The following is a 57,671-nucleotide window of genomic DNA, read 5'->3' as shown; positions in this document are numbered from 1 at the left end:
TGGATGATATCATTCATAATTACTTTGATAAAAAATGCAGTAAGTCCAAAGCCATGATCACTAAGGCTTCGGAATACATTCCTGGCGGGGTCCAACACAACCTTTCTTTCAATCACCCCTTCCCTCTTGTATTCACTGAGGCATCCGGTGCTTATCTCTATGATTTAGACGGAAATAAATACATCGATTTTTTACAAGCCGGTGGGCCTACCGTTCTCGGAAGTAATCCAAATATTGTCCGTAAAAAAGTCATCGAACTTCTCAATACAACTGGTCCCGTTACTGGTCTTTTTCATGAATACGAATACAAGTTAGCTGAAAAAATTGTAGAGTTAGTTCCTTCTGTGGAAATGTTTCGTATGCTCGGCTCGGGAACGGAAGCTTGTATGGCATCGATTCGTGTGGCAAGGCTTGCCACTAAGAAAAAAAATATAGTGAAGATGGGTGGAGCTTATCATGGTTGGAGTGACCAATTGGCTTATGGACTACGAATCCCGGGCACAAGGCATTTTGAAGCCAATGGAGTTCCTAAATCCATTTTCAAATACACACAAGAATTTTATCCGAACGATTTGAACGCTTTAGAATCTGTTCTCAAAAGAAATCGTTTCCGTGGTGGTACGGCGGCTGTTCTCATTGAACCAGTAGGACCAGAAAGTGGAACAAGACCTCTTGACCGTAATTTCAACAAAGGTGTTAGAGAACTTTGTGATAAATACGGTGCCCTTCTTATTTTTGATGAAGTGGTCACCGCATTCCGTATTGGACTCAGTGGTGCCCAAGGGTATTATGGTGTGACTCCTGACCTTACTATCTTTGGAAAAGTTGTGGCAGGTGGATATCCATCAGCTGGTGGACTTGGTGGTAAAAAAGAATACATGAAATATGTATCCGCTGGACTCCAAACTGGCACCAAAAAGGCATTAATCGGTGGAACCATGGCTGCAAACCCACTCAGTTCTGCTGCTGGTTATTTTACTCTTTGTGAAATGGAAAAAACAGGAGCTCTTGAAAAATCAGGAAGGGCTGGAGACCGCCTAACAAAAGGACTACAAAAACTGATCAAAAAGTATGACCTTCCTTTTGTGGCCTTCAACCAAGGTTCCATTTGCCATTTAGAAACCGTTGGCACTATGTTACTCGATATCAACATCAAGAAGTTCTGGACTATTAAAAAAACCATCTCAGAAGCGCATAAAAGAAAACATGCGATGGAAGAAATGGGTGCCGCTTATATGTCAGAAGGACTTGTGACTCTTGCAGGAAGTAGACTTTATACCAGTGCTTCCGATACAGATGCGGTGATTGATGACGCCCTCAAACGATTTGATCGTGTGTTCCAAAAAGTGGAAGGTGTGGCTTAAGGAATTTGGTTTAAGAGTCGTAAAAGAATGTTTCAGTCTAATCGACTAACATTTCTTTTATGACTCTTTTAATTTTCTGAATTGTTTTTTGATCTGCTGACCCTAGTTTTTGAATCAACCTGGATTTATCAACGGTTCTGATTTGATCTAAAACAATAGATCCTTTTTTTTCCTGAAAGGATAGTTCCATTCTTGTGGGGTAACGTTTTGAAGCGGTAGTCATCGGTGCAATCATCACAGTTCCAATGAACTGATTCATTTCATTCGGCGAAATCACAATACAAGGTTTAGATTTTTGAATTTCAATTCCAACGGTTGGATCTAAATTGATTAAGTAGATTTCGTATTGATTGATTACCATTCCCAATCCTGTGAATTCAAATCAATTGAATCTGGAATGAATAACTCATCCTCTTTTCCTTTTGCCATCGCTTTGAATTGGTCTTCCCAACCCACTCGCGGTTTGTTTTTAACCGGCGTGATGATGATTTTATTGTCCTCTACCAGTAGATCGACTTCGTCTTCTATCTGACATTCCGCTAAAACTGTTTTGGGAATTCGGATTCCTTTCGAATTTCCGATTTGTATGACAGCAGCCTTCATTGTAATTACAATGTAATCACACACATAAATCGTCAATTCCAAATCGCTGCCTAAACTCATCGGTAATTTCCGCACCAAACCGAAAAGTACTTGTACATTTCGGAATTGCCCGGACATTATGTCTCAAATCCTGACGAGGCCCGTACTATGCCTGAACCACTGCAAAAAATCATCGATAATCTCAAAGAGTTATTAAACAAACTCGATAAAACCAAAAAAATGATTTTGGGTGGTGTGCTCGCCGTTGTGGTGGTGGCAGTCATCATCTTATCCAACGTCTCGTCACAACGAAACCGAGTGGTTCTCTTTAAGGATTTGGATTCCAAAGACTTTTCTGAAGTAACTAAAAAACTAGATGCTCTCGGTTATTCTTATGGTTCGAGTGATACAAGTCTCATCACTGTTGATCCCGAACAAAGACAAGAGATCGTTACAAAACTGGCACAAGAGAATTTGATTCCTGCTGGTGTCACTGGTTGGGAACTATTCGACATTGAAAAATTCACTGAGACCCAATTCGACAAAGACATTAAAAAGTACAGAGCTCTCAAAGGTGCGATTGAAAAATCACTCAATACGTTAAGACCGATCGAAAGATCCGATGTCAACATCGCCATCCCTGAAGGTGATCTTTTTGAATCCAATTCCTATCCTGTGAAAGCCAGTGTGATTCTACACTTCAAACCTGGTGTAGAAGGAATGAGTAAAAAAGAAATCAAAGGGATTGTGAACTTAGTCGCTCGCGCGGTTCCTAAGTTAAAACCAGAAAACGTAAGTGTGGCCGATCCTGACGGTAAAATCATTTCTGACTTTGAAGAAGATTTAGAAAAAGAAAGATTAGAACTTAGGATTGTCCAAGAAAAACTTAGAATCGAAGAAGAAGAACGAGTCAAACGTCTCATCGACATTCGCAATACCCTTCGTTGGTATTTGGGTGGAGAAGATCGAGTGGACATCACTCGTTTCGAATATTCCTTCAATTGGGACCAAGAATCCTTAACTGAAAATGAAGTATTACCTGTGGTTGCGGAAGAAGACAACCCTGACACCCCATATAACGAAAGAAAGTTGGTTGATGGATATTCTTTAAAAGTATCTTCCAAAGAAACAAAAGAATCTTTTAAGGGTCGTGGGTTTACTCCCGATGGTCCTGCAGGAACTGAGCCAAACCTTCCTCCTGGTTATAAAGATACAGACTATCAAAAAGCAGAATATTCCAAAGACGAAAATATCAATAACTACGAATTCAACAAACGTGTGAAAGATATCAAACGCCAACCCTGGAAGATAGAAAAAATTGGACTTTCTGTTGTAGTGGATGGTGTTTGGGAACGAAAAGAACGCGAAGATGGAATGGGATATGACAGAAAATACATTCCTGTTGCGGAAGGTGATTTAAAACTCGTTCGTAAAAACTTAGAAGCTGCGATTGGTTACACAAGATCCCGTGGTGACCAAATCAGTGTCATCACCATTCCAAAAGATAGAACCGAACAATTCCGTGCAGAAGATGAAGAGTTTCAAAGACAACGTGCCATTCGTAATATGGTGATTGCTTCCCTTGTTATTTTAATTCTACTTATCCTTGCGATCTTAGTTTACCGTGCGATCAAAAAAGAAATCGCAAGAAGAAGAAGACTCAGAGAAGAAGAGCTGGCTGCTCAACAACAAATGATGCGGGAAGCCGCTCTTCGAGTGATGGACGAAGGGGGAGCAGAAGTCGAACTCTCCCTCGACGAAAAACTCAGACGAGAGTTACTCGAAAATGCAATCAACCTAGCAAAAGAAAAACCAGAAGATGTGGCACAGCTACTACGCACTTGGCTTGCTGAGGAAGAACAAACGTAAACTAAACTTCACTCTTCCAACGAATATTGGCACCATGACTAATCCGGGAATACACTTCCCGGAAATATTGGTTAGGTGCCTTTCCATCCGGATCTTGCGAATAACGGGGTCTTAGGCGGTGGACAAAATACATATCCAACTCACCTTTATTTTTACCGTGAATTTTCCCTCTATATTCTGTAACAAAAAAATACTTCACTAACTCGTAGGTTTCTTTGGAAACATTGATTTTTCCTGTTTCTCCACCGGACTCCATTCGTGATGCCGTATTGACTGTATCACCCCAAATGTCATAAGCAAACTTAAATCGACCCACAACACCCGCAACTACAGGACCTGTGTGAATTCCCAGTCGGAGTTCCCAAAATGGTAGGTTGAGTGCGGTTTTGATTTCTTTCAATTGGTTCATAAAACTTTGGACTTCCAATGCCGCCAAACAAGCGTCAATGGCACTAGTTCTATTTTCTACAGGAAGTCCACCGGCACACATATAACTGTCCCCAATGGTTTTTAATTTTTCTAAATTATTTCTAAGAATGATTTCATCGAATTGAGTGAAACATGCATCTAACTCTTCAATTAGACTTTGTTCGTCCATTCCTTCTGCCACTTTGGTAAACCCTTTGAAGTCCGTAAAAAGGACTGTGACATTTTCGATCCGAGACGGTGTCACACTTCCTTTTTGTTTGAGTTCCTGAGCTACTTTATAAGGTAAAATGTTGAGAAGTAATTTTTCAGATTCTTCCATTGCTTCTTCTGCTTTGTCCTGAGCAATGAGAGCTTTTTCTCTTTCTTCATCTGCCTTTTGTTTTTCCAAATCCAATAGGAAATAACTGATATCCAATTCCTCTGCTAAAGGACGAGACATGATATAAACAACAAGATAGTTAAACAAAACAAGAGGAAGCACAATCATGGTTAAATGAAATGCAGATTCTCCCACTCCGTATTGTTCACGAATGAGAGGAAAATACAAAATGGCAGCAATGCCCATGGTAATCAGGCCTAAGTTGGCTAACCTTTGGCTGAGTTGGATGGTTCTTCCTTCCAAAGACAAAGCACCATGCCGGAGCACCGCATAACCAAGTAAAAACGCAGGAATGAATTGAAAGTCAGCAATGGGATAAATAGGAATTCCATGACTTGGTAAAAGTGCCGCTAATAACAAAATTGCGGACAGTAAAAAAGATCCAATGATCCATTTCGAAGCAAAGTTAATATAACCTTTGTTTCTTAAAAAAGTAATGAGTACCAAAACAAGGGCAATGGCACCATTCATACCCACAAGTAATTCAGCAGGGCCTCCGTGATGGACTCTCGACCAAGGGTAATCAAAATAACCTACAAATAAATAAGGAGAAGGGGCAAGCACGGCAGCACTCACACAAAGAAAGTCAATTCCTTGAATCCATGAAGGAGATTTTTGACCAATGGCTTCAAATACCAAACGTACCATGATACTTGGTGCAAAAGCGAAAGCCACAAATGTCATTTGAGAAATGCGAAGTTGAACTACATACGAAATGTTTAACTTTAAAGGAACAGACTGAATGACATAAAAACCAGTGAGGATCAGAGCGAAGGCACAAAGTTGGTTGATCCTTGCTGATGGATTGGCACCGGCAACAATGATTGAAAGAAAAACGGCACCAAACACAGAGATAACGGGAGGGATGCCCCAAGGATACCATTTTGCCGATTCGTAAGCGTCTGGTGATAAACCAAAAGAAACACCAAAAGATATAAAAATTAAAACAAAAGATAAAAGTGCAAATAGAAAGTAAAACATTCCATTCTTCTGGAATAGAAGTTCGTTCACATCAAAAAAGTCTGAACGAAAAACACCATAGGCCACAAGTAACATTGGAATGAACAGAAAGAATCCACCCGGATACACTTTGAACCCAAGGATACTTGGTGCATTCATCGTTGTGAGTAAAAAAAGTAAATTTACTCCATGGAATAATGTTAGATGGTAATGTTTCCGAATGTACTGGTAATGTTTGATAAACGAAGGTAAAATCAATAGAAAGTATCCCAGTGGCGCTAATATCCCCCAAGGCCGAACAAAGGAACTCCCTCTTGGATACTTTCCAAAAGTGAATTCGAAGACAGTGGTTTCGAAACCTTTCCCAATCAAAACACCAAAGTATAATACTAAACTGGCAACCCAACAAAGATAAGAATAATACAATAACAACTTACTTTGTTTGCCTGTCATATGGTAGGCCAAATAAAAAGCAGTTGGGGCTAATGGTGCGACAAGAAAGTATAATAGATCATTCCAGAAAACTAATGTATTTACATCTTGAATCCAAGCCCTGGTTGTTAACACAAGACCAACTGATCCAAAGCTGATAAAAGAAATGGTAAGGTTTAAATGAAAAAATTTAGTATCAACCTCTGCTTTGCGAAATTTTTGGAAGGCAAAGTAACTTAAAAAAACTCCTACAAAAAATGTAAGGATCCCCGGCGCTCCATAGGGAATCTGATGCCAAAAATATTCCCAATCTGATATGGTTCCTTCGGGTTTTACAAAATAAATGAGAGGGTATGATTCCATCCCTTTAAAGATCGGCTTTCGGGAAAAGAGAAAGTAGCAAATTCTTCTATTTGACTCACTTCCTCGTTTGGTGTGCTATGTCGGATATGGTAGATCTTAACTTTCCAAAAAAGAACGCAACCGAATGGTTGGCAGCAGGCAAATTTTTCGAATATAAGAAGTTTCAAATTTTCTTTATCCAAGAAGGAAGAGGGCAAAATTTAATTCTACTTCATGGATTCCCTACTTCCTCTTGGGACTATTCCAAAATTTTTAATGGTCTTTCGCGTTACTTCAATACAATCGCAATTGATTTTTTAGGATTTGGATATTCTTCTAAACCAAAAAAACATACATATACACTCATCGAACAAACAGATATCATAGAAAACTATATCGAAAAGAATGCACTACGTAGGGTGAAGTTTGTATTTCACGATTATGCCGTGAGTGTGGGACAAGAAATTTTAGCAAGGCACTTAGAACGCACGGATCGTAAGTATGAAATTGATGGTGCCGTTTTTTTGAATGGAGGACTTTTCCCCCATCTCCACAGACCCACATTCAAACAAAAACTTCTCGCCACACCAATCTTAGGTGCAATTCTTTCAAGGTTTTATGATGAAAAAAAGTTTGGAGTGGCTTTTGCTCAAGTATTTGGGGAAAATACAAAACCAAGCGAAAAGGAAATATCTGTTCTTTGGAAACTCATCACGTATCCCAACAAAGTTTTAATCCCTCATAAACTTCTGAAATACATTAAAGAAAGAAGGTTACACGGAGAACGTTGGAAAAATGCACTCCTCCAAACAGAAGTTCCCCTACTTTTTATCAACGGAGGAGAAGATCCGGTAAGTGGTCGTCACCTAGCAGATGAAATTGAAAAACTTCCTATCAAAAATAAAAAACTAATTCGTTGGGAATCCATCGGTCATTATCCGCAATGGGAAAATCCAGAAGAAAGTTTTAAAGAAATCTATGAGTTTTTAAAGTAAAACTTAAGACCGATCGGAAGGGACCGTGCCTGGACCTTCCATTCCGGTTCCATCATCAGTGGGATCAGAATCTGGATTTTGTTGTTCTTTTACTTTGTAACGGATTTCAATTTTTTCAGGACTGATTTGCAGAATCTCAATGCCTTTTAAATCTTTACTTTTTATGATTCGAACTTTGGCAACTTGCGGCTGTAATTCGGGAATGATTTTGTTTTTGATAGGATCAAAAATATAGTTACATGGGACTTGGGCTGTGATTCCGGTAAGAATTTGTGCTGAACGAATTGGTTTGAGAGAAAAATAACGAATCGCAACTTGTTCTTCCGAAAGTTCCGCATCCAACCTGGCGTCTGAGCCTGAACAAACAATGGGAATTCCTGCAGCCGTTTGTTCCCCCGTTTTATAAGAAAGCGGAATGATATTTACATTCACAGTGACATCACGTGACCCAAGAACACTCACACCTTTAGGGAGATCCGGAATCCGAACCGTTTTTGCAAATGGTTCTTTTTTATCGATAAGTGATATCTCAGGCAAAATTACCTTGGTAATTTTTTCCAAATCTTGTGGTTTTCCACTGAGAGTCACCTTTTGAGGACTCACAATTTGGGTCAATTTTTCAAAGTTAGGTGGTGGTGCTCCTTCAAATACAACTTCCAAAGGAACTACTTTTAATCCACGAGATTCAATTTCCACAGGAACAGTTTTTTTAAGTTTGGTAACCTTAACTCCACTCGGAACACCAACGATTTTTTTAATCGGAACTTCCGTGACTCCGAGTTGTACATCCTCTGGATCAATTACAGCTTTCATAAATTGCGAATAATAATTCACCACGTCTTTCAAACCTTCAACCCGAACCGGAATTGTTTTTTCTGGGTTTTTAGAGTAGTTCAAATTACCAGATAACTTTGGATAATCGACAGGGACGTTGATGGTTTTGATCAAAACTTTAGAGTTCTGAAGATTTACGTAAAAAATACTAGCAATGATTAATGAAACTAACTTCGCTTTCCAGTTTCTACCAACTTTACCTAAAAGTTTTGGAATCATATACTGACTCCCGTATCTTTCTCTTTGGGTTTACGAAGAGAATCATCCTTTGACCTTCTGGTTCCAGCCATTAGGCTACTCACAAGGGCTTTGAGTTCCAAAGGTTTGACTGGATGTAACATTTCCCCTTCGTAACAAATAGTAATATCACCTGTTTCCTCAGAGGTAACAATGATGATGGCATCTGTTTCTTCAGAAAGGCCCAAGGCCGAACGATGCCTTGCACCGAGTGTTGCAATTTCCACCGAACTACTCATTGGTAGATAAGATGCCGCACAAACAATTCGATTTTGTTCGATGATCACAGCTCCATCGTGTAGTGGTGAATTTTTAAAAAAGATGGTTTGTAATACCTCTGATGTGACTTGTGCATCCATGGGCACAGCGTTTTCAGATATATCTTTCAAACTTATGTCTTTCACAAGTACGATGATGGATCCTGTTTTTTCTTGAGACATGATCCGAACCGCTTCTACGATGGGATCAAGATCAAATGTGGGTTTCAGAAAGAACAATCGAAGTAGGCGAATGCGCGCTAAATCGCCGGTCAACCTACGAAGTTCTGGTTGTAAGAGGACAATGATAGCAAACACCAAGGCAGGTCTGATATTCGTGAGAATCCATTCCAGAAGTTCAAACCCTAAATATTCAGCAAAACTTCCTGAAATCCAAATGATTCCCACGCCAAGTAAAAGTTGGATTCCTCGTGTTCTACGAAGTGTTGTGTAGGTTTTATAAATTAAAAATGCGACGATTAAAACATCTAAAGATATGGAGATATAGTTTTTACTCCACGGAATGATGTATAATCCTCGAAAAAAATCCAATTTATATTCCTAACACATCGAACATATTATAAAGCCCTTTGGACTTTCCGTGTAAAAACTCGGCGGCTTTTACGGCACCAGTCGCAAAGGTTTTACGATCCTGTGCCTTATGAGTGATTTCAATTCGTTCTTCCGAACTTAAAAAATATACAGTGTGTTCACCAACCACTTCACCCGCGCGCATCGTGTGCATGGCGATTTCTTTTTGGTCTCTTTCTGGATACATACCATGACGACCATAAATCACATTTTCTTCTGAACGTTTGGTTGCATTCAAAAGAACCTCTTTCAAATACATGGCTGTTCCCGAAGGGGCATCTTTTTTATGCCGATGGTGGATGTCTAAAACTTCTATATCAAAATCTTCATCTAACACTTTTGCTGCGATCTCTGTTAATTTAAATAACAGATTCACACCCACAGACATGTTCGGTGAAAAGACAATGGGAATAGAGGTGGCTGCCGATTGGATGAGAGCCTTATCGGAATCAGTAAGGCCTGTGGTTCCAATCACCAATGGTTTTTTATTGGCTAAGGCAGAATTCAAAATGGATTCAAATCCAGTATGGGTGCTAAAATCAATCAAAACATCGGAAGATTCACAAGCTTTTTGTAAGTCGGTAGAAAGTAAAATTCCCGTTTCTTTGATACCAGCATGGTTTCCAGAATCAAATCCCGCATACACGGCCCCTTCTCTCACAACAGCAGCACTTAACTCTGATTTTTTGGAAAGAGAAAGGACTTGGATGATGGCCTTTCCCATCCTTCCCCCAGCACCGATGACACCAACTTTGATTTTAGACAATGCCTTCCTCTTTGAGTTGGAATACAGTTTTTTTGAAATTGTCTGCAGGTGAACCTTCTGACAAAGAAGTCATCGGTAGACGAAGTTCATTTTCACAATAACCAAACCAACTCATTGCAGCTTTGATGGGGATGGGATTGGTTTCAATGAAAGCATTGATAAACACAGGAAGGAGTTTGTAATAAATCTTTTTGGATGCTTCTAAGTCTCCACGTAAGTACAAGGAAACCATATCCACACAAGCACGAGGAAAAAGATTGGAGACTACAGAAACCACTCCTCTACCACCGATGGATAAAACAGGAAGTGTTAGGTTGTCATCACCAGACAACAAATCAAAGTCAGACGGTGTAGCAGCAATGACCTTTGCCATTTGACCTAAATCGCCGGTTGCTTCTTTGATTGCCGCGATTTTTGGATGAGCCGAAAGCCTTGCTACCGTTTCTGGAAGTAAATTCACATTGGTTCTTCCTGGAATGTTGTACAACATCACTGGTTTGGATGATACATTGGCAATCTCGGTAAAATGACGGAACATCCCTTCTTGTGTGGGTTTGTTATAGTATGGGTTGACGGTTAGGATTCCGTCTACCCCGTCCGTACAAGCAGACTCAGTGAGTTCAATGGCCTCTTTTGTAGAGTTAGATCCAGTTCCCGCGATGACTTGGATTTTCCCTGCCACAACTTTGACGGTCTTTTGGATGAGTTCCTTATGTTCTGCATAAGAAAGGGTGGGAGATTCACCCGTTGTCCCACAAGGAACCACACCTGCCACGCCGGAGCGGATCTGGTTTTCTAGGATTTTAAAATAACTATCATAATCGATTTTCCCCTGGCGGAAGGGGGTGATGACCGCGGTATAAACGCCCTGAAACATAAATTAAACATCGAAGAGGGACGGATTTTTGCAATAAAAAACTGCCAAAACACCCCTAACCCATAAACTTTACGAAAATGGTCTCTTTTTTACCACCAATGATTGCCATTCTCGCAATTCTCAGCCTCATTTTGCATTCATTCTATGTCCATTCCCGATTTGGGGTCAAAGATGTGCCAAACGAACGTAGTTTGCATGACGTTGTCACCAAAAAATCGGGAGGAATGTTTTTTATCCCTTTATTTCTACTGAGTATCTTAGGACTCCTTTTTTACCCAGATACGACCAAACTCTCATTCGCGCCAGAAAATCTTTCGCAAAGAACGGACATCTACCTTTTGTTAGCTGGTGTTTTTATCTTTTGTATCCTTGGTTTTATCGATGATTTGTATCATCTCAGCCCGAAACTTCGCTTGTTTTTAGAGCTCAGTGTGGTTGGAACTTTTTTAATTTGGACAAATCCAGAATTAACATATTTTGGATTGGGATCTGTTCCTAAGTTTGTTCAAATATTTGGCCTTACCATCTTTCTCGTATTTGCTATCAACTTAGTCAATTTTATGGATGGGATGGATTGGTATTTGGTCACAACCATCTTTTTGTCTTATTTTTCATTGGCCTTTGTTTGCCCCAATTTCTATGCTTTGGGGAACTATGGTTATAGTTTTTATCTGATCCTTTTTGTTTCCATGTTTGGATTTATATTTTATAATTTTCCAAGAGCCAAACTATTTATGGGAGACAGTGGATCGTTAGCATTAGGATTTTTTGTAATGGCATTACCATTGTTTGTTGGAAAATGGACAGAACTTAAATCTGAAGTTTGGGATGCCACATATTATTTTTATCTATTTCCATACTTTTGGTTGGATGGAATTTTTACCCTAACCAAACGATTTTTCCAAAAGAAACATTTGTTTTCCGCACACCGGGAACATCTCTATCAGAGAATCACAGAAACCAAATTAGGAAAAATTGGATCTCTTCTTATATTTTTCAGTTTAAACCTCAGTGTTGTTTCTATTCATCTTGTATTAACATTTTTTAAGATTCCGAATCTTTTTATTTTCTTAACCCTTTTCCTTTTTTCTGCATTTAGTTACGGAATCCTTTGGATTTTAATACCTAGAAAAAACCTTGCATAAAGACTTTGGACTTCCATCCTTTCCTTTATGCCTCTATCGAAAAAAGAAATTTTATTCTGCCTTCTCAATGGCTTTCTCATCGGGATTGCCAACCTCATCCCCGGTGTTTCCGGAGGGACTTTTGCACTCATCCTCGGGCTCTATGACAGGTTAATTACTGCCATCACATCCCTAAACTTGGATACCATCAAAGTATCAATCGCACTAGTATTTGGATTCTGGAAAGAAGATGTAAGAAAACGTTTTGCGGAAGAAATGAAACGGATTGATTTTTGGTTTCTTGTCTTTCTTGGAATCGGTTTATTGTTATCCGTTATCTCTGGTGCCAAACTCATCCAGTATTTACTACAAAACCACCCACAAGCAACACTTGCACTTTTTATAGGACTCATTTTTCCGTCTCTTGCTGTCCCTTATAAACTCATCGAAAAACATAGCTTAGTTGTATGGCTTTTCCTCATTCCAGGAATCCTACTCACAATTGTTCCTAGTTTTTTTATGGGAGACACAACGGGTTCGGAAAATCCTTTGATTGCTTTTCTGACTGGAGCCGTTGCCATTTCTGCAATGATCCTACCAGGAATCTCTGGTTCTTACATCATGCTTGTGTTAGGTGAATACCAAATCGTAATTGGAAAACTTTCTACCATCCTAGAGCCAAGTTCGATTGTTTTTCTCGCAGCATTTGGGATTGGATGTTTACTCGGGCTTCTGATTTTTACTCATTTTGTAAAATGGTTATTTGTTAAGTATAAGTCGCATACAATGACTTTTTTACTTGGCCTTATCCTAGGATCCTTTTTTATCCTCTGGCCTTTCAAAGACTATGCCAATGGCCAAACAATTGTAGGTAGATCGGGAGAAGTGAAACGAGACATTCAAATTGCCACTGCAAAGAATGTATTACCAAAAGACTTTGCAGAAACACAAATCCCACTAGCAGCTCTAATTTTGGGGTTGGTTCTTGGGTTTGGACTCAACCGTTTGGAATCTCTACAAGAGAAGAAGTAGAATTTTTTAATCTTTCCATCAATGTCTGGATTTCAAAGTCCAGACTTCGATCTGCTGCCATAGTCTTTAGGCCGGCAAATAAATTTTGATTTGGAATTAGATCCTTTCTTTTGGCAAACCGAGAAGACTGAAAAACCGAAAAAGCAAATATAGAAAGTAATTTATACGCACTTGAGACCGTTCTGCGATTTCTTAAAACCGAAATCGCACCCATAGGTACAATGTCTTGGTTATTTCCATTGGTAGAGATAGACTGTACAGAACCTGGCATACTATCTCTACGTACTTCTGCCGTTAGGTGAGTGGACATAAGACCTAATCCCGATAATCCTGCGTACGTACCTGGTTTATCTGACAACATCAAAGGGAACTCACCGTTTTCATTTGGTTCATAGAGATAATTCAAAAATCGATCCACCCAAGTAAACCAAACAGCCATCGCATTCTGCAATCTGTCAGCGGCAAAACTGACTTGGGCGGCATAAAACCCACCACCTTCGGCAAACCGAACTCCCTCTTCTGTAGGAATTAAAACAGGATTGTCTGAAAGGGAATTTAACTCTTGTTCCACTACCTTTCCTACAGAAATCAGTTCATCCAAAATAGATCCAAGGATTTGAGGAATACAACGGATAGAATATATATCTTGGATTCTACTTCCTTCTTTTTTCACTTTGGAATGTTTTGAAACGGTTGGATAAAGAATTTTAACAATTTCTTTTGGGCCATCAAATTGTTTGTGGTTATGGTAAGCCGGATGGAAGGCGTCAGAAAAAACAGAATGAAAACTAAACAAATACTCTAGAAGTTCCAAACTATAAGAAAGTATGTTTCGAAACTCAAGAACTTGGAGCCCAAGAAGGGCAGTGGTAAAACTTGTTCCATTGGTAAGAGAAATTGCTTCCTTAACCTTGGGAGTCCAAGGCAAACCAGGGATTTTGGAAGTTCCGCCATTCCACCGACTCGGTGCCAAATCCTTTCCTATTCCAGTAAAACCAGATTCACCAAGAAGTGCCAAAGGAATGTAACTGAGGGGAATCAAATCTCCAGAAGCCGAAAGAGAACCTTTTTCTGGCAAAACAGGAATACAATCCAACTCCAAAAGTGTATTCAATATTTCTAATGTTTTAAAGTCGATTCCCGATCCACCAAGTGACAAACAATGAATTCTAGCCGCAAGAACGGCCCTTGCTTCGTTATGATTTAAATGGGAATGCGGGATTCCATCGGAAGAAAATACAGGTTCAACGGTTAAATGATAGATTAAAGATTTTTGGATTTTTCCCGTATCTTCATTGGATGAGAAGGCATGGGGTCCAAACCCTGTATGGATTCCATAAATTAGTTTTTCTTTAGAAACTTTTAAAATGGATTCTAATTGGTTTCGCTCAGTTTCTAAAGACTGGTGAACGTTAGTTAAATGAGAAAATGAACCGGATCGAGATAAAGATTGGAGTGTTGATAAATTCAAATTGTTTTACAACCGGGGAAAGTTCCCCGGTTTGTCCAAAAGTTTAGACGAAGAATACGAAAGTAATGAGGATAAACACAGGAACTAAAATTCCCATAGAGTATGCTAAATAACCACCAAAAGATGGCATCTTTACTTTGTTTTCTTCTGCAACAGATTTTACCATAAAGTTAGGGGCGTTACCGATATAAGTATTCGCACCCATAAATACGGCACCCACCGAAATGGCCTTTAGAATTTCTTCCGCTTGGACATTTCCGATGAACTGACCTAACGTGAGAGGAGCTGCCGCACCCGCTGGAGTGAGGAGGCCAGAAGCTAACGAACCAAAAGTGAGGTAAGTGGGAGCATTGTCTAAAACAGAAGAGAAAGCTCCTGTTGCCCAGAAAAACTGCCAGTTTTGTGTGATTCCCAGTTCTTTACCATGTGCCTCAAGGAGGACAAGAGCAGGAATCATCGTAATGAAAATACCAATGAAAAGGTAGGCCACTTCTTGGATTGGATGGAGAGTAAAGTTGTTAAACTTACGATCTGCTTCTTTCGAAGTAAACTTAGAAAGACCAATCAGAACAATTAATACTGCCTCACGGATAAATCCAAGTGTTGGTGTTTGGTTGATTTCTGGAATGTAGTTACTATTTAAAAATGCAACTGCTAAAATCACACCGAGTAACCAAATGAAGTTCACTTGACCACCAATGGAAAAAGGAGTGGCGAGTTTATCGTCGCGTTTTAAATCTTTTTTGGTTTCTTTTTTATAAGCAATCGTATCCCAAACGAAATACACTACGAGTAAGATAGAAACTGCCAAAAGCATCTCAGGCAATAGTTTGAATGTCCAAGTGAAAGGAACTCCTTTCAAATAACCTAGAAAAAGTGGAGGATCACCAAGTGGTGTTAAAGACCCACCAATGTTGGAAACAAGGAAGATAAAAAACACAACAGTGTGAACCACATGTTTTCTTTCGCTATTTGTTTTTAACAGTGGACGAATGAGTAACATGGAAGCACCGGTAGTTCCAATAAATGAAGCTAACGCTGCACCAATTAACAAATACAAGGTGTTATTTAATGGTGTTGCATGGATATCACCCTTGATTACAATCCCACCGGAAATATAAAACAAAGATCCGAGTAAAATGATAAAGGGGATATAATCAAAGAAAACCGTGTGAACGATATTATGGCTATATCCATAAACAAGTAGAACCACAAAAGAAATGGCTCCGAGTCCCACAGCAAGGATCAATTTGTTATTATTGTCTTCCCACCAATGAGAAGTTTTATGAGAAGCAACCGGTAAGATTGCAATACAAAGTAAAATGGCAACAAAAGGCAATACCGTCCAATACGGTAGTTCCTCGTGTACTGATTCGCCATGAGACGAATGTCCTGTTTCTTCCTGAGTGGTTGTCTGCGCTTGAACCGGAGTTGGGTCTTCCGCAAATAAACCTGCCGTTGTCACAGACAAACAAACCAGGAATACTATCGTTGTGAGAAGCTTCTTCAACATGCTCACCATCCTATTTTTTAGGACAGCTTATCTAAAATAGAAACCTCTTGGAACTAAAAAAACCGAGACTCCCCAATTTTTAAAGGAACGAATTTTTCCTCGGAGATTCCCGATCGTTTTAGCTCCTCTTTGGTGCGGGGCACAGGAGAATCAAGTGGTTCATCCGAGAGAACAAAGGTCATATAATGCATTGGAACTAAATATTTGGCCTTTAGGTCGGCAAAAGCCTGCACTGTTTCCTTAGGATCCACATGTACGGGTTGCATCATCCAACGAGGTTCGGTGGCTCCCACGGGTAAAATGGCTACATCAATCGAACCAAACTTTTCGGCAATTTCGCGAAAATGTGTGTAGTATCCGGTATCACCCCCAAAATAAACTTTTTCCTTTTTCCCCGAAATGAGATAACTTCCCCAAAGAGTTTCGTTTCGATCCAAAATTCCTCGCCCACTAAAATGTTGGGTTGGTGTAAAAGTAATTTGAAGTCCTGAAGTTTTTGTTTCATCCCACCAGTCCATCTCCTTCACATTTCTCATACCCTCACCTAACAACAATTTTTTGTTTCCAAGTCCGGTTAAGACAAGAGGATGGAATTTCTCTTCCAATTGTTTTAGTGTTGGTAAATCTGTATGATCATAATGGTTATGCGATAAAATCACAATGTCAATCTTTGGGAGATCTTCGATTTTGATCCCCGGTGGAGTGTAACGTTTTGGACCAACAAAACTCACAGGGGAACATCTTTCGCTCCAAATAGGATCTGTTAGGATATTCACTCCATCAATCTGAATGAGGGTTGTCGCATGTCCCACCCAAGTGACTGAAAGTTTGGACGTATTGTTCTTTAATTCGACACCGTCATTTCCAACAACGGGAAACGGGGGATAGTCGGCCGGATCCAAACTATTCGGTAATTGGAACCTTTGGAATTGCCAAACGATTACATTCCAAAGGCCTTTGGTTTCAAAGTTAGGGTTTGGATTTTTGAATCCGTTCTCTGTATGATGAGATTTACGAACACTCGCATCGGTAAAACAGGAGAGCGAAAAAAAGACTACGAACAAAAGGAAAGATAGAAACTTCACGAGGATTAGACGGAAACAAACTTCCTGTGTTGGGAATTTTCGATTGCCTTTTTTAGAATTAGGAACGATCCTTCTTTTATTATGTTTAGGTATGATGAGACAAAAGATCTAATGATTGCCTATGCAAAATGGCGAGAAACGGTAGATCGTACGGAAGGGAACGAAACTGTCTTTGGTGCCAATGCAGAAGTTTCGGAAATTGCACGTGACCTAAGGGAAGATGCAGAATTCGAACTTAGGATTCTCATCCAAGACCTAAAAAAACAAAACCCTGCTGCCATCAAAGAATGGGTGGAACTCACCAAACAGTATCTAAACACAATGGAAACCTCTGTTCCCGAAGAACAGATCCAAAGGCGAAAACAAATTGCACGCGACTGGAAGTATTCTCGTTCTCCTTTAGGCATTTCCGTTCGTTACCCGCACCCATCTCAATATTGGGGTAGTGGGATTGGGGTTCTCGGCCCCGATTTAGACTGGTAAGATTTTTAAGATCTAAAAATCCTATCACCAATGGATTCAATATTTTTTACCCTTTCCAAACTTGGGACAATCCTACTCTATCCTCTACCTGTATTTTTTCTTTTAGCGTTCATTCTCATCTTACAAACCAAATCGGGACATGGAAAGTATAAACTATTTCAAATCGTTTTGTTTTTGTATTTGGCATCCAATGTTTATGTAGCAAACTTTTTAACCCAATCTCTGGAAAAAGATTATCCACCGGTTTCCATATCCAGTCTTCCTAATTCAGACGTAGCGATCGTGTTAGGTGGGATGATCCAAACTATTTCGGCTCATCCTGGAAGACCGGAACTTTCTGACTCAGCAGACAGACTAACAGACGCTGTGCGAATATACAAAGCAGGGAAAGTAAAAAAAATTCTATTTACTGGTGGGTCGGGACTTCTATTTGCAAATACATACCGTGAAGCAGACTTAGCCAAAGAATTGTTTTTGGATTTAGGAGTTCCGGAAAAAGACTTAATCTGGGAAAATAATTCGAGAAATACTTATGAGAATGCAGTAGAAACAAAAAAGATTCTCCAAGAAAAAAAGATAGAATCCGCAATCCTTGTGACTTCTGCCTTCCATATGAAACGTGCCGCCGGTTGTTTTCAGAAACAAGAGATCTCTTTTGTGCCCTATCCCACAGACTACCGTGCCACCAACTTAAGCTCAGGGGCCTTTGAACTTTACATTCCTTCGGCGGGATTTTTAGAACAAACGACGATGGCCATCAAAGAATGGGTAGGATACTTAGTATACCGCGCGAAATCCTATTTATAACCCTTCCAAATCCCTCCCATTTTTAAGACCTTTTTGTTTGACCGAAACCTGCAATCAGAGAGGTTAGAGGAAAGACGGGAAACCGTCTAAAGAATGGATTATGAATCGTAAGTTTTTAACTCTTTTATTTCTCATCGGACTCTCTCTCGGAGGGATCGCTTTTTTCTCCTCCCAAGAAACCTCGTATCTACTTTTGGATGCGTCGGAACTGGCAGCAAATCCTACCAAATATTCTGATCAAAATCTTCGTGTACGAGGATTTGTTCGGGTAGGGAGCCTTGTCCGCGAAGGGAAAAAAGCAAAATTTGATTTGGAACTGAATGATCAAATCATCCCTGTCCATTTCACCGGAGCCACTCTTTTGCCAGATGCTTTTAAAGAAGGAGCTAGAGCCCGTGTGGATGGAAAGTTAGACCATGGGGTTCTTGTTGCGAGTCACGTGGAAGCAAAATGTGCCTCCAAATATGAAGCGGGATACGCTGAGGAACAATGAACAATTTAGGAACCATCCTTCTCGCAGCCTCTCTAGCCATTTTAACTTTTTCCGCATTACAAACCATCTACGGAATCTATAAACAAGAACGAAAAGCGATCGAACTCGGTCGTTTGGCTCTAATGACAAATCCATTTGTCATTGTCCTCACCTTTACAGTTTTACTCACACAACTCGTAAGATCAGACTATAGCAACTATTATGTGGTCATGCATTCCAGCGAACACTTACCGCTATTTTACAAAATGACATCCATTTGGTCTGGATCGTCGGGAAGTTTGTTGTTTTGGAATTTGATTCTTAGCGTATTCACCTTCATTGTGTTATGGCAAACTCGTAAATCCATTGAAGATCGAATCCCCATGATGAATCTAATCCTCGCAGTTCTTTCTGGATTTTTTTCTTTCCTAGCTGTATTTTATGGAGATGCCCAACCGTTTCGTGAATTTGTTCCAGAAGCGGCAGCGGGTCGGGGGCTCAATCCCCTCCTCCAACACTGGGCGATGATCATTCATCCTCCGATCCTTTATATTGGTTATGTGAGTATCTCGATTCCTTTTGCCATTGCGATGTCTGCTCTTGTATCAGGACAACTCTCGGAAGATTGGATGAAGTTCATTCGTAAATGGACTTTGTTTTCTTGGTTTTTTCTCGGAACAGGGATTTTACTCGGATCAAAGTGGGCCTATGAAGAGTTAGGTTGGGGTGGGTATTGGGCTTGGGATCCAGTCGAAAATGCATCCCTTATGCCATGGCTTCTTACCAGTGCTTTTGTGCATTCTGTTGTGATCCAAGAACGTAGAGGGATGTTGAAGTTTTGGAACATGTTACTTGTGATCCTTGCATTCCATTTTAGTTTGCTTGGAACCTGGATCACACGTTCAGGAGTTTTGGAAGGACCACATAGTTTTTCCAAATCAACCATTGGAACTCCATTTATCATTTATATCATTGGTAGTTTTCTATTTTTTACAGGTTTTGTCATTTATCGAAGAAAACACCTAACACCAGAAAGGAACTTAGAAGCCATCACTTCCAAAGAAGGAAGTTTTCTTTTGAATAACTTTTTACTGGTTCTTTCGACCGCAGCCATATTGCTCGGTGTCTTTTCTCCTCTTTTGTATGGAAAAGAATTTAAAGCTCCATGGTTTAATTCCTGGGGTGTTCCTGCTGGGATTTTTCTTTTGCTTCTGATGGGAGCGGCACCACTACTTGCTTGGAGAAAGGGAGCAGGAGCAGTCTTTTTTTCCACCCTTCTCAAACCTTTTATCGCCGGACTTGTCGGCGGTGGACTCTACATTCTTTTTTATTCTCAAAACTTTACAAAACCAGATAGTAAGTATGGAGATGTTTTAGCCGAGGTCTATTCGGTTCTCACAGTCACCATTGGAGTATTTACCATTTCCGGGATCATCCAAGAATACTACCGAGGGATCAGAGCCCGCCGCGAAGAATTTACAAACGAAAATTTCTTTGTAGCTGGATACCGAATGTTACTCAAAAACAAACGGCGGTATGGCGGATACCTAGTGCATTTTTCACTAGTGCTTATCTTTATTGGATATGCAGGGAATGCATTTAAAATCAATACATCGGTTCGTTTCTTTTATGAACTCCAACCACCGACGTCTGAAGAAATTGTCTACCAGTCCATTGACAAAGCAATGATTGGTGGATACCAAATTGAAGCCTCCACTCTTAAACTAAAACCAGTATTGATATCGGGACTTGGTGGAGAGCCAAACATCCAAAACGTAATTGTTGCCCAGGAAGGAACTTATTCTATCTTTCGTGGGACTGACAAACTTTCCGATTTAGTCACTGAACGTAGATTTTATCCACAGATCTCTCACCTAACAGGAGATTTCGAAACACATATTCCCACTAGTGAACCTGCCATTCTTTCTATGGCCAAAGAAGATTTTTATATACAACTGGGTGCCATTGAAACTTCGGATCTAAAATCAGAGAATCCGGATCTTCCTTTGATGTTTATGCAGTATTACTTCACTCCAGGAAGTGAGATGGACAAACTCAAATTCTTTCTTAACTTTCCAAGACAAATCGTAGCCAACTTGGAAGTATGGGTGAACCCTCTTGTAAAACTGATTTGGGTAGGATCGTTACTTTATTTCTTAACTGGAATCTTTTTACTACTACCGATTGGCGAAAAGACAAAGAAGGCGGTTGGTTAAAATGGATATTACAATTCCAAATAATACCCCGTCCAGTCTGTTTGGATCGGAAACATCCGAATTTGTTTTGAAGAAGATCCAACAAAAAACTAAGTTACAGATCTTAAAACGATCCCTATTCCATCTTACTTTGGTTGGATATTGTTTTTTGTTTCCGGCAGTACTATTCGCACAAAAAACTACCACCAATTTAAAAGAGGATGGGCAAATCCAAACCTTCTTAAAAGTGACGGAACAAATTCGTTGTATCTGTTTACCAAGTTTACCCATCCAATCATGTTCATTTAACATGTGTGCTGCGTCTAGTTATCTTAAAACCTTTATTGAAAATCGAATCAAAGATGGGATGAAGGAAGAGGAAATCATTTCTAAGATGGAGAACGGTTTTGGAGATTCTGTATTACAAGACCCCATTGTTGTGATGTTTCAGGAAAATGGAAACCAAGGAATGGTGGATTCCATTGTGTATGGATTTGGACCAAAAATTCTGGCGCAACCTGATGGAACCTGGATCAACTTTACTTTGTTTGCCATTGGAGTTCTTGGACTTTTTGGAATCTACAAATATGGAACCAAAAAAAAGAGACACACTTTCGTAACAGAGAAAGAAACCAAAACAGAAAATCTCAAATCCACAACAGACGAAATCAAAAACAAAATCCGTAAATTCGAAGAAGAATCTTAAACAAATTTCTTTTCAAAAAGCGACAACCAATCAAATAGTTAGAGAGAAATCCACTTCTCTCTAACTAAAACCAGTGTTTCTACCAAAACTTGAATATCACCTAACTTTAACTTAGCGTTCAAACTGATTCGTAACCTAGGGCTTGGAACTGTGGGAGGACGAATCGCACGGACATCCAATCCTTTTTCTTGTAAGGTTTTGGCATAAAACAAGGCTTCTTTTTCTGTTTCAAGCAATAGGGGAACAATATGGGAAGTAGAGGCAGTGATGATAAATCCATTGGATTTCAAAGAATTTTTAAGTGTTTCAGCCATCTCGCATAAATTTTCTCTTTCTTTGTCCATCGAACTAAGGAGTTTCAAAGAATGGGAAGCAAGTTCCGAAACCATAGGAAGTGGTGCCGTAGAAAAAATAAATGACCGCATTACATTTACTAAGTGGTCACGGCCAATTTTTTTTGTGACAATGATTCCACCTTCTAGTCCCAGAGACTTTCCTAAAGTGTACACTCGGTAATCAATGGACTGGATTTCTGATAGACTTAAATCCTGAAAGACAAGCCCCTTCCCATTCGCACCATAAATCCCAAAGGCATGGGCTTCATCCAAAACAAGAACAAATCCAAATTCTCTCTTTAAGGAAAGTAAGGTTTTTAAATCAGGAGAATCGCCATCCATGCTAAATAAAGTTTCCGTCACCACAATTCGCTTTTTTTTACGTTCTGGATCATCTATATCTGCTTTTTCCAATAAACTGCGAAGGTGATTCATATCCAAATGATGATAATATTTTTTATGTGCACCAGAAATACGAATCCCATCTAAAATGGATGCGTGGTTCAAACGATCAGTAAACAGATAACAGTCGGGAGCAGCAATGGAATCCAAAAGGCCAAAATTCGCAGTAAACCCCGTGGAAACGAGAAGTGCCGCCTCCCCTTCCACAAAATGAGCAAACTCTGACTCAAACTTGTCCATTGACTTGGTATTTCCTCGAACCAAACGGGCGGCCGTGGATCCAAACGGATAAATATCCTTTTTTGATTGGAAAAACTCCAACATACTGGGATTAGTTGCCATACCCATATAATCGTTAGAACAAAAATCAATTCCTTCGTAATTACGAGTTTCCCGAAACAATTGTTTTTCATGGATGGAATCTAGTTTTTTTTGGACTTCTTCCCAATGATTGGCCATTGACTACCAGTTTTCTATTTCCAGATTTTTTTCCGATTTAATTTTTTACCTATTTGAATAGAATGATCTAATAAATGAATCTCCTCACTCCCGATGTGATCCATCGAATCCGTTCTGCTCGTAATATTTTGTTTCTGACAGGAGCTGGTATTTCTAGCGAAAGTGGAATCCCAACATTTCGCGGGGAAGGAGGGTATTGGAAAAAGTTCAAAGCAGAAGATCTCGCCACACCCGAAGCTTTTGCCAAACAACCCGAAGTGGTTTGGGAATGGTATGACTATCGGCGTAAGATTTGTTCAGAAGCCAAACCAAATGAAGGCCACCTAACTATAGCGAATTGGCAATCATTTTCAAAAACTGTAAATCTAATCACTCAAAATGTGGATGGACTCCATCCTCGGGCAGGAAGTAAAAATCTTTTGGAAATTCATGGCAATATTTATCGTGCGAAGTGTACGGTTTGTCGTGAAAAATATACTTTGAGTGAAGATGGGATGAACCAATCTGGACTAAAATTTTGTCCTGCTTGTGAATCACTATTAAGGCCAGACATAGTTTGGTTTGGGGAAAGTTATGACAATCAACTCCTCACGAAGGCCTGGGAACAAAGTAAAGAAGCTCAAGTTGTTTTTGTTGTGGGAACCAGTGCGAATGTATCGGTTCCAGCCAACTTAGCTTTAACTGCCATTCGTAACAGAGCTCTTGGGATCGAAATCAATCCAGAATCCACTTCCCTCACTCCTTCTATAGAACTTCATTTTGCTGGGGAAGCGGGAGAAATCCTTCCAGAAATTTTTAAGGAAGTGTTTGGAGAATCGTTTTAAAATAATATTTCGTTTGATATTAGAAGGATTCAAAATTGAATATCTATCATATCCAAATTCATTTCAAAACTGTAAATCGGAACAAACAAATCCAGAGAATTCTATGTTAACCATCATTCTACTCTTACTTTCCAATATATTTATGACCTTTGCTTGGTACGGACATTTAAAATTTGCAAAGTCAACCAATATGTTTTATGTGATTTTATTTTCTTGGGGAATTGCATTTTTCGAATACGTATTGATGGTTCCTGCCAATCGAATTGGATTTACCGTTTATAAGTTTGAAGGGTTCCAATTAAAAATCATCCAAGAAGTCATCACCATCTTTGTATTCATTTTATTTGCCACAGTTTTCCTAGGTGAAAAAATCAAATGGAACTATATTGTAAGTTTTGGACTGATTTTACTTGCGGGTTATTTTGCGTTTGGGTTTGGAACCAAATCAAACGGACACTAAAAAGGAAACAAGTTCTTCGGCGATTTTTTCTTTGGGCAAAGGGCCAATTTCTTTTTCTAACCCACTAACACTAAATACTCGGATTGTGGAGTTTACTTCCCCAAAACCAATGCCTGATCCTACGTAGTTTCCAACAATGTAATTAAGTCCTTTCCGAACTAGTTTCTCTTTGGCATATTGTTCCAAGTTATTTGTTTCAGCTGCAAATCCAACTCGAAGAGAGTTTAAAATTTTATGTTCTGTAACATATTCGGTGACTTGCTGTAAAACATCAGGGTTTTCTTCTAACTCGAGAAGTAGCCCCTTTGTTCCTTCTGAAGTTTTTTCTTTTTTGATTTTATGTTCAGCGGTCATAATGGGGCGAAAGTCCGCAGGTGCTGCTGCCATCACAAGTAAACTATCATCTGTAATTTCTGCAAGTACTGCATCTCGAAGTTGTATTGTGGTTTCCACCTCAATATTTCGTATGGCCCCTGTTACATGCGCATATCGCTCCAAAGTATTCCCATGAATATAAACCACTTCTACAGGATATTTTAAGAAAGAAGTTGCAATTTCAAATCCCATTTTTCCCGAAGAAGCATTGGATATATAACGTACAGGATCGATCCATTCTCTAGTGGGCCCAGAGGTAACTATCACACGTTTGAATTTCAGATTCATGAATTTGTTTTATGAAGTTTGATGATTTGTTCCATGATGGAATCAACGGAGGCAAGTTTGCCATAGCCTTCATCCCCACAAACAACAATCCCTTTATCGGGAGAAACAATTGTGACTCCATCCGATGTAAGGGTTTTTAAATTTCTTTGGACTGCGGGATGTAAATACATTCCTGGATTCATGGAAGGAGCCACTAACACGGGAGAGGTGCAAGCAAGATAAGTGGATGTTACTAGATCGTCAGCAATTCCGTTGGCCATTTTACCGATGATATTTGCAGAAGCAGGAACAACTGCCAAAACCGAGGCAATGTTTTTGATTTCGATATGAGCCATACCTGTATCAAATTCATCTACGCGAACCGGTTTTCCTGTTAATGCCTCAAAGGTAATTTTACCAACAAATTTTGTGGCATTGGAAGTCATAATCACACGAACAGGATATCCGTCTTTTGTAAGTCCTCTGACCAAATCACAAGCTTTGTAAGAAGCGATTGATCCAGAAACAGCAATGACAATTTCTTTCATTTATCTGTCCTCGTAAGAGAGTTCCCTTTCCAATTCAGAATCATTATCTTCTTCTAGTTTAGGCGTAAATAAAATGGAGATGATTTTATTCCCTTCCATTTTTTTTACCTTAAGGCTACCTTTTTTGATTTGAACGATGCTACCTTCTTTTGGCATATCTTCGTTTTTTTCCATAAAGTAACCAGCAATGGTTCGCACTTCTTCCATATCAGAAGGTTCTTCCCCTTCCAAAATGCCAGACAAACTAGAAAGTTCAGTTTCTCCATCGAGAGTGATGGCTTTGGTTTTTTTATTTTTTGAGGTTACATCCACTTCATCAGTGTCTGTTTCATCACGAATTTCACCAAAAAATTCTTCAATGATATCTTCTAACGTAAGTAAGCCGGAAACTCCACCGTATTCATCAATGACAATGGCCATATGTTGTTTTTTTTCACGGAGTTTTGTCATCACTCGTTCGATGGACATAGATTCTGGAACTTTCACAAAATCCTTTTCCATAATGACTGTGATTTTTTCTTTTTTGCCTTTGGCCGAAAGATGAGCCGCTTGCCACTTTAAATACTTTTGTACGTGTACAATCCCAACAATTCGATCCAAAGTTTGGTCATAAACTGGATATCTGGAAAAACTATGTTCAGCAATCAGTGGGAGCATTTTATCGATTGTGGATTCTTGCGAAATTCCAATGATCGAAAGCCTATGTGTCATTACATCTTTGGCAGTATGTTCTGAAAAATCAAAAGTCTTTTGGATGAGCTGCATCTCTGCATTGTCAATCCGACCTTGTTTTCTTTGTTCTTCAATGATGATCATTAGTTCTTCAGCTGAATGAACATACTTATCACCAGTTCGTTGCAAACGGAAAAGTGTAAGGATTCCGCCGGCCAATCGATTCATAACAAAAGTGACTGGAAAGAATAAATAATAGAAAAACCACATGGGAGCCGAAACACCAAGTGCAATCGATTCCGTATTTTGGATGGCAAGTGTTTTCGGAACGAGTTCCCCCAAAATCACATGAAGGAGTGTGATGACTGTAAAAGAAACTCCAATGGAAATACTATGAATGGTTACTAAATCCAATTCGATATGGAACATGCGAAGGAATCCAGAGACAACACTTGCGAACAAGGCTTCTCCGATCCAACCAAGGAGTAAACTTGCCACTGTGATTCCCACTTGGCAAACCGATAACATATCATCAATTTTTGAAATTGCCTTTTTGGCAATATGAGACATGGCTCTGTTTTCTTTGACAAGCTCCTCGAGACGAGAAGGCCGGATGGAAACCATGGCAAATTCGGCAGCGACGAAGAAACCATTGACAAAGACGAGGAAGAAGATGAGAAAGATGCCGATTATTTCCATAGAAACTCGAACACCACTAAAGTTTTATGATCAGGGTCCATTGCGTATGAGGAATAGAATTAAGTATTTTGGAGTGATCTTCCAGTGTCGCCTATAATTTTGGCCTATTTTTGCCGGAAATGAGGATACAATGAGTCCAACCGATTCGGGAAAGGAATCGATAGGTTTCAGGTTATGTCACTTTTATAAGGCTGTGGCTTGGATCCAAACTCCCTCTTCGCGGTATTTGGAAGGTTCGGCAAGTCCAGTAACCGATCCGGAATCCAAAACGGGAAGTGTGGGAAGGTAACCAATTTTTTTTGTCCCAGATCGAAACCAAAAATGAAGCCAATGGTAGTGTGTTGAGTAATCAGACCAAGGCCTTCCTAAAACACGTTCCGTATAAACTACCATACGTGGGACTGTGCGATAATCGATCCTACGAAACAATTTTAAAAATGGGATTTCTTCAAAATTTCCAGAATCGGACTTACAAGACCAGGAAAGGTTCGTCACTTGTCCCGAAGAACTTGTGTTTGATGGAAAATCCCAAAGGTGTAATCTTTCTTTTTCTTTTAGGATTCGTGATCCTTCAAAATAAGCAGTATCCACTAAATTCATTCCTTTCCCTTCCAGAGACCGCATGTTTGCCGGACATTTCCATGAAAATACACCTAATGGTTTGTGAGAGTCCGAGACGGGTTGGAGAGAAAAGAAAAACACAACTTGGGTTTCTCGCATTTCTTTTTTAAGAGAACGCATAAGACTAACACCCGATTCATTCATATAAATCTGTACGGAATCGTTATCTTTGTTGGCATTCACCAAATCTTTTACAGTTTCGATCACCTCTGTGGTGTCTGGTCTTTGGGAATGGATGACTTTCCAACTGAGTTGGTTTCTTTTTGATTCTTTCGGATTGAAAGTGAAAAGATAAAACTCTTCTTTATAAGGTAACAAAAGAACGGTTGGTAGTTTGGCTGATTCTAAATTCCGAACAGACTCTTCTTCATTTTTTCTTTGGATCTGACTTTCTGTTTCTCTACTATCCGCATAAGTGGAATCAAAAAACTTAGATTCTCTTGCTGTAGAAAAGCCAGACAAATATTGGAATTGTTTGTCTACAAATTGAATTTGAAAAAGGGAATGAGGACTTCCCTTCACACTCCGAGCCCACTTCACGGAATTGTATTTGTAAATAGAATCAAGAAGTCCCCATACATCGTTATCATCTCGCAAATGACTCAGCGTATATTCAAAAAATAAATCTGTTGAGAAAGCAAGAGGCCTATAATTACGAATGTAATATAAATCTTCATAAAGATTGTTTTGGAGATAATCGGCGACCCCATCACGAATGTTTCCATTCACTGGACCTTTTTTTCCCGAAGCTGTATGAGCAAAAACAAATCCAAAGTTTCGAAGAAACTCTGCGGCATAAAATGCATTTTCTTCGTCCAAAATCCCCCTACTCTTTGTTAGTTCAATGGTGGATTTACGAAATTCTTTCCTATAAATTTGGTTATAACCTTGTAAGATGGTGGCCGCATACTCAAGCCTTCTCCATTTTTTTTCCTGAGCCATATAAATGATTTCGTCAGTCATCCGAGAGGATAACTCAGGATTTTGATCCATAAGCATTTGTGAAATTCTAAGTTTGGGCCAAATGTCAGCTTCGGTTAATTTTTCAGGGTCTTTGATTTTTTGTAGGGCTTTCAGTGCCGCCTCTGCCCCACTCACTTTATAGAGGGAAACAGAAATTAAATCCTTAACTTCGGAAATGGACATTGGTTCATTCAAAAAAGGATGGTGGATGTCCGCCGACCAATTGTTTAAATCTAACTTCAAATAATATTCTAAAGATTTTTTATAGTCCTTTTGAAAGTAAGCAAGTGCACCTAACTTAACATAAATGCGATTGAGTATGGATGTTTTTTTTCCCTTGGCTGACCTTAGGAAGTTTAAAAGAGATTCTTCAGCCCCCGAATAGTCTCCTCCTAAAATTTGGAGAAAGGCCATTCTTTCATTGGAATTTTCGTCGATGGAACCATCTGTGATTTTTTCCAAATCCATAATCATTTTTTGTAAGTGAATCCCCTCTCTTACAAAACCGAGAAAGGTTAGTTTGGCAGGAAGGTCTTCATCGATTCGATCCAGAAGTGGGATCCACTCCAAATTTGGATCTTCAAAAAATGGAGAACTGACACGCATAATGTTTACAAAATGTTTATGCATATCTTTTTCCTTTCCGGAAGGAAGATCGATATAGTATTGTAAACGAAAAACTCTACATAAAGAATAGTATGGTTTGGTTTTTTGGCAATCCATTCGAACCATGGTCTTTTTTTCATCTTCTCCTGCTTGGAAAAGATTGGTTCGCATGTTTTTTGCTAGGTTGCGAAAATAGGTATTCGGTTCTTTTTGGATGTATGAATCTAATGTTTTGATTGCTTGGACTTCTTCCCCTTGCGACTGTTTCCAGAGTGATGTCAGTAAAAAATCGGCAAAACTATACTCCCCTTTTTTGGTTCTGAGATCATATAGAATATTGGCGATTCCTACTTTGTCTTTTTTGCGAAGGTAATATTCCCCTAACATCAGATAGTAGTCAATCTCTTGGATTTGGGACATCCCTTCCGGTGATTTGAAGCGAAATTCATCTCTGGCATTCAGTATTTCTTTTCCTTGGATGAGAAGTTTGGAAGTCGATCCAGAAACAACCCAACCATGATTTCGTTGGGACTGACTCATTAAATTTGCTGTTGGAACTACAGAAATACAGCAGAGAAAAATAGAAAGTGACAGGCGATTCATCATCGTATCCATTACTCTTTAAGACCAATCGATTTGGTCAAGTGACATAACGATTCATGGCAGAAAGTTTCAACTACCAATCCATCGTGGAAAGTTTCGATGAATTTCTCATCTACCTCGATCCTTTCCTGGAAATTCAATTTTCTCGCACTTCTCCCAATCTATATTTGCCACCTGACTCTATCTCTACGGGAAAACATATCAATGATCTTCATATCATTCCCAGAGACACCCTCATCCTTACCAACCTTTGCCAGGAAACATTGGCAAGACGAACTCCCTTCCAATTCACAACGAGTCTCTTAGGAAATCCTTTTCGGATCTCTGGGCGGTATTTGGAATCTAAAAACACACCTGGGGTGATCCTTCGCGGGGAACCTAACTTTAGTATTGAAAATGTGATTTTGGACAGTGGCCCTTACGTCATCTTTCGGTTTAAATACGATGCGGAATTTTTAACAACCTATGTTTCCCCCAATGTCTCTTTAAACTTAGGGTATCAAACAGGTGATTTCAAAAAAGGAATGTTGAATCCGGATGACCTCCTCCATCCCGATGACAAAGAAAAAGTCCACGAAGAAGAAAAATTACATATCAAAAACAAATCGCGCACTTACCAAAGAGAGTATCGATTCAAAAAACAAGACGGAACTTATATTTATGTTTCTGATTATAGTGTGGTTAGTTATTTCAGTTCCCTTCCCACCGAAAAGATTTCCTATCTCATAGATATCACTGAACGAAAAGATAAAGAACTAGAAATTATCAAACAAAGAGATGAATTGGCAAGAATCAAACTTCTTTTTGAAGAAACAAATGCCGCAGCCAATGTTGGTGCTTGGGATGTTGATTTAGTCAACAACACATTGTATTGGGCAAAAGAAACAAAAAGAATCCACGAAGTGCCGGATGACTATGTTCCACTACTTCATTCCGCTTTTGAATTTTATCCGGTGGAATCACAACGCGAACTTTTATTAGAAGCATTTAATGATGCAGTGAAGAACGGTACTTCTTATGACTTAGTCCTTCAAGTCAAAACAAAACTAGGGAAACTCAAATGGGCGAGGACTATAGGACATTCTGTATTTAAAAATGGGAAATGTATCCGAGTTTTTGGAAGTTTTCAAGACATAACAAAAAATGTTAACTCCGACAAACAAAGAGAAGATGCTCTCGCCAAATTAGAAACAATCTTAGATGCCACAACTCACGTAACGATTATTGGTGCAGATACAAATGGGATCATTACCCATTTCAACAAGGGTGCCGAATACCATTTGCAATATGAAGCAGATGAAGTAGTTGGAAAAACTTCTCCAGAAATTTTCCACAGACCAGAAGAAATTCAAAAAAGAGCGGCTTCTTTGTCTCGCGAATTTGGAGTTCCCATTTCAGGGTTCGAAACTTTTGTACATAGAGCAAAGTTAAGCGAATATGATTCCCATGAATGGACTTATGTTCGTAAAGACAAAACAGAATTTCCAGTTCAACTTGTTGTCACTGCGAGTAAAAACAAAAAAGGAGAAATTACTGGGTACTTAGGGATTGGAATTGATATTTCTGCGCACAAGGCCACCGAAGAAGCGTTACGTGCCAGTGAAAGCCGTTGGCAATTTGCCCTTGAAGGTTCTGGAGATGGAATCTGGGATTGGAATTCCCAAACCAACAAAGTATTTTTTTCCAACCAATGGAAAAATATGTTAGGTTATTCAGAAGAAGAAATCGGATCCGATATTTCCGAATGGGAATCAAGAGTCCATCCCGAAGACAAACCAAATTATTTTGCTGACTTAGACAAACATTTCGAAGGGAAAACTTCCGTTTATGTAAATGAACACCGGATGTTATGTAAAGACGGTTCTTATAAATGGATCTTAGACCGAGGGAAAGTCATCGAATGGACGGAAGACGGCAAACCCCTCCGAATGATCGGAACCCATACCGACATCACGGATCGTAAATTACTCGAAAAAGCACTTATCGTCGCACGTGAAAATGCGGAAAAAGCGTCACAAGCAAAATCAGATTTCCTTGCGAATATGAGCCATGAAATCAGAACCCCACTCAATGGTGTGATTGGGTTCTCTGATTTACTCATGCGGACAGACCTAAATGAAGTGCAAAAAAAATATATGGAAACGGTATATCTTTCTGCAAGTTCACTCCTCGACCTTATCAACGATATATTAGACTTTTCTAAAATTGAATCTGGGAAAATGGAACTTTATAAGGAAAGAATCAATATTTATGATTTGCTCCATCAAATTGCAGAGATCGTCAAACACAAAGCATACGAAAAAGGTTTAGAACTCATCCTCAACATTTCACCTAAAGTTCCTAGAAATATTTTTGTCGATTCTTTGCGTTTGCGCCAAATTCTATTAAACTTAATTGGCAACGCATTGAAGTTCACCCTAAAAGGTGAAATTCAAATCAAAATCTCTGCAGAACCAAAAGAAAATAATGAATATGAGCTTCTCTTTGAAGTGATTGATACAGGGATTGGCATCAGTCCTGAAAATCGGGACAAAATCTTCGAAGTATTTTCACAGGCAGATACATCCACCACACGACAGTTTGGTGGAACTGGTTTAGGGTTATCGATTTCCAGTAAACTATTACATCTTTTTGATTCCAAAATGGAATTGGAGTCGGAACGCGACAAAGGATCTAGGTTCTTTTTCAAAATCACCACGCTTGCGGATAATGAAAGAAATACAGAACCAGAACTGAATCAAATCAAAAAGGTAATGGTGATTGATGACAACGAAACCAATTTATTTGTAATCCAAGAAATGTTAACGTATAAAGGAATCCAAGTAGATTGTTTTCGTTCACCTACGGATGCCTTTGAAATGATTTCCTCGGGAACCATTTATGATGTGATCATTACAGATTTTAATATGCCTGAAATCAATGGATTAGAATTTATAGAAAAAATTCTGAAGACCATCGAAACAAAAAAACTAAAAAAACCATTTTTTTCTCTTCATACATCGACCAATGATGAAACCATTTATCAAAAAGGAAGAGAACTTGGAATCCAATCCATCCTACTCAAACCCATCCAAACAAATATTTTATATGATAGTTTAGAAAAAATGATTTCTGGTAAAAGTCCAGAAGTGGTAACACCAAATTACGAACCAGTAAAACCCATCCAAACCACTGAAAAAATCAAAGTGATGATTGTGGAAGACAATCCAGTCAATATGATGTTAACCAAAGCCATTGTTCAAAAATCTTTACCAGGAACCATCATCATCGAAGCAGAAAATGGAGTTCTGGCTGTTGAGAATTTTATCCAAACAGAACCGCAACTTGTTTTTATGGATGTACAGATGCCAGAGATGAATGGATACGACGCCACAAAAGCCATTCGTAAATTGGAAAATGGGAAATTAGTTCCTATCATTGCACTTACCGCCGGTACTCTGTCAGGTGAGGAAGAACGTTGCCTTGATTGCGGAATGAACGATTATATTTCCAAACCCGTGGTTTTAAAAACCATCGCGGAAAAGATGAAACACTGGCTACAAATCAGTTAATCCGCTAGCCGGCTGGACGATTTGTACAATATATCACACAAAACTTAATCCTATTTTCATACCAGCCATCGATTCTCGTATTCGGTCTGTAGCGATGATTCAACCATTAAAGATCCATTTCCGAAAAAGAGGTCATTTATGGCAGAACAAACCCAACACGCTTTGGGAGACTTAGCCGCACGCCAACTGGCAAATACGGTAAAAACAAATGCACAATACGGTGCAATCACTCCACGTTTTTTAGTTAGGTTACTTGATTGGAAACCTTTAGAGGCAGGTGTCCTTCGTGTCAACCGTGTTAAATCCAATACGCAAGTGGATGTACTTTGCGGACAAAAGGGAGAACAAGAACTTCCAGAAACTTTTGTTAACTACGAAGAAAAGCCTCGCGAATACACTCTTAGTTTAATTTCCACAATCCTTGATGTACAAACTAGAGTTTCCGATTTATACAGTTCTCCACATGAACAAATCAATGAACAACTAAGACTAGCCATTGAAAGTGTAAAAGAAAAACAAGAATTAGAACTCATCAATAATGAAGATTATGGACTTCTAAAAAATGTACCGGCTCACCAAAGAATTAGCACTAGAAAGGGACCTCCTACTCCTGATGATTTAGATGATTTAATCACTAAAGTTTGGAAAGAACCATCTTTCTTTTTAGCGCACCCACTTGCCATTGCCGCTTTTGGACGTGAATGTACAAGAAGAGGAGTTCCACCGGCCACAGTAACTCTGTTTGGTGCACAGTTTTTAACTTGGAGAGGACTGCCACTCATTCCTACGGATAAACTTCTTGTGAACGGCGAAACCAATCCAAAGTCTGCTGCAGGAACTTCTAGTATTTTACTTTTGAGAGTTGGTGAAAAAAAACAAGGGGTTGTAGGTTTATACCAATCCAACCTACCAGGAGAACAAACTCCGGGACTTTCTGTTCGTTTTATGGGAATTAACCGATCAGCTATTGGATCCTATTTGATTTCTCTCTACTGCTCAGCGGCCATACTTACTGACGATGCGATTGCTGCACTCGACAATGTAGATGTGGGAAATTATTATGAATACAAATGATCCGAGTTTTTTAAAATTAAAACCGGACTCGTTCATAAATGGTTCCCCGTCGCAGTTTCCTGATGAAAAAACATTAGAAAAAATGGCGAAGGAAATGTTTGGCGTTTTGCAATCGTTTGGTGGAAGTAACGTTCCCACAGCGGGTTTTCCATCAAACGATTTACCTTCGCAAAATTTACCAAAAGAGTCCTTACCTTATTTAGAAGACTTAAAATTAACAGACACAGGTTTTTCCTATTCTGATTTTCAGTCTTTCCCTAGTATCAACATACCGCAGTCAGGTGGTGGGAATCTCGCATCCGCAAGGAGAGATTTTCCGATCCTAACCGAAACAGTCAATGGGAAACCTTTGGTTTGGCTGGACAATGCGGCTACCACGCAAAAACCAACTTCGGTGATAGAAAGATTATCTCATTTTTATCTACATGAGAATTCCAATATCCATCGTGCAGCCCATACTCTAGCAGCAAGATCCACTGATGCTTATGAAAAAGCTAGGTCACTTGTCCAAGGTTTTATTGGAGCCGGGAGTGTTGAAGAAATTGTTTTTGTCAGAGGAACCACAGAAGGAATCAATCTCCTTTCCAATATTTTATCTGACAAACACATCCAATCGGGTGATGAAATACTCATCACTCATTTGGAACACCATGCAAACATTGTTCCTTGGCAAATGGTCTGTGCTAAAAAAGGCGCAAAGTTACGAGTCGCTCCCGTAGATGATTCAGGACAAATCATTCTCAGCGAATACGAACGTTTGTTAAACTCAAAAACAAAAATTGTGTCCATCACACAAGTTTCGAATGCACTCGGAACCGTTGTGCCCGTGGAAGAGATGACAAGGTCGGCACATAAAGTAGGTGCACTTGTGATTGTGGATGGAGCTCAGTCCGTATCACATATGCCAGTGAATGTTCAGGAGATCGATTGCGACTTCTTTGTGTTTAGTGGTCACAAACTCTTTGCTCCGACGGGCATTGGTGTGGTTTATGGAAAAAAAGCCATTCTAGACAGTTTGCCTCCTTGGCAAGGTGGAGGGAATATGATTCAAGATGTCAACTTTGATCACACTACCTTCCAAGAAGCACCGTTTCGATTTGAAGCAGGGACCGGAAACATCGCCGACGCTGTTGGCCTTGGAGCTGCTATCGAATATCTAAACCGATTTGGAATGAAACAAATTTCAGCCTTCGAACAAGATCTATTGGAATATGGCACCAAAGAATTGTTAAAGGTTCCAGGCCTACGTTTGATTGGAACAGCCAAAGACAAAGCAGGTGTCTTGTCCTTTGTCATTGATGGATTCAAAACAGAAGCGATTGGAAAAAAACTAGCAGAAGAAGGAATTGCTGTACGCGCCGGTCACCACTGCGCCCAACCAATCTTAAGAAGATTTGGCTTGGAGTCAACAGTGAGACCTTCCCTTGCTTTTTACAATTCTTGTGAAGACATTGATGCACTCATCCGAGTGTTGTACGGGTTAGGAAGTCGGAATCGGATTGGGATTTAGCGATTTGGTTTTAGTTCAAATGGTAAAATCCAATCCTTGGACTTCGTTCGAACTTCTAACCCTCACTTCTGATTTCTGATACACAACGGAATAAGGAGGAATGCTTTGGGTAATCCAAGCATTCCCTCCGATGATGGATTGTTTGCCGATAACAGTTTCACCACCGAGGATGGTGGCCCCCGCATAAATCACAACACCTTCTTCAATCGTCGGATGTCGTTTTTGTTTCGCCAAAGATTTGTTTACCGATAAAGCACCAAGAGTCACACCTTGGTAAATTTTTACATTGTCTGCGATATGAGTGGTTTCGCCGATCACAATCCCTGTCCCATGATCCATAAAAAAGGCTCTTCCAATTTCCGCACCGGGATGGATATCAATTCCTGTTGCCTCATGAGCCACACCCGACAAAAGTTTTGGAAAAATAGGTAAGGAAGACTTAAAAAAATAATTAGCCACTCGGTGGACAGCACCAGCATAAAACCCTGAATAGGCGAGAATGACTTCATGGATACTTTCTGCAGCCGGATCTCCTAAAAAGGCAGCTTCTGCATCTTCCCACATCCATTCATACAATCCAGGAAGTTTGGCAACAAAGTTATGTAAAATATCATCTAACGCAACCACACGACCTAGTTCTTTGTCCGCATAGGTAACATAAGGTTCGAGTAAGTTTTTCCAACGAATCCGAAAGAGTTCCAACTGGTCTGAAATTTGATCTTTGGAAGTGAAGTTACGTTCAGAATGATATCCTGAAAACAGGATGGAGAACAATTCCTCCAAAAAACGGTTGGCCACTTGTTTGCCACCCACCACTGATTCGGGGATGGATTGCCGACTGAGAATCGAATTGTATAATTCATCTTGTCCGTTCGATAACATATAACCCAGTAAGGAAGTTATGTGAAACGGAGAGAATGCGAAAAAACCTAAAATCTTAAAAACCAATACAAAGTCGATAAATCAGATGTACATTCATAACAAAATATTGAATGAGATTGTCCGAATGACCCCATTTCCATCTCATGGACATTGTGCTAGTCTCCGTTTCCAAACTTTCCAAAACCATCGGCGAAAAAAAACTTTTTTCAAACCTTGATTTCTCTATCAGCGAAGGAGAAAAACTGGCCATTGTCGGGATCAATGGATCTGGAAAATCCACATTACTCCGAGCCCTTCTTGGAAAAGAAGAAACGGATTCCGGACAAATCATCAAAAACAATAATCTTAAAATTTCTATCCTCGATCAAAATCCGGTTTTTGATCAAAACGAAACCATTCTGGATCATATTTATAAGGGTGATAACAAACTTGTCAAAACCATTCGCCGCTACGAAGACATTTGCGAACGAATGAGTGAAGGTGAAGAAGGGCTAGATGATGAGTTTACAGAAATTTCCCAAGAGATGGACAGACTGTCCGCATGGGATTACGAACAACAAGTAAAATCCATATTAAAAGAGTTAGGTGTTGAGAAGTTAGAAAGAAAAATGTCTGAGTTGTCAGGTGGGATGCTAAAAAAAGTAGAACTTGCGAAGTCTCTCATTGATGAAAGTAACTTACTGATTTTGGATGAACCAACAAACCACTTGGATGTAAAATCCATTTTATGGTTAGAAGAGTATCTGGCAGGACTAGACAAAGCCATCCTCCTCATCACCCACGATCGTTATTTTTTAGATCGAATTGTAACTAAAATTTTGGAACTCGACCGCGGAAGTCATTTTGTTTATGAAGGAAACTATTCTATTTATTTAGAACGAAAAGTGGAAAGAGAAGAAACCCTTCAAAAACAAGAAGATAAAATCAAACAATTTTTAAAACAAGAAGTGAAGTGGTTGAAACGCCAACCAAAAGCTCGTTCCACAAAACAAAAAGCAAGGATCGATCGTGCGAGTGAACTCCAAAATAGAGAAAAACGTGAAATACAAAAAGATCTAGAACTGAGTGTGGCCGCCAAACGCCAAGGGAAAACCATTTTAGAAATTCATAATTTGAAAAAAGGAATCGCAGACAAGTTACTCATCAATGATTTCACTTATACCTTCAAAGCAAAAGAAAGACTCGGTATCATTGGACCCAACGGAATTGGAAAATCCACACTTTTAAATTTAATGGCAGGTCGCATTACGCCCGATAGTGGATTCATCAAACCAGGGATGAACACGAAGGTGGGATACTTTGACCAAACCAGTTCCGAACTTCCTCTAGAAAGAAATGTATTAGATTACATCAAAGATGTTGCTGGGGAAATGATTGAAACCGAATCAGGAGAAAAAATTTCTGCCTCAAAAATGTTGGAGAGGTTTCTCTTTGACGGAAAATTACAATACACACCCATCGCCAAACTTTCCGGAGGTGAAAGACGTAGGCTTTTTCTCGTTCAGATCCTGATGACTGGGCCAAACTTTTTAATATTAGATGAACCAACAAACGATTTGGACATCCAAACACTTTCTGTATTGGAATCATTTTTAGATGAATTTCCAGGTACAGTTGTGATCGTATCTCACGATCGTTATTTCCTCGACCGCACTGCGGAAAGCCTACTCATCTTTCGTAAAGAAGGAAAACTCGACCATTACATTGGAACCTTTTCTTCCTTTTTAGAAACCGATTCTTTAGAATTAGAAAACGAACAAAGTTCCCAAAAACCAAAAGATGTTCTGCAAACGACAATAGTTTCGGACAAACCACAAAAATCCAAACAAGACCAAAAGAAACTTTCCAAATTAGAGTCAGAAATCGCCAAACTAGAATCCTCTAAACAGGAATTAGAAAAGAAATTGAGTACATTCGCAAATGATCATACGGAACTTCAAAAAATATCTGAAGAAATCCAAAAGATGGAAGCGGAAATTCTTTACAAAATGGAGGAATGGGAAATGCTTCAATCCGAATGAAGACTGTCCTATATACAAGAGTTTTGATTTGGACACCCATCATCTTCATTGGGTATTTCATCTCTGCACAAATTGGATTTAAAATTGCCTTCTTAAATAGCCAAGTATCTCCTGTTTGGCCGCCAGAAGGTGTGGGTCTTGCTTCCCTACTTCTCCTCGGACCCATTGCTCTTCCTGGAATTTATCTAGGTGCCACACTTGCAAATTTCTTTAACAACCCACACATTCAAACAGCTTTTATTATAGGGATCGGAAACACTCTCAGTAGTTATGTAAATTATAGAATTATAAAGAGAGTCTCAGAAAAAACAGATCCCATCTATTCAACAAAGAACTTAATTTATTTTTTAAGTATTGGAACTATACCAGGATCCTTCATCAGCACAGTGCTTGGAGTGACAAGTTTATGGTATTGGGACTTTTTATCCACAGAACTTTACTTTAATGTATTTTTTACTTGGTTCTCAGGTGAGATGTTGGGGTTTCTTATTGTTGCCCCTTTACTTTATGTTTGGTTCCATCCCAAAGCAAAACTAAAATTAGAACTTCATAAACAAATCGAACTTCTCCTTTGGATCATTTTGGTTTATGTTTCGGGAACCATTGCTTTTAGTGATGAATGGCCTCTTCTCTTTTTGCCTATTCCTTTTGTTATCGTCACAAGCATTCGGTTCAGACAATTCGGAGCTACTTTGTCAACAGTGGTTCTCGCCTTTACAGCCGTTACACTTACCATCGATGGGAAAGGTGTTTTTGCAAGACGGGACGAAACAGGTCTCTCCATCAATGACTCCCTTATTTTTTTGGATGCCTTTTTGTTTTGTATCAGCGGGATAGCTTACTTTTTAGTAACAGCCACGAGAGAAAGGGAACGTGCCCAACAAGCTTCGTTGAATTCTTTACAAGTTCTAAATGAACTCAAAGAAAAAGCAAACGAAGAGTTGGAAAAAAAAGTTTTAGAAAGAACCGCCGTCATTGAAGAACAACGAGTGGAAATCGAAAAACAATTGGATATGGCCAAACGCATCCAAGAATCTCTTTTTCCTCAAAAAGAAATTTTTCCAGAAGGTGTCGAAATTCTTTTTAAAAACATTCCCATGATGAAAGTTGGTGGGGATTTATACGATATCGTATGGAGACCCGAAAAACAAGAGTTAGGTGTTTTTATCTGTGACGTTTCGGGTCACGGGATTCCTGCTGCTCTTCTAAGTGCTCTTGTCAAAACATCTCTCGACAAATGGAAAGAAGATCCTTCTGACCTAAAAGAAAATTTAGAATCCATTCGGACTCAAATCATTCCTAACCTTCGGGAACATTTTGTAACTGCGAGTTTACTCCATCTTCATACAGACTCAGGGTCACTAACTTTTGCCAGAGCCGGCCATTTTCCCCTTTTTATCATTCGTAAATCGGGAGCACTGGTAAGTTTGAAACCCATGGGAAGGATCATCACTCCTATTTTTGCCATCTTAGCAGAAGAAGAAAGATTCCAACTCGAAACCGGGGATTTGATTGTAATGCTCACCGATGGTTTGACGGAAGCCAGAGAACCCGAGTCCTTACAAATGTTTGGAGAAGAAAGGTTGCTCCACCTAATTCGCGATATACGGGGATTACCATTAAAAGAAATTCGAGATCAGGTGTTCCAATCGGTCATCCAAATTTCTGGAGGAATCACCGCCATCCAAGACGATTTGACCTTTGGCCTCATTCGTTATACGGGTAGTGTCGACGAAAAGGTTAAGGTTGGATCGTGATTTTATTCTTTTATCCAGTCATTCTTTGCTCCTGGGTGGTTCCAAAAATTCTTCGATACAAGGCAGAAGGACTTCGTTTCTTTCCTTTTCACTCATAGGACCTAGGTCGCCACCTTTCGATCTCCGGTTTATTGTATAATCACCGTGATTGATCATAGATACCAGATTGTAAAGTTCTACCTGCTCAGAATTCAAACCTCGAATCAAACCGGTGCAAGCTCGAAAAGAACCGAGGGTTGTGGATTCTCTCCGGAAGTAAGTGAATTTATACTCTTCATAATTGATTTGGCTAGATCCCAATCTATTTGGGTATTGGTTCAGCTTTGCATTCATCCACTTGTGGATGTCCATTCCTTTCGGTAAGGTGACTGGGTTATTCGGATACACTCTTCTTTCGGGAGGCAGGAGACTGGCACAACCTAACGAAAGGAAAACGAAGATAGGAAGAAAAAAGTAAAAATAAGAGACAAATCGGAGGTTTGGGTTCGTTCTCTTCGGATAGAATGTATGAAAAATCTCACTCAAACCCGAAGAGGGTAAAATTGGATTTAAATTCCCCAAGATTTATAATCTCCATTTCCCAGGATTCCCCATATTGTGGTATCTGCCTGCAGGGACATGGAAGGGATTGTGACCGCCACCATTGTAGGGAGATTGGAAAGAAGACCTCCCTCCTTGGTAAGGATAGTTGTTATACATAGGTTGTCGGTAATAGGATCCACCGCTATGGTAGGGAGAATGTCGGAAATCTCGACCTCTTGCATCGTAAGTTCTATCCGAATAGTAGTCATTGTAACCATTGGTACTCACACAACCCCCGCCGAGTAATGCCAAACCACTCACCAAAAACAAGGAACAAACAAACCTAACGAGCCTTTTACGGTTTAGTTTTTCAACGGATTCTAAATTGATTCTGTTCATCATGAGTCCAGTATAGGGTGAAAATTCCCATGCGCCAATGGAGGGTTTCCGCATTTGCGGAAATCACCTATGCCAATCGTTTTGCCTGATAAGAGAATTTCGGGCCAAGGGGATAAAATATTATGTCACTAAGCGCCCTTGATGCGAAGGAGGCGTTAGCCGTCCGAAGGACCGAAGCGAACGCGGAGTCCGGAGACAGCAAGGAAAGGCGCCCTAATTCGTTCTTGTTTCCCTCCTTATAGTTAAAAATGATGGAAAAATAAGTTAAATTTTCCGCAGGAAGTGTGCCCATCCATGGCAAATATCTATTACGACGACAGTTGCGATCTAAATCTCCTTAAAGGTAAAACCATTGCAGTGATTGGCTACGGAAGCCAAGGTCACGCCCAAGCTCAAAACATGAAAGATTCTGGTTTGAAAGTCATTATTGGACTTCGCGATGGATCTAAATCAGTAAAGGAAGCCAAAGAAGCTGGCTTTGAAGTGTTCAGTGTTGCGGAAGCTGCTAAAAAAGCAGACATCATCCAAATCCTTGCTCCAGACACAATCCAAGCTGACATGTATAAGGCGGATATTGAACCAAACCTTACTGAAGGAAAGGCTCTTGTATTCTCGCATGGATTTAACATCCATTACGATCTCATCACTCCTCCTAAAAACGTAGACGTGTATATGGTAGCGCCAAAAGGTCCAGGACACTTGGTTCGCCGTGTTTACACAGAAGGTGGTGGAGTTCCCTGTTTAATTGCTATTTATCAAGATGCGACTGGCCAAGCTAAAGCTCGTGCCCTTGCTCACGCAAGTGGAGTGGGTGGAGGAAGAGCTGGAATTTTAGAAACATCTTTCCGTGAAGAAACAGAAACTGACCTTTTTGGGGAACAAGTAGTTCTTTGTGGTGGTGTTGCAAACCTCATTATGAGTGGATTTGAAACATTAACCGAAGCAGGATACGATCCAGAAATCGCATACTTCGAATGTTTACATGAAGTGAAACTCATCACTGATTTGATTTACGAAGGTGGCCTTGCTCGTATGCGTTATTCCATCTCTGATACTGCAGAGTATGGAGATTATATCAGCGGACCACGTATCATTGATGCTGGTGTAAAAGCTCGTATGAAAGACGTTCTCACTGATATCCAAAAAGATAAAGGTGCAGCGTTCGCTAAACGTTGGATGGCGGATACAAAAGCTGGATACCCAGAATACAAAAAACTCAAAGAAAAAAATGCAGCCCACCCCATCGAAGCAGTAGGAACTAAACTACGTTCGATGATGAAATGGCTTGCGAAGTAATTGTTAAGGTAACTAAAGTTTTAGTCTAAAGAAAGGAAGAAGGGATTTTATATGAAAGTAACACAAAAGATAGTACTCGCAGCACCTGCACGAACTCCTTTTGCTCAAATTGGAAAGGCGCTCTCGCAGTACTCTGGTCACCACCTTGGTAAACTCGTTGGTGAAGAAGTTATGAAACGCAGTGGTTTGAAACCTACTGATATTGACGGTGTGATCGTTGGAGAAGGTTTTTCTAACGCACCTAACTCGGCACGTGTGATTGCAAACTTGCTTGGACTTCCTATGGAAATTCCATGCCTTACGGTAGCAAACAACTGTGTATCTGGTTTGGAAGCAGTTGCAGAAGCAACTCGCCGTATTTCCCTTGGTGAAGGAAAAGTTTTCCTAGTCATTGGTGAAGAATCACAAACTTCAATGCCATTTGTTGTTAAAAATGCACGTCTTAACAAAAAAACAAACAGCTTAGATTCACTTGTAAAACTTCTTCCAAATGACCTTCCTGAAGGTGTGGAAATTCGTGATACACTAGAAGACGGACTTGGTGATGGGGAAACTTCTTTCGGTATGCAAGTAACGGCAGAAATTCTCGCACAAAACTACGCGCTTGCTCGTGAAACACAAGACAAAGTAGCTTACGAATCTTTCAAACGTGCCTTTGATGCAACTCAAGAAGGTCGTTACAAACCATATATTATGGAAGTGAAAGATGATGAAGGGAACATGTTACAAGCTGACGAAGCAGTTCTTCTTCGTGAAGGTCTTGTGAAAAACCCTACTCGTATGGGTCGTGCAATGTTACTCTTTGACAATCCTCAAATGAAATTTGACCAGTTCAAAGAAAAATACAGCAAATACTTAAAGAAATCTCATGGACCAACTCTTTCTATCTTCAATGCAAGCCCACGTTCTGATGGAGCGGCTGGTATCATTGTAGCTTCAGAAGATGCGGCTAAAAAATTAGGTCTTACTGCAAAAGCTTATGTGAATGGTTTTAACATGCGTGGTGTAGATCCAAACCTTATGGGTCTTGGCCAAGCAGAAGCAACGATTGCACTACTTGGTGAAACTGGTGATAAAATCGAAAACATCGACATCATCGAAATCCACGAAGCATTTGCTGCGACTGCAGTAGCGGCTCTTGAAGAAATCAAATCTAGAACTGGTCTTGACTGGGAAAAGAAATTTGATGAGAAAAAAATCAACCCGAACGGTGGATCCATCTCCATTGGACACCCGTTTGGTGCTACTGGTGTGAGACTCCTTCACAACGCTATCATGGACTTTGAAGAAAACAAAGACGTGAAAAAAGTGCTAGTGACTGCATGTGCACACGGTGGGATCGCAGGGTCTATGATCGTAGAAAGAGCTTAAATCGAATTAAAGATTCGGATTAAGTTTCGTTCGAAAGATCGATGGAAAAGCCAAGGGAAACCTTGGCTTTTTTGTTTTGGAAATGGTTGACCAGCATAATGGACTATGATTTAGTTTCCCTGTGGAAATAAAAACGAATACCTTTACTGTTGAAGAATTCGCCAGTTATATTTCTGTTTCCCCCCAATACGTGAGGACTCTCATCAGGAAAAAAAAACTACCAGCGGAGATGGTCGGAACCTCTTGGTTGATTCCCAAAGAAATCACATCAGACAAACGAATTATGATGAACATTGAAACAGATGTTCCTGACAGGATTTCTCGTAAAAAACCAAACAAATCCCCTGTGGCTCTTAGTTTTTTTTCAGGTGCTATGGGTTTGGACATTGGTTTAAAAAAAGCAGGGATTGATGTTTTACTTGCTAGTGAAATTGATCCCGATACTAGAAAAACAATTACATTAAACCATCCTGATCTTGGACTCATTGGAGATATCAACGGATATTCTGTAGAGGAAATTCGTAAATTTGCAAACTTAGATGCAAACTCAGAAATTGATCTTGTTATCGGTGGACCACCTTGCCAAGCCTTCAGCACCGCAGGTAAACGAAAAGGATTTGAAGACGAACGTGGGAATGTGTTCTTAGAGTTCATTGAAAAAGCAATTTCATTAAACCCAAAATTTATAGTGATCGAAAATGTAAGAGGACTTCTTTCTGCTCCTTTGAATCACAGACCACATCAATATAGAGGGCCGCAGTTCCCCGCCTTGGCACAAAACGAACTACCAGGTGGAGCTTTAAATTTTATAATTTTTTTATTAGAGAAGGCAAAGTATAAAGTATCGTTTAACCTATACAATGCGGCAAACTTTGGATCACCACAAAAAAGAGAACGAATTGTTATCATTTGTAGTAGAGAAAATATTGAAATCCCTTATTTAACACCAACACATTCCGAATCAGGTGAGTTCAACTTGCCGACATGGCGAACCTTTCGTGATGTAACTTCTGATTTAAAAGAATCGGATCAAACGTATATTCAGTTCCCCGAAAAAAGATTAAAATATTATCGAATGTTAAAAGAAGATCAGTATTGGAAAAATTTACCTATTGAAATACAAAAAGAAGCAATGGGCAAAAGTTTTTATTCTGGCGGCGGACGAACTGGATTTTTACGAAGATTGGCTTGGAATAAACCGGCACCCACATTGGTTACAAATCCTGCGATGCCTGCCACTGACTTGGCACATCCAAAATGGAACAGGCCTCTCAGCATCCAAGAATACAAACGCATTCAAGAATTCCCCGATGATTATGAATTTTTTGGGACCATTGTCAGCCAATACAGACAAATAGGAAATGCTGTTCCGATAAGCCTTGGTTATCATATAGGGAAGATGATTTTAAATTTACTTAATCGAAAACAAATAAACAAAAAGTTTGATGAGTTCAAATTTTCACGTTATATGAAAACGGATCATACGTCGTTTAAACAAGAATTTAGCAAAAGATCACTTAATAAAGAACTTTCAAAATCAAAAAGAAATTGATAATTATTTAGCTGAATTGAAATGAACTAATTTTTCCCAATCGATGGCACCATCGGCTTTACAAAAATCCTTCCCAAATTCAATGGTAAACTTATTGATCATTTTAGCATAGGCTTCTTGATACAAATCATCGTTAGTTTTTGCTGTATGACCCAATGGTTCGATCAGTTCGGAATACAATTCCTCTTCACCTGAAATAAATTCCCAAAACCTTTGGCCACAAAGTTTTAGATAATCCCCTTTATCTGGTTTGTTATCTCTACCGTAACAACAGCCATTGATTGCCTTAACAATTAATCCGGAATTACTGGTTCTTAATGTTTTGGCAGCAGTTTTAAAGTCGGATTCCATTTTTTTAATTTGGCTACTATTCCCCCAGTTTGGTCCAGATTTGATAGAGACCAAATAACGAATCTGATCTAAGTCAAATTCTAAATCGATTCCAGTGATCCCCGATTTTTTTCCACCGTAAACTTGTGAATTTACAAAAATTGCGAGTTCTTCAAGCCAATCTCCAAAAATTCCTTCTTCTGCAGATGAGATATGAGCATCGATTAAACTTCTGATAATTTGTTCTGAAGTGAGTTGGTATTTTGCTTTGAATAAATATGGATTTTTTCTTCTTAAAACTTTATCTAATTTAAGAGTATCTAAACTTTGAATTCTTTTTTTATGAAAGGTTCCAATATTATTTGATACGTAATCTAAAACAAGGTTTAGAAGTGTTTGGTTCATGGGTAACATTACGATCGTTAAATTACAAAGTAAAAAGTCGATTATTTTTCAAACGAGATCTTTGCAAATTTAAAATCAAAAGAAAGAAACACCATCGGAAACGAGAGTTACGACTGCAAATGAGGAGTGACCGAATTCAGAATCAAAACTTATGTAAAAGCGAACTCTTTGGAAAAGAAATCTGTAAATTCACGAAAGGGATTGTGGAAATGAAAGGAGTATGGTAGAAGGTGTGCATTGGGAGGCGGGTCTAGTTCCCCACCCAATTCAGGGCGGGGAGATAAGATTCACGCCCTACCCCCATACCGCGCAAGCATCGGAACCAATCCCTCTTTCGTTTGCGAAGCGGTATCATACCCGGGGAAAATTTTAACCAACTTCAAATAAAACTGTTTTTCTATGCGTTTGTTTCCCGAATTCGTTTTCTCAAAAACATCTTTTGAAAACAGATGAAACTCAAAATAACCAGTTTTAAATTTTCCATCTACGCCAAGCCGACTTCCAATTCGGAATCGCATAGGATGATTTGTGTCTAAGGTTTCGAAACAAAGTTCGCCATCAAAGGTCAATGTTTTAGTAATATAAAACTTTTCTTTTATACTCATCTCACGAAAATCTCGCGAACCTGGAAATTGAATTAATACTTTTCCTTCTCTTCTGAATTCTATACTATAAGATAAAATTTCCAGGTTAGACACATCCAATGCATTTATATCGATTGTTAGATGGTGATCCAAAACATCAGTAGATCGCGTGACAACATTCCCTTCACGCTGACCAATGGTAATGATTTTGTTTTTATTTATAGGAACTATATATTTAAAAACCATTCCAGGATCGGGTAAATCCTTTCCTTGGACGGTCATTGCCGTATGAATGGGTGTTTGTGTGATGGTATGAATATCAGGGACTGAGATTTCTGATACTAATGTCAAATTCTGATTTGAGACAACGTTACCATCTTTCGATGTGGTTTTTGATTTGAATAATTCCAAAGATTTCAACTTGGCAATCGTCAGCCTTTGCATGACAGTCACTAGGACAAGTACGGCAACTATCAGCACAAGCACAAATACCCAAGTTTCATAGGCATTCATCCTTTCTTCCAAGATTCGAATTTGTTCCACTGAATATGGTTTCATTACTTCTGCGAGTATCATTAAAAATCCTTTTCGATGAAAAACCTATACTATCATTGTCGACTGATTCCCCTGCGAAAAAAACCTCCTTCAAGGAAAAGAGATCGACTCTTAAGACTTAGTTCCTTATTTTTTACACTATGTCGGGTTACAAGTCCTTACTCTACATTCTAGTTTTCTTATATGTTTTTCCTATCTTCCCACAAAATCATTGGGATAATTACATCCATGAAAAAACCATTGGCTCCACCTATCAAATATTTGGTGACAATGTCAACCTAAGAGAAGCCGACAACCTCAAATCAAAAGTGAAAAAGAAACTTTCAATTGGATCAGCTATTACCGTCCTCGCAAAAACGAACCATATCATGGAACAAGATTCAGTCAAAGAATATTGGTACGAGGTAAAATCCGAAAAAGAAACAGGATATATTTGGGGAGGACTCATTGCCGATTATTCCTTTCCAATCGAAGATCATACTATCCTATGCAGAAACTTGGGTGTTAAACTTCGTAAAATCGAATTAAAACTCATCCAAGGTGACAAACTTCTCTCCCAATCCAAATGGGAAGTAGGCCCTGTTAGCAACGAAAGTTGGAAACATCAAATTTATCCATCCACAGAGTTCACACCCAGCCCCAAATTTTTATTTGGATTAACTTACTTGGTTTTTTCCGAAATCGAATATGGATACACAAACGAACAATTGATTACTATCTCACCAGACAAAAAACTAATTTCACAATTCTCCTGGAACCCTGGATCTTGCGACCCACCTTCCTGCGCCGAATCTTGGTTAGTTTTTCCAAATGAAACACTAAATGCGGATATTAAAACACAAAGAAAAACTACAAAAGGAAAAAAGAATACCATCCAAGAGTTAACTCATAGTTTCGACATTGAAGACTCTAACTTCCACGAATACTACAAATCAGAATACATTTGGAACGGAACTACCTTCCAAAAAAAGGAATCTCAATAATTTTATGAAACAATTTATCTTTAGTCTCGCCATTTTAACTTTTACAATGCCAATTTTCTCTTGGAACAACCATGCAGGAATCACCTATTTAATTTTAAAAGATCATTGGAAAAACCAACCCACTCCTAAAGTAAAAGTAGAATCTTTAAAGTCTTTTTTATCCAAAGAAAAGTCATCCATCCAAGAAACTCTTTCTATATCAGAGGAATGGGCACTAAAAAGGTTACCACACCTAACTCCTACAAACGAAAGTTTGAAATTTTCAAAAACAACAAAAGATGCGGATCTTGTTCTCAGTTTTTACAAAGCCCTTCGAGTGAACCCAGACCATAAAGCTGCACTTTATATCCAAGCAGTTCCAAAACGAGCAGGATCTAAACTTCCCTTAGATAGTCTCACAACCCTGAAAGATAAAGGTAAACTAGTGAATGAAATCTTTTTATCTCTACAAGAAGGCCAAATGATTGGAGCCGATGAGATATTAATTTCTGCAACAGATGAACCAGATTACGACTTAGATTTGTATTTATTTGAAGACAATGAACATGAAGTTGGAAAAATCTATGGATTCGGAAGCCAACCATTTGGAAATCCTGCCATTGAGTTTTCTTCCCAAGCACCATTCCATATGGGCTTCTATTACGAACCCGGAATCATTTTTGCTCTCGCCGGATTTCTAAAACAAACTTATCCCGAATATCGAATCCACCAATTTACCGAATTATCCAAATTAGCATTTCGCACAGGCCATCCTTATTGGGGGTATCGATTTGCGGGTTGGGCTCTGCATTACATCCAAGACCTAACACAACCATACCACTCTTCTGTATTACCAAGAGTCAGTGCTGCAAAACAAATTGGCGTACAACTTGTATCTATAGTTGGTTACCAGTCACCAAAAAATAATATGATTAATTTTATTTCAGGAAGGCATACGTTAATCGAAGAATATCAATACTATTTAATTCGTAATTTGATCGAAACAAAAAACTGGAATCATCCTGTGGCAAACTCAATCACTGAGTTTTCAGAACAAAGTTTTGTAAAGTGGCAAGGAATTGATCTTCTAAGAGGGAATGTATGTAAAGAAGCTTATGACGCCGGTGATCCAATGGATGAACAATTGGAGAATTTAGACATTCCAAAATATGAAACTCTATACGAACCAAATCACCCTATCCATACAATTTTAGGAACATTACTTCACAATACATCCAAACACACAAGAGCCTATTTGGATGCTTTAAAAGCAAACTAACCGATTTCTTCCACCGCAAATCGTTCCAATAACTCCAAAGGAATGATTTCTAACGCGCGTTTGTGGGTAGATTCCAAAAAAACTTTGGGAGCTACCCCATTACGATAAGCTTCCAACCACCTCGATGCACAAAGGCACCAACGTTCTCCAGGTTTGACTCCTGGAAATGCATATTGAGGCCAAGGGGTGATGAGATCATTCCCACTTTGTTTTTGGGACTCTAAAAATTCTTCTGTTGCAAGAACACATACTGTATGGGATCCAAGATCCTCGTCTGATGTATTACAACAACCATCCCGAAAAAAACCTGTGAGCGGATTTGTGGAGCAGGGAACCAGAGGCCCGCCAAATACATTTAAAGATTCATCCATGTCCATAAGAATCTCAAAACTAGGAGAAGAATCAAATCTGGGAAGACGAATCTGGATTCAAAAGAGAAAAAAGATGGGGGTTTGCACCCCCAATAGAACGACCAAAAGGTCTTGGAAAGCCTATAGCCAATTTACTAAACATATATTTACTTGTCAAACGATTACGGTCGCACATCAAAAAAAAGAATCTTTTTTTCCTCTCCATTGATCTGGACTCGCACCTTCCAACGCCCCGTAAATTTTGGATTACTAGTGATCGAAACATATCTAGCTTCAATAGCCAAATTTTTATTCGCGACCCAGTCCAACTTCATCGCCTCAAAAGCCTTTCCTTCAATGGAAATATCCAATTCAATCCGGTGGGTTCCTGGCCGAACAAATTCTAAGGACACCAAAAAATTATCACCTAACCGAAAAGAGGTTTCTCCGCATTGTACCCGTTCTTTTTTTGAATTTAATTTACAAATTTGAATGTCTTCTTCTAAAATATCTGCTTTGATCGGATCAATCCCTGATCTTGGATGCCAATACATAAAAAGTTCTTTCAAAGTATCTCGTTCAGAATATTGAGTTTTAAATACTGTTGGAATGGTTGTCACTTCTAATTGTCGGTTTGGTTTATGAACTTCAAAATGAAGATGTGGCCCTTGCGTATAACCAGTATTACCTGAGTATCCAATCAATTGACCAGCTTCTATCATATCACCGACTTTGACAACAACTCCATTTTTCATTAGATGGGCGTAATTGCCCAAAGTACCATCTTCATGTTGTATGATGATAAAATTTGCCTTCGAGAGAAGGTCTTTACGAAACCCACCTTCAGTATACTTGGATTCTGTTGCCATCACATATCCTTTTCTAGCTGCATGCACAGGAGTTCCAACAGGAATTCCAAAATCAATCGCATTCGCAAAACTACCGAAATGAGTGACAGAGCCGTTATACCCTTGCACAACTTTTGCTCGAATGCCACGGGCAAAAGGCAATAAGTAACTTACAGAATCATCATGAACACTATCCCAATCTCCAGGCCTTACCCGAAATGCAAAGGAATGGAAGGCATCTTTCGTTCTATCCTCTAAAAAAAACTTTGTAATATAAACTGGTTCTGGGCCTTTAACGACAACAAAGTAAGGAAAACTAATATCAGTTTTAAAATTTACAAAAGTTGCATTCAACAATACAGAATTGGTAACTTTAGGATTAGGATTGTGGTTACGAATCGAAAGTTGAATTCCATCTTCATCTTTTGTTTGAATCAAACAAACCCATTCTTGGTTACACTCTTCTATAACATTTGATTCTGCATAAATACCAACGGAAAAACAAAAACTAAATAGAACTATTACTAAGGATCGAATCACTTTACGCTCGTTAATTGAAATGACATTTCTTTTTGAACTACACCATCAATGGAGATTGTTGCCGTCCAATCTCCTTCCAGAGGTTCAGAAGATTCCTCAAATTGAACATCCAAATAGGTGTCCCACCATTCCGGGTTTGTCTCCCAATTATACAATTTTATAATAGAGGTGCCATTTTTACGAACGGAAATTTGTATCTTATGCCTAGATGGTTTTAAAAGAGGAATATAAAAATACATAGGAGCCGTTTTTGCGAACGAAGTAACATTACATCCCAGTCTTTCTAAGTTTTGAACCGATTCACAAATTTGGATTTCGTCCACATCCGAGTCTATTTTGACTAGAGGTTCGTTTGTATCCCTACGCCAATGGAGTTGCCCTTCCGCAATCATTTCAGAATCTGAGGATTCTGTTCGAAACAAAGTGGGAATGGTTTTTTTCCGGAGACTAGGTGTTGGTTTGTAAACTTCAAAATGTAAGTGGGGGCCATCACTAAATCCAGTGCTCCCCGTATAACCCAAGGGAGTTCCTGCACTTACCCTCTGCCCGCGTTTGACAAGAACACCCATATAACGAAGATGTGCATATTGGCCGATGGTTCCATCATCATGTAAAATTTTTACGTAATTGGCTGAGTGAATGTATTTGATTTCGAATCCACCCTCACTATTTTTTTCTTCGGTATCAACAACTATCCCCTCTCTAGCAGCAGTGATTAACTCACCCTCCTTTAATCCAAAATCAATCGAATAACGGTTGTCACCTTGGTGACTTTTTGAACCTTTATAACCCTGGTATACACGAACTTTTAATCCCCTCTCGAAGGGTAATTCATAAATAACTTTAGGATCATGTGTTACCGAAAAATTCCCAAGAATCCATCTGTATTTAATTTGATAGACCCAACGTTTGTTAGTTTTTTTAACATTCAATCGAAAGAGTTTTTTCCGTTTTGGCCCTTTTAATACAGTCACCAAAGGAAGTTTTACCGAACTTTTCATATTTTTAAAGCTGGCATTCACGGATAAAGTAGTGTCAGTTTCTGCTATGGCAATTTTGTTTTGAAAATATACATCTACCCCCGTTTTATCCTGAACATAAACAACACAAAGTCTGTCCATAGAACAGAATTCGGAATGTTCTTTGGCAAATAAGAATCCGATCGGACAAAACAAAAAAAGAATAAAAATGCCAAATCTCATAAAACAGGAATCATATTAAGGAAAGGAGAAGTAGGTGACAATCTATTTTCCTTCCTAAAAAACTTGATTGCCTAATGATTTCTGATCCATAAACTTCGACACATGACTTCAATCTTATATACTTTCCCCATCTCACATTTTTCCGAAAAAGCTAGATGGGGATTGGAACTTGCCAACTATCCTTTTGAACTAAGACCTTTGGTTCCTGGAGAACACATCCAAACTCTAAAACCAATTGTGAACGAATTATATGTGCCAGTTTTAGAAACGGATTCCGGTGTCATCCAAGGTTCTGGAAATATTTTAGATGTCATTGAAGAAAAAGCGTTCGGCCATAAAGCAAACCCAGAAGAAAAACAAATGGAAGAGAAAGTAGACACCCAAATTGGAAAAAGTTTACAAACGATTCTTTATCATCATATCCTTGAATACCCTGAAATTGTTGGTAAACTTTTTTTATTAGAGCCGGCAAAACTTTCTGATACGGTAAATGCACCTGAACATTTTGATTTGATTGCTCTTTCTTTAAAAAGACGATACAAAATCACTCCTAAAAATTTAGAAATCGTCAAACAAGCACTAGATGAATGTGCAAAAGAATTGATTTCCATATATAAGAAACAAAAGTTTTTTAATGGGACTTCATTTGGACGAGTGGACTTAACCATGGCAAGTCTCATGGGAATGTTAGCTGAACCAACGGAATCGCCCGCATGTCCTTGGTTTACATCGATACAAATGCCTGAGTCTTTTCTCACTTGGCGAAAGGAATTAGGGTTTGATTTGTTATTTGATAAAATTAGAGAATTCTATAAGGAATTTCGAATCCAATCCAAATAATCAGGATTCCCAGAGACTATGGGCCAAACAACAATGCAGGGAGTATCATAAGAATGTAATTCTTTGATCCTCTGCGTTAATGTTTCTATTTTATCTTTTCTTGTTTTAAATAAACTTACAATTTCAGAAGACTCTTCCACTTCCCCTTTCCAAATGTAAACAGAATCCATTCCTTTGATGGTATTGGCACAAGCGGCGAGCCTTTCGATGACAACTTGTTTGGTTATTTTTTTTGCTTCTTCTTCCGTGGAAAAAGTAACGTAGACTGTGCAGAATTCCCATGACTCATTCATAAATTTTATTTCCTACTTGATCAAAATTTTATATGCTTTTGATTTTGTGTATGTCTTTTCCAAATCCCAAAACATACTTATTAATAATCGCCATCTGTCTGCCCCTTTTTGCAGAACCACTCAATCCTCCGAGTGTCACCTCCTCGAGCCAACTCCAACCAGAATCTAAAAAATATACTCCTGTATTGGCAATGGATGGAAAACTCAAAACCAGTTGGGTCGAAGGGGCAAATGGGGAAGGAATCGGAGAAACCTTACAAATCAAATACAAAACACCAATTAGTTTCCGTTCCCTATCCATCTATAACGGGTTTGGTGATCCTAAACTTTGGGCTGCCAACAACAGAATCAAAAAATTAAAAATTTCAACTGAGGATGGCAACGAAGAAGTAGTCACTTTGAAAGATAGTTTGTCTCTCCAAAGGATCGAGTTCAAATCCGAACTTCGTGCCAAAGAAATTTCTCTCACCATTCAAGAAGTTTATAAAGGAACCAATACAGAAAACACTGCCATTGCAGAACTTGTTTTCAATTCAGAACAAGCAGGTTCGGCGCTCATCCCTCCTAAAAATACTTGGGCCATAGGAAAGTGGAAAACAAAGTCCAATATAGCAAGAATCCAACTACATAATGATGGAACTTGTGAAATGGGTTACGAAACCGCAAAAATGTTGTGCACCTGGACAGAAAAAGGGGACAAAGTCATTGTTAGTTTAGAAGCAACCCTTCCCCTCACCAACACAGATATTTTAGAAATCAAACGCAGAGGAAATCCATCGGATCCAATCCTGGAGATCAATGGAAAACATGAGTTTTTTTCCAATAGCGATGGAGTTTAATTTAAGACGATTATAACTAAAATCAATCCATCCAGGATAACCAAATGGATTCCACCACGGAAGGTTCTTTTTCTTCCGTGGTTTCAAAATATAAAACAGTATTTTGGTAAGGTTTTCCGGACAAGTCTCTAACGGGCGTTAAGAGGATCAAATGGATACTTAATTCTATTTCTAATCGTCCAATGGTAGACCACTCATCGAGAGAACCTTGTTTGGGATAAGGCAAAATTAAAATCCCACTCACCACTGCCCCGTTTGGGTTTCTTTTTTTTCTCACTTCCCAGAGAATTCGCCCAATCGAATAACGAAAGTTAAATTCTGATACAGGTTGGATTTGAACCTTTCCCTCTTCTCTGAATAAAAATCCATCGATGGCGCAAGGCCCGGAATACTCTTTTGGAAGGAGTCCCTTGGTATCACGCACAAGATCCATTACTGGAGGTAAATAGTGAGCCGAATAGGATTGCTCTGTCCCACCAATCCGAATCCCTCGAAACACTCCTTCTTTATCAATAAGCATTGTTGTAGAAGTTAAATAAAAGAATTCTCCGTCACGAACATCCCAGAGTGTTGAAAAATCAAAAAACCTTTCCTCTCCCACCCACGATTCTGCAAGGATAGGAAACCCAAAAAGTTTTTTATTTACCTGAGCCATCTTCCAAGAATCAGAAGCCGATTTAAAGATAATATGATTTCGACCAGCAAGCCCAAATTCACTTTTAAGAACCAAGGGAAGTTTTGCTTCTTCCAGTTCAGCGAACAAGTGTTCCTCGGAAGTGATGATTTTAGCCGCTAAAGGTGAATGGTGTTTTCGAAAATCCAGTTGAGTGATTTTTGAATTGAGATAACGCGAAGTTTCGATTCGAATCGGATCTTCTAAAAGCCTACCGTCATACCATTCATTTCTGCATCCCCATTCTACAAGAGAAACTTCACCAAGTAAGTCCCCTTCTTGGATGGGTGTGCCTGGCGTGAGGCCAGAGTTTTTCCAATGAATATAAAGTTCGTCACTTGGTAGTTCTTCGACTAGGACAAAGTCTTCGGATTTTGTGATGGGAAAAAACATCTTCTCCAAACATCGATTCCTCCGTTTGAGGGAGGAATCTAAATTCAGAGGTGTTGGATACAATCTATACTCAAATAATGAGTCTAGAGAATAAAGTGAAGGAACCAATCAATAGATTCGTCGGATGGCGGTGGCGATCCGTTGTACATTATCTTTAGTTAGGTTAGGATAAATAGGAATACAATGTCCTCTTTGGAAGAGTCGCTCAGCGTTTGGAAACTCCAAATGATTTTCTTCCAAAACACGGTGCAAAGGTTCTTCTACCGTTTTTTGTGTTCCAATATGGATGGATTTAAAATATCTTTGAATCTCTTCGTAGTTTTGGCCAGAAACAACAATAGGAAATCTTTGGAAGGTATCTTCTGTTGGATTTTGAAAGTAAGTTTCTAATCTAGAATTTTGTACTGCTTGTAAATACGCAGACGCGATTTTTTTCTTACGTTCTAAGATGACACCCAGTTTAGAAAGTTGTTCAATCCCAAGTGCAGCTTGGTAATCCACCAAATTGTAATCAAATTTTGGTTCACCAAAGTTACGTTTGGCGGATGATCCCGACTTATAAGATTTTACTGCATTGGAAAGCGAAACTTCAGAAGTGATGATCATGGCACCATTTCCAGTGGTAATGATGTTCTCAGCACTGAGTCCACAAATGGCAATTTTGGATTGTTTGCCTACCGTGATCGTTTCTGAAGTAGCACCGATGGCTTCTGTGAAGTCTTCTACCACTTCCAAACCTTCGATGGAATAATCAGTAATGCGAATGAGTGATCCAAAACTATGATCAAAAAGGGCAAAACGAGCACCGGATTCATTTTTTTTGCGAAGGAATTCTTCCGGGCATGGATGAAAGGAATTTCGTTTCAAATCCACAAGCACAGGTTTTGCTTGCAAAAGAAAAATGGCATCCAATGCCGAAATTGGTGCATAACTAGAAAGTAAAACAGAATCTCCCGCTTTTACACCTAACGCAAGCAATGCTAGGTGGTATGCCGATGTGAGTGAATTAGAAGAAATGGCATGTTTGATTTTAAAGGTGTGGCAGAAAGTTTTTTCAAATCTTTCTACGATTTCACCGTTTGAAAGGTGTTCGTCCACAAGGCATTCTAAAACACCTTTCAGGTCTTCCCTCGAAAGGGTAGGTTTAAAAAATTCGATATCTTTTTCTTTTCGAACTGGTCTTTGTATTGTTTCGGTGCTCATCCAACAGCACTCCTCTATATTATGTCACTTAAATAGCCGATTTCCGTATTATGTCACTTCATTTTTCGAAATGAGAACATAATTTTAGGATTTCATTGGAAAAAAGGTTCTGGCAGGAGGAAGTCTCAGAAATATGACCCCCATGATGGATTCTCCCTCTTCCCTTTGGGCCAACCGCCTCCGCCAAAACCAAGGAATCCGTTCCCTGATGGAAGATTTGGGACAAGTGACTGGCCACCCAGACGAAATTCTCCTAGGCGGAGGAAATCCGGCCCACATCCCAGAAGCGGAGGCAATTTTTGCCGATTGTTTTCAGGAACTGGCGAGTGATCCAAAACTCGGTGCCCTTCTTGGCGATTACCAAGCTCCCATTGGGAATGATCGTTTTCGTTCCCTCGCGGCAGAGTATCTATCACCGCACTTAGGTGCCAAACTCACCAAAGACAATATTGCTTTTTTTAACGGCAGTCAAAATGCGTATTCCTATTTACTCAACATCCATTCTGGAAAAATGAAGGATGGGAGTTTTAAAAAAATTCTTTTGCCGATTGTTCCAGAATACATCGGTTATGCGGACCAGTCCATCGAAGCTGATGCATTTTATGCAACCGAACCAGAAGTCATACCAACAGGAAAACATAGGTTTCGGTATGGGTTAAACAAAACAAAATTTGATCTATCTGAAATTGGTTGTGTAGCCGTGTCTCGTCCCACAAATCCCACAGGAAATATTTTATCAAATGCTGATATCGAATGGATGGAAGAAAAAACCAAAAAACAAAACCTTCCCCTTCTCATTGATTT

At 39.2% G+C, this 57,671-nt stretch carries 51 protein-coding genes (2 of these 51 cut by a window edge); 25 read left to right on the top strand and 26 right to left on the bottom strand.

Annotated elements, in window-relative coordinates; all coding sequences use genetic code 11:
- Positions 1-1,364 carry the 3' portion of an aspartate aminotransferase family protein gene (locus tag EHQ24_RS14955; protein WP_135602356.1) on the top strand. Its footprint begins 106 nt before the window's first position, so 1,364 of the gene's 1,470 nt are visible here — the last part of the coding sequence; the start codon falls outside the window, past its left edge; the stop codon is at positions 1,362-1,364.
- A gap of 37 nt (positions 1,365-1,401) precedes the next feature.
- Here EHQ24_RS14955 and EHQ24_RS14950 read toward each other — a convergent pair whose 3' ends face one another.
- Together EHQ24_RS14950 and EHQ24_RS14945 are read right to left on the bottom strand one after the other, a co-directional pair.
- Positions 1,402-1,725 carry a type II toxin-antitoxin system PemK/MazF family toxin gene (locus EHQ24_RS14950; protein ID WP_135602355.1) on the bottom strand — a complete coding sequence of 108 codons (324 nt, stop codon included), beginning with the start codon at positions 1,723-1,725 and terminating at the stop codon, positions 1,402-1,404.
- Positions 1,719-1,967, bottom strand: coding sequence for an AbrB/MazE/SpoVT family DNA-binding domain-containing protein (locus tag EHQ24_RS14945; protein WP_135602492.1), 249 nt, complete (start codon positions 1,965-1,967; stop codon positions 1,719-1,721). The genes EHQ24_RS14950 and EHQ24_RS14945 overlap by 7 nt, the downstream gene beginning before the upstream one ends.
- Before the next feature lie 147 nt (positions 1,968-2,114).
- Between EHQ24_RS14945 and fliF the strand changes: the two genes are divergently transcribed.
- Complete coding sequence (fliF, locus tag EHQ24_RS14940) at positions 2,115-3,815, top strand: flagellar basal-body MS-ring/collar protein FliF (RefSeq protein WP_135602354.1); 1,701 nt, start codon at positions 2,115-2,117, stop codon at positions 3,813-3,815.
- A gap of 1 nt (position 3,816) precedes the next feature.
- Here the strand turns inward: fliF and EHQ24_RS14935 are convergent, their stop codons facing one another.
- Positions 3,817-6,378 carry an adenylate/guanylate cyclase domain-containing protein gene (locus tag EHQ24_RS14935; protein ID WP_135602353.1) on the bottom strand — a complete coding sequence of 854 codons (2,562 nt, stop codon included), beginning with the start codon at positions 6,376-6,378 and terminating at the stop codon, positions 3,817-3,819.
- Between the two features lie 86 nt (positions 6,379-6,464).
- Here EHQ24_RS14935 and EHQ24_RS14930 point away from each other — a divergent pair, with 86 nt between their 5' ends.
- On the top strand, positions 6,465-7,352 hold the full coding sequence (locus tag EHQ24_RS14930; protein ID WP_244310442.1) for an alpha/beta fold hydrolase: 888 nt from the start codon (positions 6,465-6,467) through the stop codon (positions 7,350-7,352).
- Between the two features lie 3 nt (positions 7,353-7,355).
- Here the strand turns inward: EHQ24_RS14930 and EHQ24_RS14925 are convergent, their stop codons facing one another.
- Genes EHQ24_RS14925 through dapA form a run of 4 tightly spaced genes read right to left on the bottom strand, consistent with a single transcriptional unit; the run spans position 7,356 to position 10,914 of the window.
- Positions 7,356-8,405 (bottom strand): CdaR family protein, encoded by a 1,050-nt coding sequence (locus EHQ24_RS14925; RefSeq protein ID WP_135602351.1) that lies wholly within the window; start codon positions 8,403-8,405, stop codon positions 7,356-7,358.
- Positions 8,402-9,232, bottom strand: coding sequence for a diadenylate cyclase CdaA (gene cdaA, locus EHQ24_RS14920; protein ID WP_135602350.1), 831 nt, complete (start codon positions 9,230-9,232; stop codon positions 8,402-8,404). The genes EHQ24_RS14925 and cdaA overlap by 4 nt, the downstream gene beginning before the upstream one ends.
- A gap of 1 nt (position 9,233) precedes the next feature.
- Positions 9,234-10,037 (bottom strand): 4-hydroxy-tetrahydrodipicolinate reductase, encoded by an 804-nt coding sequence (gene dapB, locus EHQ24_RS14915; RefSeq protein ID WP_135602349.1) that lies wholly within the window; start codon positions 10,035-10,037, stop codon positions 9,234-9,236.
- On the bottom strand, positions 10,030-10,914 hold the full coding sequence (gene dapA, locus EHQ24_RS14910) for a 4-hydroxy-tetrahydrodipicolinate synthase (protein WP_135602348.1): 885 nt from the start codon (positions 10,912-10,914) through the stop codon (positions 10,030-10,032). Before dapA ends, dapB begins: the two co-directional genes overlap by 8 nt.
- Before the next feature lie 77 nt (positions 10,915-10,991).
- On the opposite strand from dapA, the gene EHQ24_RS14905 reads away from it, so the two are divergent.
- Both EHQ24_RS14905 and EHQ24_RS14900 read left to right on the top strand, forming a co-directional pair.
- Positions 10,992-12,059: an MraY family glycosyltransferase gene (locus EHQ24_RS14905; RefSeq protein WP_135602347.1), complete on the top strand. Its 1,068-nt coding sequence runs from the start codon at positions 10,992-10,994 to the stop codon at positions 12,057-12,059.
- A gap of 27 nt (positions 12,060-12,086) precedes the next feature.
- A complete protein-coding gene (locus EHQ24_RS14900; protein ID WP_135602346.1) occupies positions 12,087-13,070 on the top strand; it encodes a DUF368 domain-containing protein in 984 nt (327 codons plus the stop codon).
- Here EHQ24_RS14900 and EHQ24_RS14895 read toward each other — a convergent pair.
- Genes EHQ24_RS14895 through EHQ24_RS14885 form a run of 3 tightly spaced genes read right to left on the bottom strand, consistent with a single transcriptional unit; the run spans position 13,036 to position 17,118 of the window.
- Positions 13,036-14,541: an aromatic amino acid ammonia-lyase gene (locus EHQ24_RS14895; RefSeq protein WP_135602345.1), complete on the bottom strand. Its 1,506-nt coding sequence runs from the start codon at positions 14,539-14,541 to the stop codon at positions 13,036-13,038. The genes EHQ24_RS14900 and EHQ24_RS14895 overlap by 35 nt on opposite strands.
- 43 nt (positions 14,542-14,584) lie before the next feature.
- Positions 14,585-16,054: a sodium:proton antiporter gene (locus EHQ24_RS14890; protein ID WP_135602344.1), complete on the bottom strand. Its 1,470-nt coding sequence runs from the start codon at positions 16,052-16,054 to the stop codon at positions 14,585-14,587.
- 53 nt (positions 16,055-16,107) lie between these two features.
- Positions 16,108-17,118 carry an MBL fold metallo-hydrolase gene (locus EHQ24_RS14885; protein ID WP_244310441.1) on the bottom strand — a complete coding sequence of 337 codons (1,011 nt, stop codon included), beginning with the start codon at positions 17,116-17,118 and terminating at the stop codon, positions 16,108-16,110.
- A gap of 102 nt (positions 17,119-17,220) precedes the next feature.
- Here EHQ24_RS14885 and EHQ24_RS14880 point away from each other — a divergent pair, with 102 nt between their 5' ends.
- The 5 genes from EHQ24_RS14880 to EHQ24_RS14860 all read left to right on the top strand — a co-directional run bounded on the left by EHQ24_RS14880 (position 17,221) and on the right by EHQ24_RS14860 (position 21,802).
- The gene (locus EHQ24_RS14880) at positions 17,221-17,622 is read left to right on the top strand and encodes a hypothetical protein (RefSeq protein ID WP_135602342.1); all 402 of its coding nucleotides are present in this window, start codon (positions 17,221-17,223) and stop codon (positions 17,620-17,622) included.
- 30 nt (positions 17,623-17,652) lie between these two features.
- Positions 17,653-18,429 (top strand): YdcF family protein, encoded by a 777-nt coding sequence (locus tag EHQ24_RS14875; RefSeq protein ID WP_135602341.1) that lies wholly within the window; start codon positions 17,653-17,655, stop codon positions 18,427-18,429.
- 100 nt (positions 18,430-18,529) lie between these two features.
- Positions 18,530-18,922 (top strand): cytochrome c maturation protein CcmE domain-containing protein, encoded by a 393-nt coding sequence (locus EHQ24_RS14870; protein WP_135602340.1) that lies wholly within the window; start codon positions 18,530-18,532, stop codon positions 18,920-18,922.
- Positions 18,919-21,117, top strand: coding sequence for a heme lyase CcmF/NrfE family subunit (locus EHQ24_RS14865; protein WP_135602339.1), 2,199 nt, complete (start codon positions 18,919-18,921; stop codon positions 21,115-21,117). The genes EHQ24_RS14870 and EHQ24_RS14865 overlap by 4 nt, the downstream gene beginning before the upstream one ends.
- 1 nt (position 21,118) lies before the next feature.
- On the top strand, positions 21,119-21,802 hold the full coding sequence (locus EHQ24_RS14860; protein WP_135602338.1) for a cytochrome c-type biogenesis protein CcmH: 684 nt from the start codon (positions 21,119-21,121) through the stop codon (positions 21,800-21,802).
- Positions 21,803-21,840: 38 nt separating this feature from the next.
- Here the strand turns inward: EHQ24_RS14860 and EHQ24_RS14855 are convergent, their stop codons facing one another.
- A complete protein-coding gene (locus tag EHQ24_RS14855) occupies positions 21,841-22,998 on the bottom strand; it encodes an aminotransferase class I/II-fold pyridoxal phosphate-dependent enzyme (RefSeq protein WP_135602337.1) in 1,158 nt (385 codons plus the stop codon).
- Between the two features lie 74 nt (positions 22,999-23,072).
- Here EHQ24_RS14855 and EHQ24_RS14850 point away from each other — a divergent pair, with 74 nt between their 5' ends.
- Entirely contained in the window at positions 23,073-23,822 is a 750-nt protein-coding gene (locus EHQ24_RS14850) for an SIR2 family NAD-dependent protein deacylase (RefSeq protein WP_135602336.1), read from the top strand.
- A 103-nt stretch (positions 23,823-23,925) separates the two neighbouring features.
- Complete coding sequence (locus EHQ24_RS14845) at positions 23,926-24,282, top strand: DMT family protein (RefSeq protein ID WP_135602491.1); 357 nt, start codon at positions 23,926-23,928, stop codon at positions 24,280-24,282.
- Here EHQ24_RS14845 and EHQ24_RS14840 read toward each other — a convergent pair.
- The 4 genes from EHQ24_RS14840 to EHQ24_RS14825 form a co-directional block, all read right to left on the bottom strand.
- Positions 24,268-24,945: a phosphopantothenoylcysteine decarboxylase domain-containing protein gene (locus tag EHQ24_RS14840; protein ID WP_135602335.1), complete on the bottom strand. Its 678-nt coding sequence runs from the start codon at positions 24,943-24,945 to the stop codon at positions 24,268-24,270. The genes EHQ24_RS14845 and EHQ24_RS14840 overlap by 15 nt on opposite strands.
- On the bottom strand, positions 24,942-25,472 hold the full coding sequence (locus tag EHQ24_RS14835) for a phosphopantothenoylcysteine decarboxylase (protein ID WP_135602334.1): 531 nt from the start codon (positions 25,470-25,472) through the stop codon (positions 24,942-24,944). The genes EHQ24_RS14840 and EHQ24_RS14835 overlap by 4 nt, the downstream gene beginning before the upstream one ends.
- Complete coding sequence (locus EHQ24_RS14830; protein ID WP_135602333.1) at positions 25,473-26,843, bottom strand: hemolysin family protein; 1,371 nt, start codon at positions 26,841-26,843, stop codon at positions 25,473-25,475.
- Positions 26,844-27,026: 183 nt separating this feature from the next.
- On the bottom strand, positions 27,027-29,636 hold the full coding sequence (locus EHQ24_RS14825; RefSeq protein ID WP_135602332.1) for a hypothetical protein: 2,610 nt from the start codon (positions 29,634-29,636) through the stop codon (positions 27,027-27,029).
- Between the two features lie 56 nt (positions 29,637-29,692).
- Here EHQ24_RS14825 and EHQ24_RS14820 point away from each other — a divergent pair, with 56 nt between their 5' ends.
- The 3 genes from EHQ24_RS14820 to EHQ24_RS14810 all read left to right on the top strand — a co-directional run bounded on the left by EHQ24_RS14820 (position 29,693) and on the right by EHQ24_RS14810 (position 35,771).
- The gene (locus tag EHQ24_RS14820) at positions 29,693-33,187 is read left to right on the top strand and encodes a PAS domain-containing protein (protein ID WP_135602331.1); all 3,495 of its coding nucleotides are present in this window, start codon (positions 29,693-29,695) and stop codon (positions 33,185-33,187) included.
- Between the two features lie 138 nt (positions 33,188-33,325).
- A complete protein-coding gene (locus EHQ24_RS14815) occupies positions 33,326-34,261 on the top strand; it encodes a family 2A encapsulin nanocompartment shell protein (RefSeq protein ID WP_135602330.1) in 936 nt (311 codons plus the stop codon).
- Entirely contained in the window at positions 34,248-35,771 is a 1,524-nt protein-coding gene (locus EHQ24_RS14810) for a family 2A encapsulin nanocompartment cargo protein cysteine desulfurase (RefSeq protein WP_135602329.1), read from the top strand. Before EHQ24_RS14815 ends, EHQ24_RS14810 begins: the two co-directional genes overlap by 14 nt.
- A gap of 15 nt (positions 35,772-35,786) precedes the next feature.
- Here EHQ24_RS14810 and epsC read toward each other — a convergent pair whose 3' ends face one another.
- Positions 35,787-36,653, bottom strand: coding sequence for a serine O-acetyltransferase EpsC (epsC, locus tag EHQ24_RS14805; protein ID WP_135602328.1), 867 nt, complete (start codon positions 36,651-36,653; stop codon positions 35,787-35,789).
- 143 nt (positions 36,654-36,796) lie between these two features.
- Here epsC and EHQ24_RS14800 point away from each other — a divergent pair, with 143 nt between their 5' ends.
- Both EHQ24_RS14800 and EHQ24_RS14795 read left to right on the top strand, forming a co-directional pair.
- The gene (locus tag EHQ24_RS14800) at positions 36,797-38,674 is read left to right on the top strand and encodes an ABC-F family ATP-binding cassette domain-containing protein (protein WP_135602327.1); all 1,878 of its coding nucleotides are present in this window, start codon (positions 36,797-36,799) and stop codon (positions 38,672-38,674) included.
- Entirely contained in the window at positions 38,671-40,431 is a 1,761-nt protein-coding gene (locus EHQ24_RS14795; RefSeq protein ID WP_135602326.1) for a PP2C family protein-serine/threonine phosphatase, read from the top strand. Before EHQ24_RS14800 ends, EHQ24_RS14795 begins: the two co-directional genes overlap by 4 nt.
- 18 nt (positions 40,432-40,449) lie before the next feature.
- On the opposite strand, the gene EHQ24_RS14790 is transcribed toward EHQ24_RS14795, so the two are convergent.
- Entirely contained in the window at positions 40,450-40,818 is a 369-nt protein-coding gene (locus tag EHQ24_RS14790; RefSeq protein ID WP_244310440.1) for a hypothetical protein, read from the bottom strand.
- A gap of 177 nt (positions 40,819-40,995) precedes the next feature.
- On the bottom strand, positions 40,996-41,406 hold the full coding sequence (locus EHQ24_RS14785; RefSeq protein ID WP_135602325.1) for a hypothetical protein: 411 nt from the start codon (positions 41,404-41,406) through the stop codon (positions 40,996-40,998).
- Positions 41,407-41,646: 240 nt separating this feature from the next.
- On the opposite strand from EHQ24_RS14785, the gene ilvC reads away from it, so the two are divergent.
- From ilvC to EHQ24_RS14770, 3 genes are all read left to right on the top strand, one after another.
- On the top strand, positions 41,647-42,648 hold the full coding sequence (gene ilvC / locus EHQ24_RS14780) for a ketol-acid reductoisomerase (protein WP_015682044.1): 1,002 nt from the start codon (positions 41,647-41,649) through the stop codon (positions 42,646-42,648).
- 51 nt (positions 42,649-42,699) lie between these two features.
- The gene (locus tag EHQ24_RS14775; RefSeq protein WP_135602324.1) at positions 42,700-44,019 is read left to right on the top strand and encodes a thiolase family protein; all 1,320 of its coding nucleotides are present in this window, start codon (positions 42,700-42,702) and stop codon (positions 44,017-44,019) included.
- Positions 44,020-44,140: 121 nt separating this feature from the next.
- Entirely contained in the window at positions 44,141-45,571 is a 1,431-nt protein-coding gene (locus EHQ24_RS14770) for a DNA cytosine methyltransferase (protein ID WP_208725785.1), read from the top strand.
- Positions 45,572-45,574: 3 nt separating this feature from the next.
- Here EHQ24_RS14770 and EHQ24_RS14765 read toward each other — a convergent pair whose 3' ends face one another.
- Both EHQ24_RS14765 and EHQ24_RS14760 read right to left on the bottom strand, forming a co-directional pair.
- On the bottom strand, positions 45,575-46,306 hold the full coding sequence (locus EHQ24_RS14765) for a PmeII family type II restriction endonuclease (protein ID WP_135602323.1): 732 nt from the start codon (positions 46,304-46,306) through the stop codon (positions 45,575-45,577).
- Positions 46,307-46,593: 287 nt separating this feature from the next.
- Entirely contained in the window at positions 46,594-47,466 is an 873-nt protein-coding gene (locus EHQ24_RS14760; RefSeq protein WP_135602322.1) for a hypothetical protein, read from the bottom strand.
- Between the two features lie 119 nt (positions 47,467-47,585).
- Here EHQ24_RS14760 and EHQ24_RS14755 point away from each other — a divergent pair, with 119 nt between their 5' ends.
- Positions 47,586-48,428, top strand: a complete 843-nt coding sequence (locus EHQ24_RS14755) for an SH3 domain-containing protein (RefSeq protein WP_135602321.1) — start codon at positions 47,586-47,588, stop codon at positions 48,426-48,428.
- Positions 48,429-48,432: 4 nt separating this feature from the next.
- Positions 48,433-49,686 carry a phospholipase C/P1 nuclease family protein gene (locus EHQ24_RS14750; RefSeq protein ID WP_135602320.1) on the top strand — a complete coding sequence of 418 codons (1,254 nt, stop codon included), beginning with the start codon at positions 48,433-48,435 and terminating at the stop codon, positions 49,684-49,686.
- Here the strand turns inward: EHQ24_RS14750 and EHQ24_RS14745 are convergent.
- The 3 genes from EHQ24_RS14745 to EHQ24_RS14735 all read right to left on the bottom strand — a co-directional run bounded on the left by EHQ24_RS14745 (position 49,683) and on the right by EHQ24_RS14735 (position 52,626).
- Complete coding sequence (locus EHQ24_RS14745) at positions 49,683-50,063, bottom strand: DUF2237 family protein (RefSeq protein WP_135602319.1); 381 nt, start codon at positions 50,061-50,063, stop codon at positions 49,683-49,685. The genes EHQ24_RS14750 and EHQ24_RS14745 overlap by 4 nt on opposite strands.
- Before the next feature lie 155 nt (positions 50,064-50,218).
- Entirely contained in the window at positions 50,219-51,424 is a 1,206-nt protein-coding gene (locus EHQ24_RS14740) for a M23 family metallopeptidase (RefSeq protein ID WP_135602318.1), read from the bottom strand.
- A complete protein-coding gene (locus EHQ24_RS14735; RefSeq protein ID WP_135602317.1) occupies positions 51,421-52,626 on the bottom strand; it encodes a M23 family metallopeptidase in 1,206 nt (401 codons plus the stop codon). Before EHQ24_RS14735 ends, EHQ24_RS14740 begins: the two co-directional genes overlap by 4 nt.
- Positions 52,627-52,728: 102 nt before the next feature.
- On the opposite strand from EHQ24_RS14735, the gene EHQ24_RS14730 reads away from it, so the two are divergent.
- Complete coding sequence (locus tag EHQ24_RS14730; RefSeq protein WP_135602316.1) at positions 52,729-53,466, top strand: glutathione S-transferase N-terminal domain-containing protein; 738 nt, start codon at positions 52,729-52,731, stop codon at positions 53,464-53,466.
- Here the strand turns inward: EHQ24_RS14730 and cutA are convergent.
- A complete protein-coding gene (gene cutA / locus EHQ24_RS14725) occupies positions 53,436-53,759 on the bottom strand; it encodes a divalent-cation tolerance protein CutA (protein WP_135602315.1) in 324 nt (107 codons plus the stop codon). The genes EHQ24_RS14730 and cutA overlap by 31 nt on opposite strands.
- Before the next feature lie 50 nt (positions 53,760-53,809).
- Between cutA and EHQ24_RS14720 the strand changes: the two genes are divergently transcribed.
- Entirely contained in the window at positions 53,810-54,598 is a 789-nt protein-coding gene (locus EHQ24_RS14720) for an NADase-type glycan-binding domain-containing protein (RefSeq protein ID WP_135602489.1), read from the top strand.
- A 22-nt stretch (positions 54,599-54,620) separates the two neighbouring features.
- On the opposite strand, the gene EHQ24_RS14715 is transcribed toward EHQ24_RS14720, so the two are convergent.
- Both EHQ24_RS14715 and EHQ24_RS14710 read right to left on the bottom strand, forming a co-directional pair.
- A complete protein-coding gene (locus EHQ24_RS14715; RefSeq protein ID WP_135602488.1) occupies positions 54,621-55,664 on the bottom strand; it encodes a hypothetical protein in 1,044 nt (347 codons plus the stop codon).
- 108 nt (positions 55,665-55,772) lie between these two features.
- Positions 55,773-56,867, bottom strand: coding sequence for a DegT/DnrJ/EryC1/StrS family aminotransferase (locus tag EHQ24_RS14710; protein WP_135602314.1), 1,095 nt, complete (start codon positions 56,865-56,867; stop codon positions 55,773-55,775).
- Between the two features lie 133 nt (positions 56,868-57,000).
- Between EHQ24_RS14710 and EHQ24_RS14705 the strand changes: the two genes are divergently transcribed.
- On the top strand, positions 57,001-57,671 hold the 5' portion of the coding sequence (locus EHQ24_RS14705; protein ID WP_135602313.1) for a valine--pyruvate transaminase. 604 nt of this gene lie beyond the right edge of the window; 671 of the gene's 1,275 nt are visible here — the first part of the coding sequence; it begins with the start codon at positions 57,001-57,003; its stop codon lies beyond the right edge, outside the window.

It is taken from the genome of Leptospira noumeaensis (genome assembly GCF_004770765.1).
Taxonomy (GTDB): domain Bacteria; phylum Spirochaetota; class Leptospiria; order Leptospirales; family Leptospiraceae; genus Leptospira_A; species Leptospira_A noumeaensis.
Note: the sequence above shows the minus strand (reverse complement) of the source record. Positions and strands in the feature narration are given on the sequence as shown.

What these genes read in the sequence shown, in the direction of transcription:
- EHQ24_RS14745 (WP_135602319.1), bottom strand. Translation starts at nt 50,063, where the DNA reads ATGGACATGGATGAATCTTTAAATGTATTTGGCGGGCCTCTGGTTCCC.
- EHQ24_RS14710 (WP_135602314.1), bottom strand. Translation starts at nt 56,867, where the DNA reads ATGAGCACCGAAACAATACAAAGACCAGTTCGAAAAGAAAAAGATATC.
- EHQ24_RS14720 (WP_135602489.1), top strand. Translation starts at nt 53,810, where the DNA reads ATGTCTTTTCCAAATCCCAAAACATACTTATTAATAATCGCCATCTGT.
- EHQ24_RS14930 (WP_244310442.1), top strand. Translation starts at nt 6,465, where the DNA reads ATGGTAGATCTTAACTTTCCAAAAAAGAACGCAACCGAATGGTTGGCA.
- EHQ24_RS14855 (WP_135602337.1), bottom strand. Translation starts at nt 22,998, where the DNA reads ATGGCCAATCATTGGGAAGAAGTCCAAAAAAAACTAGATTCCATCCAT.
- EHQ24_RS14765 (WP_135602323.1), bottom strand. Translation starts at nt 46,306, where the DNA reads ATGAACCAAACACTTCTAAACCTTGTTTTAGATTACGTATCAAATAAT.
- EHQ24_RS14735 (WP_135602317.1), bottom strand. Translation starts at nt 52,626, where the DNA reads ATGAGATTTGGCATTTTTATTCTTTTTTTGTTTTGTCCGATCGGATTC.
- EHQ24_RS14820 (WP_135602331.1), top strand. Translation starts at nt 29,693, where the DNA reads ATGGCAGAAAGTTTCAACTACCAATCCATCGTGGAAAGTTTCGATGAA.
- EHQ24_RS14835 (WP_135602334.1), bottom strand. Translation starts at nt 25,472, where the DNA reads ATGAAAGAAATTGTCATTGCTGTTTCTGGATCAATCGCTTCTTACAAA.
- EHQ24_RS14800 (WP_135602327.1), top strand. Translation starts at nt 36,797, where the DNA reads ATGGACATTGTGCTAGTCTCCGTTTCCAAACTTTCCAAAACCATCGGC.
- EHQ24_RS14755 (WP_135602321.1), top strand. Translation starts at nt 47,586, where the DNA reads ATGTCGGGTTACAAGTCCTTACTCTACATTCTAGTTTTCTTATATGTT.
- EHQ24_RS14880 (WP_135602342.1), top strand. Translation starts at nt 17,221, where the DNA reads ATGTTTAGGTATGATGAGACAAAAGATCTAATGATTGCCTATGCAAAA.
- EHQ24_RS14825 (WP_135602332.1), bottom strand. Translation starts at nt 29,636, where the DNA reads ATGAATCGCCTGTCACTTTCTATTTTTCTCTGCTGTATTTCTGTAGTT.
- fliF (WP_135602354.1), top strand. Translation starts at nt 2,115, where the DNA reads ATGCCTGAACCACTGCAAAAAATCATCGATAATCTCAAAGAGTTATTA.
- EHQ24_RS14905 (WP_135602347.1), top strand. Translation starts at nt 10,992, where the DNA reads ATGGTCTCTTTTTTACCACCAATGATTGCCATTCTCGCAATTCTCAGC.
- EHQ24_RS14810 (WP_135602329.1), top strand. Translation starts at nt 34,248, where the DNA reads ATGAATACAAATGATCCGAGTTTTTTAAAATTAAAACCGGACTCGTTC.
- EHQ24_RS14840 (WP_135602335.1), bottom strand. Translation starts at nt 24,945, where the DNA reads ATGAATCTGAAATTCAAACGTGTGATAGTTACCTCTGGGCCCACTAGA.
- EHQ24_RS14875 (WP_135602341.1), top strand. Translation starts at nt 17,653, where the DNA reads ATGGATTCAATATTTTTTACCCTTTCCAAACTTGGGACAATCCTACTC.
- epsC (WP_135602328.1), bottom strand. Translation starts at nt 36,653, where the DNA reads ATGTTATCGAACGGACAAGATGAATTATACAATTCGATTCTCAGTCGG.
- EHQ24_RS14815 (WP_135602330.1), top strand. Translation starts at nt 33,326, where the DNA reads ATGGCAGAACAAACCCAACACGCTTTGGGAGACTTAGCCGCACGCCAA.
- EHQ24_RS14935 (WP_135602353.1), bottom strand. Translation starts at nt 6,378, where the DNA reads ATGGAATCATACCCTCTCATTTATTTTGTAAAACCCGAAGGAACCATA.
- EHQ24_RS14750 (WP_135602320.1), top strand. Translation starts at nt 48,433, where the DNA reads ATGAAACAATTTATCTTTAGTCTCGCCATTTTAACTTTTACAATGCCA.
- EHQ24_RS14830 (WP_135602333.1), bottom strand. Translation starts at nt 26,843, where the DNA reads ATGGAAATAATCGGCATCTTTCTCATCTTCTTCCTCGTCTTTGTCAAT.
- EHQ24_RS14890 (WP_135602344.1), bottom strand. Translation starts at nt 16,054, where the DNA reads ATGTTGAAGAAGCTTCTCACAACGATAGTATTCCTGGTTTGTTTGTCT.
- EHQ24_RS14865 (WP_135602339.1), top strand. Translation starts at nt 18,919, where the DNA reads ATGAACAATTTAGGAACCATCCTTCTCGCAGCCTCTCTAGCCATTTTA.
- EHQ24_RS14775 (WP_135602324.1), top strand. Translation starts at nt 42,700, where the DNA reads ATGAAAGTAACACAAAAGATAGTACTCGCAGCACCTGCACGAACTCCT.
- EHQ24_RS14785 (WP_135602325.1), bottom strand. Translation starts at nt 41,406, where the DNA reads ATGCGGAAACCCTCCATTGGCGCATGGGAATTTTCACCCTATACTGGA.
- EHQ24_RS14860 (WP_135602338.1), top strand. Translation starts at nt 21,119, where the DNA reads ATGGATATTACAATTCCAAATAATACCCCGTCCAGTCTGTTTGGATCG.
- dapA (WP_135602348.1), bottom strand. Translation starts at nt 10,914, where the DNA reads ATGTTTCAGGGCGTTTATACCGCGGTCATCACCCCCTTCCGCCAGGGG.
- EHQ24_RS14715 (WP_135602488.1), bottom strand. Translation starts at nt 55,664, where the DNA reads ATGTTTTTTCCCATCACAAAATCCGAAGACTTTGTCCTAGTCGAAGAA.
- EHQ24_RS14900 (WP_135602346.1), top strand. Translation starts at nt 12,087, where the DNA reads ATGCCTCTATCGAAAAAAGAAATTTTATTCTGCCTTCTCAATGGCTTT.
- ilvC (WP_015682044.1), top strand. Translation starts at nt 41,647, where the DNA reads ATGGCAAATATCTATTACGACGACAGTTGCGATCTAAATCTCCTTAAA.
- EHQ24_RS14760 (WP_135602322.1), bottom strand. Translation starts at nt 47,466, where the DNA reads ATGATACTCGCAGAAGTAATGAAACCATATTCAGTGGAACAAATTCGA.
- cutA (WP_135602315.1), bottom strand. Translation starts at nt 53,759, where the DNA reads ATGAATGAGTCATGGGAATTCTGCACAGTCTACGTTACTTTTTCCACG.
- EHQ24_RS14870 (WP_135602340.1), top strand. Translation starts at nt 18,530, where the DNA reads ATGAATCGTAAGTTTTTAACTCTTTTATTTCTCATCGGACTCTCTCTC.
- EHQ24_RS14795 (WP_135602326.1), top strand. Translation starts at nt 38,671, where the DNA reads ATGAAGACTGTCCTATATACAAGAGTTTTGATTTGGACACCCATCATC.
- EHQ24_RS14950 (WP_135602355.1), bottom strand. Translation starts at nt 1,725, where the DNA reads ATGGTAATCAATCAATACGAAATCTACTTAATCAATTTAGATCCAACC.
- EHQ24_RS14925 (WP_135602351.1), bottom strand. Translation starts at nt 8,405, where the DNA reads ATGATTCCAAAACTTTTAGGTAAAGTTGGTAGAAACTGGAAAGCGAAG.
- EHQ24_RS14945 (WP_135602492.1), bottom strand. Translation starts at nt 1,967, where the DNA reads ATGAAGGCTGCTGTCATACAAATCGGAAATTCGAAAGGAATCCGAATT.
- EHQ24_RS14845 (WP_135602491.1), top strand. Translation starts at nt 23,926, where the DNA reads ATGTTAACCATCATTCTACTCTTACTTTCCAATATATTTATGACCTTT.
- EHQ24_RS14850 (WP_135602336.1), top strand. Translation starts at nt 23,073, where the DNA reads ATGAATCTCCTCACTCCCGATGTGATCCATCGAATCCGTTCTGCTCGT.
- EHQ24_RS14730 (WP_135602316.1), top strand. Translation starts at nt 52,729, where the DNA reads ATGACTTCAATCTTATATACTTTCCCCATCTCACATTTTTCCGAAAAA.